35 protein-coding genes and 1 pseudogene are annotated in these 48,862 nt (G+C 43.7%); 19 read left to right on the plus strand and 17 right to left on the minus strand.

Annotated elements, in window-relative coordinates:
* Both PJF56_RS16950 and PJF56_RS16955 read left to right on the plus strand, forming a co-directional pair.
* Positions 1-1,110, plus strand: a 1,110-nt coding sequence (locus PJF56_RS16950; protein ID WP_283763877.1) for an RNA-guided endonuclease InsQ/TnpB family protein, incomplete at its 5' end; no start/stop codon positions are given.
* Positions 1,111-1,245: 135 nt separating this feature from the next.
* Entirely contained in the window at positions 1,246-1,614 is a 369-nt protein-coding gene (locus tag PJF56_RS16955) for a hypothetical protein (protein WP_283763878.1), read from the plus strand.
* A gap of 148 nt (positions 1,615-1,762) precedes the next feature.
* Here the strand turns inward: PJF56_RS16955 and cysK are convergent, their stop codons facing one another.
* Together cysK and PJF56_RS16965 are read right to left on the minus strand one after the other, a co-directional pair.
* On the minus strand, positions 1,763-2,692 hold the full coding sequence (gene cysK / locus PJF56_RS16960; protein ID WP_283763879.1) for a cysteine synthase A: 930 nt from the start codon (positions 2,690-2,692) through the stop codon (positions 1,763-1,765).
* Between the two features lie 112 nt (positions 2,693-2,804).
* A complete protein-coding gene (locus PJF56_RS16965) occupies positions 2,805-5,432 on the minus strand; it encodes a cyclic nucleotide-binding domain-containing protein (RefSeq protein WP_283763880.1) in 2,628 nt (875 codons plus the stop codon).
* Between the two features lie 727 nt (positions 5,433-6,159).
* Here PJF56_RS16965 and PJF56_RS16970 point away from each other — a divergent pair.
* A complete protein-coding gene (locus tag PJF56_RS16970; RefSeq protein ID WP_283763881.1) occupies positions 6,160-7,884 on the plus strand; it encodes an ABC transporter ATP-binding protein in 1,725 nt (574 codons plus the stop codon).
* Positions 7,885-7,949: 65 nt separating this feature from the next.
* Here the strand turns inward: PJF56_RS16970 and PJF56_RS16975 are convergent, their stop codons facing one another.
* Positions 7,950-8,249, minus strand: a complete 300-nt coding sequence (locus PJF56_RS16975) for a c-type cytochrome (RefSeq protein ID WP_430540896.1) — start codon at positions 8,247-8,249, stop codon at positions 7,950-7,952.
* A gap of 481 nt (positions 8,250-8,730) precedes the next feature.
* On the opposite strand from PJF56_RS16975, the gene PJF56_RS16980 reads away from it, so the two are divergent.
* The 3 genes from PJF56_RS16980 to PJF56_RS16990 all read left to right on the plus strand — a co-directional run bounded on the left by PJF56_RS16980 (position 8,731) and on the right by PJF56_RS16990 (position 15,145).
* The gene (locus PJF56_RS16980) at positions 8,731-10,701 is read left to right on the plus strand and encodes a cation:proton antiporter (protein WP_283763883.1); all 1,971 of its coding nucleotides are present in this window, start codon (positions 8,731-8,733) and stop codon (positions 10,699-10,701) included.
* A gap of 211 nt (positions 10,702-10,912) precedes the next feature.
* Positions 10,913-11,197, plus strand: a complete 285-nt coding sequence (locus PJF56_RS16985) for a hypothetical protein (RefSeq protein WP_283763884.1) — start codon at positions 10,913-10,915, stop codon at positions 11,195-11,197.
* A 36-nt stretch (positions 11,198-11,233) separates the two neighbouring features.
* Entirely contained in the window at positions 11,234-15,145 is a 3,912-nt protein-coding gene (locus tag PJF56_RS16990; protein ID WP_283763885.1) for a glycoside hydrolase family 2 protein, read from the plus strand.
* Here the strand turns inward: PJF56_RS16990 and PJF56_RS16995 are convergent.
* Both PJF56_RS16995 and PJF56_RS17000 read right to left on the minus strand, forming a co-directional pair.
* The gene (locus tag PJF56_RS16995; protein WP_283763886.1) at positions 15,130-16,410 is read right to left on the minus strand and encodes a glycosyltransferase family 4 protein; all 1,281 of its coding nucleotides are present in this window, start codon (positions 16,408-16,410) and stop codon (positions 15,130-15,132) included. The two genes, PJF56_RS16990 and PJF56_RS16995, sit on opposite strands and share 16 nt — an antisense overlap.
* Positions 16,407-17,132, minus strand: a complete 726-nt coding sequence (locus tag PJF56_RS17000) for an FkbM family methyltransferase (RefSeq protein WP_283763887.1) — start codon at positions 17,130-17,132, stop codon at positions 16,407-16,409. The genes PJF56_RS16995 and PJF56_RS17000 overlap by 4 nt, the downstream gene beginning before the upstream one ends.
* Positions 17,133-17,230: 98 nt before the next feature.
* Between PJF56_RS17000 and PJF56_RS17005 the strand changes: the two genes are divergently transcribed.
* Positions 17,231-18,265: a glycosyltransferase family 2 protein gene (locus PJF56_RS17005; protein WP_283763888.1), complete on the plus strand. Its 1,035-nt coding sequence runs from the start codon at positions 17,231-17,233 to the stop codon at positions 18,263-18,265.
* Here PJF56_RS17005 and PJF56_RS17010 read toward each other — a convergent pair.
* From PJF56_RS17010 to PJF56_RS17020, 3 genes are read right to left on the minus strand one after another with little or no spacing between them, the layout of a single operon-like run.
* Positions 18,262-19,125, minus strand: coding sequence for a sulfotransferase family protein (locus PJF56_RS17010; protein ID WP_283763889.1), 864 nt, complete (start codon positions 19,123-19,125; stop codon positions 18,262-18,264). The two genes, PJF56_RS17005 and PJF56_RS17010, sit on opposite strands and share 4 nt — an antisense overlap.
* Positions 19,126-19,179: 54 nt before the next feature.
* Positions 19,180-19,989, minus strand: a complete 810-nt coding sequence (locus PJF56_RS17015) for a class I SAM-dependent methyltransferase (protein WP_283763890.1) — start codon at positions 19,987-19,989, stop codon at positions 19,180-19,182.
* A gap of 46 nt (positions 19,990-20,035) precedes the next feature.
* Positions 20,036-21,481 carry an MOP flippase family protein gene (locus PJF56_RS17020; protein WP_283763891.1) on the minus strand — a complete coding sequence of 482 codons (1,446 nt, stop codon included), beginning with the start codon at positions 21,479-21,481 and terminating at the stop codon, positions 20,036-20,038.
* Positions 21,482-21,743: 262 nt separating this feature from the next.
* Between PJF56_RS17020 and PJF56_RS17025 the strand changes: the two genes are divergently transcribed.
* The gene (locus PJF56_RS17025) at positions 21,744-22,634 is read left to right on the plus strand and encodes a sulfotransferase family 2 domain-containing protein (RefSeq protein ID WP_283763892.1); all 891 of its coding nucleotides are present in this window, start codon (positions 21,744-21,746) and stop codon (positions 22,632-22,634) included.
* Here the strand turns inward: PJF56_RS17025 and PJF56_RS17030 are convergent.
* Complete coding sequence (locus PJF56_RS17030) at positions 22,621-23,988, minus strand: O-antigen ligase family protein (RefSeq protein WP_283763893.1); 1,368 nt, start codon at positions 23,986-23,988, stop codon at positions 22,621-22,623. The two genes, PJF56_RS17025 and PJF56_RS17030, sit on opposite strands and share 14 nt — an antisense overlap.
* Before the next feature lie 71 nt (positions 23,989-24,059).
* Between PJF56_RS17030 and PJF56_RS17035 the strand changes: the two genes are divergently transcribed.
* Both PJF56_RS17035 and PJF56_RS17040 read left to right on the plus strand, forming a co-directional pair.
* Positions 24,060-25,550 carry a polysaccharide biosynthesis/export family protein gene (locus tag PJF56_RS17035; protein ID WP_283763894.1) on the plus strand — a complete coding sequence of 497 codons (1,491 nt, stop codon included), beginning with the start codon at positions 24,060-24,062 and terminating at the stop codon, positions 25,548-25,550.
* A 54-nt stretch (positions 25,551-25,604) separates the two neighbouring features.
* The gene (locus PJF56_RS17040; protein WP_283763895.1) at positions 25,605-27,863 is read left to right on the plus strand and encodes a GumC family protein; all 2,259 of its coding nucleotides are present in this window, start codon (positions 25,605-25,607) and stop codon (positions 27,861-27,863) included.
* Positions 27,864-27,962: 99 nt separating this feature from the next.
* Here the strand turns inward: PJF56_RS17040 and PJF56_RS17045 are convergent, their stop codons facing one another.
* From PJF56_RS17045 to PJF56_RS17065, 5 genes are all read right to left on the minus strand, one after another.
* Entirely contained in the window at positions 27,963-28,727 is a 765-nt protein-coding gene (locus tag PJF56_RS17045; RefSeq protein WP_283763896.1) for an LEVG family PEP-CTERM protein, read from the minus strand.
* A 336-nt stretch (positions 28,728-29,063) separates the two neighbouring features.
* On the minus strand, positions 29,064-30,050 hold the full coding sequence (locus PJF56_RS17050) for a glycosyltransferase family 2 protein (protein WP_283763897.1): 987 nt from the start codon (positions 30,048-30,050) through the stop codon (positions 29,064-29,066).
* 4 nt (positions 30,051-30,054) lie between these two features.
* The gene (locus PJF56_RS17055; protein WP_283763898.1) at positions 30,055-30,975 is read right to left on the minus strand and encodes a lysylphosphatidylglycerol synthase transmembrane domain-containing protein; all 921 of its coding nucleotides are present in this window, start codon (positions 30,973-30,975) and stop codon (positions 30,055-30,057) included.
* 22 nt (positions 30,976-30,997) lie between these two features.
* On the minus strand, positions 30,998-32,596 hold the full coding sequence (locus PJF56_RS17060; protein WP_283763899.1) for a glycosyltransferase family 39 protein: 1,599 nt from the start codon (positions 32,594-32,596) through the stop codon (positions 30,998-31,000).
* A 6-nt stretch (positions 32,597-32,602) separates the two neighbouring features.
* On the minus strand, positions 32,603-33,331 hold the full coding sequence (locus PJF56_RS17065) for a sulfotransferase domain-containing protein (protein WP_283763900.1): 729 nt from the start codon (positions 33,329-33,331) through the stop codon (positions 32,603-32,605).
* A 193-nt stretch (positions 33,332-33,524) separates the two neighbouring features.
* Between PJF56_RS17065 and PJF56_RS17070 the strand changes: the two genes are divergently transcribed.
* The 6 genes from PJF56_RS17070 to PJF56_RS17095 are packed head-to-tail and all read left to right on the plus strand — an operon-like array spanning position 33,525 to position 40,642.
* Positions 33,525-34,400, plus strand: a complete 876-nt coding sequence (locus PJF56_RS17070) for a glycosyltransferase family 2 protein (RefSeq protein WP_283763901.1) — start codon at positions 33,525-33,527, stop codon at positions 34,398-34,400.
* Positions 34,401-34,459: 59 nt separating this feature from the next.
* On the plus strand, positions 34,460-35,617 hold the full coding sequence (locus PJF56_RS17075) for a glycosyltransferase family 4 protein (protein ID WP_283763902.1): 1,158 nt from the start codon (positions 34,460-34,462) through the stop codon (positions 35,615-35,617).
* Positions 35,618-35,628: 11 nt separating this feature from the next.
* The gene (locus PJF56_RS17080) at positions 35,629-36,873 is read left to right on the plus strand and encodes a glycosyltransferase family 4 protein (RefSeq protein ID WP_283763903.1); all 1,245 of its coding nucleotides are present in this window, start codon (positions 35,629-35,631) and stop codon (positions 36,871-36,873) included.
* Positions 36,874-36,875: 2 nt separating this feature from the next.
* A complete protein-coding gene (locus PJF56_RS17085; protein ID WP_283763904.1) occupies positions 36,876-37,952 on the plus strand; it encodes an NAD-dependent epimerase/dehydratase family protein in 1,077 nt (358 codons plus the stop codon).
* Entirely contained in the window at positions 37,953-38,759 is an 807-nt protein-coding gene (locus PJF56_RS17090) for a WecB/TagA/CpsF family glycosyltransferase (protein ID WP_283763905.1), read from the plus strand.
* Positions 38,760-38,791: 32 nt separating this feature from the next.
* Complete coding sequence (locus PJF56_RS17095; RefSeq protein WP_283763906.1) at positions 38,792-40,642, plus strand: DUF6798 domain-containing protein; 1,851 nt, start codon at positions 38,792-38,794, stop codon at positions 40,640-40,642.
* 24 nt (positions 40,643-40,666) lie between these two features.
* Here PJF56_RS17095 and PJF56_RS17100 read toward each other — a convergent pair whose 3' ends face one another.
* The 3 genes from PJF56_RS17100 to holA all read right to left on the minus strand — a co-directional run bounded on the left by PJF56_RS17100 (position 40,667) and on the right by holA (position 44,007).
* On the minus strand, positions 40,667-42,160 hold the full coding sequence (locus PJF56_RS17100; protein WP_283763907.1) for a sugar transferase: 1,494 nt from the start codon (positions 42,158-42,160) through the stop codon (positions 40,667-40,669).
* Positions 42,161-42,395: 235 nt separating this feature from the next.
* Positions 42,396-42,905, minus strand: a complete 510-nt coding sequence (locus PJF56_RS17105) for a DUF4168 domain-containing protein (protein WP_283763908.1) — start codon at positions 42,903-42,905, stop codon at positions 42,396-42,398.
* A 118-nt stretch (positions 42,906-43,023) separates the two neighbouring features.
* Positions 43,024-44,007 carry a DNA polymerase III subunit delta gene (gene holA / locus PJF56_RS17110; RefSeq protein WP_283763909.1) on the minus strand — a complete coding sequence of 328 codons (984 nt, stop codon included), beginning with the start codon at positions 44,005-44,007 and terminating at the stop codon, positions 43,024-43,026.
* A gap of 11 nt (positions 44,008-44,018) precedes the next feature.
* On the opposite strand from holA, the gene PJF56_RS17115 reads away from it, so the two are divergent.
* The 3 genes and pseudogenes from PJF56_RS17115 to PJF56_RS17125 form a co-directional block, all read left to right on the plus strand.
* Entirely contained in the window at positions 44,019-45,140 is a 1,122-nt protein-coding gene (locus PJF56_RS17115; RefSeq protein ID WP_283763910.1) for a TRAP transporter substrate-binding protein, read from the plus strand.
* Positions 45,141-45,207: 67 nt separating this feature from the next.
* On the plus strand, positions 45,208-47,472 hold the full coding sequence (locus PJF56_RS17120) for an ATP-binding protein (RefSeq protein WP_283763911.1): 2,265 nt from the start codon (positions 45,208-45,210) through the stop codon (positions 47,470-47,472).
* A 22-nt stretch (positions 47,473-47,494) separates the two neighbouring features.
* Positions 47,495-48,754: pseudogene (locus PJF56_RS17125) on the plus strand (UvrD-helicase domain-containing protein); the annotation flags it as partial.
* Positions 48,755-48,862: the final 108 nt, after the last annotated feature.

Raw genomic sequence — 48,862 nt, forward strand, 5'->3', positions numbered from 1 at the left:
ACTTTGGGTTGTGTAAGATTAGTTTACAACAAAGCGCTCCATGAAAGAACTCAGGCTTGGTATCAACGACAAGAAAGAATCGATTACGCTCAAACATCTTCTCTGTTGACTGCCTGGAAAAAACAAGAAGAGTTAGATTTCTTAAACGAAGTCAGTTGTGTCCCCTTGCAACAGGGGTTAAGACACCTACAAACCGCATTTACTAACTTTTTTGCCGCGCGTGCCAAATATCCCAACTTCAAGAAAAAACACCAAGGGGGTAGTGCGGAATTTACCAAATCGGCCTTCAAGTTCAAAGAAGGTAAAATCTATTTAGCCAAATGTAAAAACCCCTTAGCCATTCGTTGGTCTCGTCAAATCCCATCCGGTTGTATGCCCAGTTCTGTAACAGTAAAACTGCATCCGTCAGGACGTTGGCATATTTCCATTAGATTTGATGACCCCACCATTAAACCCTTACCTGCCAAGGATAAAGCAGTAGGTATTGACTTAGGAATTAGCAGCCTGTTAACAACCAGTGAGGGAGATAAAATAGCTAACCCCAAACCCTTAAAGAAACACTACCGTAAGTTAAGGAGACTTCAAAAAAGCTTATCAAGAAAACAGAAAGGCTCTCACAATAGATATAAGGCCAGAGTAAAACTGGCTAGAGTTCACCAGAAAATCACCGATACCCGAACTGACCATTTACATAAGCTAACCACTCAACTGGTGCGCGAAAACCAAACGATAGTCGTTGAGGACTTAGCAGTGAAGAACATGGTCAAAAACCGGAAGTTGGCACAAGCGATATCTGACGCAAGTTGGGGAGAGTTGACTCGACAACTGTCCTATAAATGCCGATGGTATGGCAGAAACTACATTGAGATAGATAGGTGGTTCCCTAGTTCAAAACGGTGTAGTAATTGCGGGCATGTCGTGGAAAAAATGCCGTTAAATATTCGGCAATGGGAATGCCTTAAGTGTGGAATACACCACGATCGCGACATTAACGCCAGTAAAAATATTTTGGCCGCAGGGCTTGCGGTGTCAGTCTGTGGAGCGAGTGTAAGACCAGAGCAGAGCAAATCTGTGAAGGCAACTGCGAAGAAACAGAAACCTAAATCGTGAGGTTTAGGAATCACCGTGGCTTCAGCCCGGTGAGGATGTCAACTAACGTTAAGAACATTGGGACGCTTAGATCCAGAAGAGGGATAATAGGGAAACCATGGAACTGTAGACTATTTATCCTAATGGAGGGAAATCATGGAACCTCTTTCTCTAATTATGGCCGCCTTAGTTGCCGGTGCAGCCAAAGCGGCCGGTGATGCTGCACCCGATGCCTATCAAGGACTCAAGGCCTTGATAAAACGCAAATTTGGCGGAGAACCCAAGGCCGAAATGGTGTTAGAAGAACATGAGAGCGACCCGGAAACCTATGAAGCCCCTTTGAAGAAAAAGCTACTCGAAGCCGGAGCCGATCGGGATCAAGAAATTCTCGCGGCTGCTCAAAAACTGCTCGATGAGATGGAGTCGAAAGAGTCAACCCCTGGCAGTTTCCAGACCACATTTCAAGGGGAGGTAAAAGGAGCGCAAGTTGGGAGCAATAACCAACAAACCAATACATTTAGGTGAATTCATGTTTGACGTGCTGGGATTGGGCGGGTTCACAGGATTGATCGTGGGTAGCCTAAACATAGCTAAACCCGCCCACCTCAGCGATTACACCCATTGTTTCGGCTGTCGCTGACATGAAAATTGTTAATTGTTCATTGTTCATTGTTCATTGAAATAGGGCTGTGCTTAAATAGCGATCGCCTCCACTCGGTTGAATCACCGCAATCATCTGCCCCTGATGTTCTGGACGTTGGGCAACTTGCAGCGCCGCATAAACCGCCGCTCCCGTAGAAATCCCACTCAGAATACCCTCTTCCTTCGCTAGACGGCGACCGATATCATAGGCTTGTTCCTCAGAAATGCCCATCACCTCATCAATCAAATCTACCCGCAGGACATCAGGGATAAAGCCCGCGCCAATACCTTGAAGATTATGGACACTCGGTTTCTCTCCCCTTAAAACCGCGCTGGTTTTCGGCTCGATTGCCACAATTTTGAGCAATGGTTTCTTTTTCTTCAAATAGCGACCTGCTCCTGTCAGGGTTCCCCCCGTCCCCACACCCACCACCAACACATCCAGCTTACCCTCCGTATCTGACCACAATTCCGGCCCGGTGGTTTGATAATGGATTTTCGGGTTAGCAGGATTACTAAACTGTTGGGGAGAAAAGGCATTAGGGGTACTTGCCAGCAACTCATTCGCCCGTTGAATGGCTCCTGCCATATCCAAATGACTGGGAGTCAAAACCACCTCTGCCCCATAAGCCCTCACCATCTGTTGACGCTCCCGGCTCATATTCTCCGGCATCGTCAGAATTAAGCGATAGTTTTTCGCCGCGCAAACCATAGCCAACCCTATCCCCGTATTGCCGGATGTGGCTTCAATAATCGTCGAAACCCCAGGGGTAATCAGTCCCGCTTGTTCCGCTTCCGTAATCATGCTGAGGGCAATGCGATCTTTAACTGATTTAGCGGGATTAAGTCCCTCTAATTTCAATACAATCTCGGCTTGACAATTAAACTGTTTTGGCAAGTGGCGCAAATGGACTAGGGCCGTTGCGCCAATCAGTTCGGTAATGTTTTGGTAAATACGCATGAACAATTAACAATTAACAATTAACAATTAACAATTAACAATTTTCATATCGGTGAGAGCCGAAAAAATTAAAAATGGGTTTAGGTTGTTGGTTAGGGGATGCTGTCAGGGTTTATAACAGCAGTTGGAAAAAGATGAAAGTTAATGCGACCATCAGGAATAGATGGGGTAGGTTGCTCCAGAGCGGACGTTGAGTAATTTTGAACAGGGGATAGATGCTCAAGGCGATCGCCGCCAACAGCACCGCCCCTTGCAAAAAGGCCGCCACATCCCCACTCCAGGTTAGCACCGGCCAACCCGCACCAGAGAAGCCAAATGTGCGAGCCATCACCGGTAACAGTTGCCCGGCTTCCGTCATCGCCGCCGGGATATAATGGGCTAAATTCGCCCCCAACGTCATCGGTAAATAAGCATAAATAGTAACCAAATAGGGGGGCATTTCCCGGTCAAAGAAGCGGGCGATCCCATGAACGCTATAAGTTAAAACCCAAGGAATACTCAGCAACAACAGCACCACTGGCAAAGCCATAAACCAGGGTTGTCCCACAATCAGAGTGTTATCGAGACCAAAAAAGCCTAGAACTTTGTCAGCAGAATGCATAAACACCCCACCAAACAGCAGCAGCAGTAGTGCCACCTCTGCCCAAAACGGCTGGTGATTTTCCAATAAATCTGCCGCCACAAACCGCACATTCAACTGTACGGAGCGATTCGGACAAGCCTTTAAGCAAGTCATACACAACACACAATCCCGGTTATCCCGCAGTTGAGCTGGGTGGGAATAGAGGGGACAACCCCCGGTTGCTTGTCCCTCATTCGGTAGGGAGTCAGGAAAGGTAACCGGAGTCGCATCACTGCCTTTGTAACAGCCAAACGTGCTACATTGACTGCCGCAAATTTGCTGAGTCGATCGCAGCTCCGTCAAAGCCAGTTTAGCAAACATGCCATTCATGCCGCCAATGGGACAGAGATAGCGACACCACAAACGGCGCTCGTAAATCAGGCTACAAATCACTGCCCCTGCGGTAATAATCAGCAATAAATCAGACGAGAGATGGGGCGTATGGGGCAAATCTGCCAGTTTCTCCCAGAGATAAATGGCCACAAAACCGGCCCAAAGTAGCCAGGCTCCCCAGCGATTCATCCATTTAGTTGGCCAAGGGAGCAGTTGACGGGGCCAAATCCACAGGGATATTTTTCTGATCCATTCTCCCGTCACCATAAACGGACAAACGGCGCACCACAAGCGACCAATAATAGGAAAGAGCAACAGATAAAACGGCCACCACCAGGCCCAAAAGAGATTAAGCGTCACGCTAGAGTCGCGGGTTTGGGGGCCCAGATAACCCATGAGGGTGACGGGGATAAACAGGAGCATCACAATTACCCAGAAGCGTTCCGGCCACCAATCACTGAGCAGAAATCGACGCAACCAGGGCAGTTGATTGAGTAAATCGACCCGAAAGGCATTTTTTTTCGATTCAACCGACCAGAGGACTTGTTCGGGAATAATATCTTGTTCGGGGGGAGTCATGACCACCGCCCGTTTAAGGATACTTTCGAGTTCAGCAATGTTGGCGGGGTAGTCGTAGCTAATCAGACGGCGTAAATCCGCTTGATTGAGGTTCAGGCGCGATCGCTGAGTTTCTTGGCAATATTTATCCAGGAAATAACGGGCAAATTGAGGGATATCCAGTTTGCGCTGTTTCAGGGAGGAGAGTTTGATCGAGTGACTGGGGATATCCCCCAGGGAGAGGGAGGAGGGACTACTGAGGATCAACCGTACCCAGGACTGGATCGGGGGGCCTTCAGGGTTAGGATGAATCGTGTTGGTTTGCAGATAGTGCAACAGGCGATCGCGGTCTTTTTGGCTCAGAAGCTGATAATTGGCAATTAACAGGGTTCCTCGCTCCAGTAGTTCAATTACCCCCAATTGTTGACCCACTAGGCCAAAAAGATTATCTGTATTTAGGGCCCCGCTCTCGTCACGGGGAAGTAAAGCACAGTCGAGTTCAGCCCAGGGATGGTCTTTAATCCCCGAATGGTGATGAATATAGCCCGCGATAAAGGTTTTTCCGCCTCCGGGAGGGGATTGGAGCTGGATCGGTTTCAGGTCTTGGGTTGCTTTTTCAATCTGTGCGGCTAGTTTTTGGCTGACTTTACTTTTGCCAATAATCAGGTTATCCGTGGGAATGGGACGGATAAACGGTTGTAGTCCTTGGATACGCCGTTGTTCCGTGGCGATGCGATTAGCAAAGTGGTTTAAGTCTTGAGCCAGAAAGGTATTGACGGCTTTTTCAATGGGAGGATATTGGTTGGTGAGCTGCTCAAAGTCGGTTTGACTGAGAAACCAGAGTTCACTTTTGGCGATCGCCACAGCATTCGTATTGTAGGTTGCTGTGGTTTCGTTAAGTGCCAAGGGAATATAGCCAAACAGTTCCCCCGCACTGTAATAGCGAATATGAGTTTTCCCCACCAGGGAAGAGCGATAAATCTCCACCGAACCCCATTTGATCAGGTATAACCCAATCGGTTCTAGACCTTCATGATAGATTTCCTGGTTAGGTTCGACTTTGAGTAAACGTAGGGATTGGGCGATCGCCTCAATCACTCCATCGCTCAATTGCCCCCATACTCGATGGAAGCTTAACCAGTCGATACCCTCTGCAATCTCGGTTTCTGCTAGAGATACATCTTGCTCTGGATGGGGCTGTAATGGGAGGAGTGAACTGGGAATCATGCTACAGCGCTTCGCGCGGTAATGGGTAATGGGTAATAGATAAACTATTATAATATAGTTATTCAGTTATAGGAAGCAGCGATCGCCGGCCCTCCCCCACTACAAGCTATTATTAGAGTGCCTATTCCCCATTCCCTATTCCCAAGTAGAATAGTGATTAGTATCTGGCCGAGTAGATTGAGAGGTAAGCCGACATCCTTTGCCAGTGAACTATGCTTGAGAGTTGAGGATTTGTTTGCTTGGTTATTGGATTAGATGAGGCGTTAGATGTGCTGTCCTACCATCCTGGTGACGATCGCTTTGATGCCGTAAGTGTTGAATTTGGGCAAATGAGTTCTAGGAGTGTCCTTACCTTTCAAAGCGAGGAGTGCGAGCATCTTGCTCGCTGCCTTTCAAAGTGAGGAGTGCGGGCATCTTGCTCGCAGCCTTTCAAAGCGAGGAGTGCGGGCATCTTGCTCGCTGCCTTTCAAAGTGAGGAGTGCGAGCATCTTGCTCGCTGCCTTTCTCTAGCGAGGAGTGCGAGCAAGATGCTCGCTACCTTTCTCTAGCGAGGAGTGCGAGCATCTTGCTCGCTGCCTTTCTCTAGCGAGGAGTGCGAGCATCTTGCTCGCTGCCTTTCTCTAGCGAGCAAGATGCTCGCATTCCTAAAGCACCAAATTAGCTGTGTCACAGCACTACAACTCTCTCATTACTCATTACTCATTACTCAAGAAAGGATAAACCAAGGGTGAAACCGCGCTCAAGCTATTACGATTTAATTCCTTATCTGCGCCAAGAGTGGCAAACGATCGCCCAAGCTCTGTTTTGTACGCTTGTGTTTACCGGCTTTTGGCCGATTTTGGCCCAACTCGCGGGCGAGATCGCGGAGTTGATTAGCCAAGGTTTAGTGGTGGAAATTGCCCAAGTTGCGGCGATCGCGGCTGGGGTGTTTCTCTTGCGAGGCTTGGCACAATATGGGCAAGATGCTCTCATGGCTAAAGCCGCGTTTCTGATTGCCCGCGACTTACGGCAAGAAGTCTATCGCCATTTGCATCGCCTCAGTTTAGATTACTTTGAAACGGCCAAAACCGGCGATTTATCCTATCGACTCACAGAAGATGTGGATCGTATTGGCGAAGCCATTAACAAGATTTTTCACCAGTTTCTGCCCAGCATTCTCCAGCTTATTGTCGTCATTGGCTACATGGTTTACATTAACTGGCAGCTTACCCTAGCCGTAGCTATTGTCGCCCCCTTAATGGCTCTTTTGGTGGGATGGTTTGGGGAAAAGTTGCTTCAGTATTCCCGCCGCAGCCAAAATCGAGTATCAGATTTGGCTTCTTTAATCTCCGAAGTTTTGGGAGGCATTCGTTTGGTGCAAGCCTTTGGTGCTGCTGATTATGAAGTCGAGCGCTTTAGTTTAGAAGCGGAACGCAATCGCCGCGCTAAGTATAATGCCGAACGATTGAAGGCGATTCAGTTTCCCGTGGTGGGTTTTCTAGAAGCCATGAGCATCATCTTCCTGTTGTTTTTGGGCGGATGGCAAATTCAACAGGGAAACTTGACCGGGAATGGCTTCTTGCGCTATGTAGTGGCAACGGCGATGCTGATCGATCCCATTTCCTTTGCCACCAGTAATTTTAATGAATTTAAGCAAGCCGAAGCCTCCGTAGACCGGGTATTTGAGTTAATGAAAATTGCGCCCCAGGTGGTGGAGAGTCCAGAGGCGATCGCCTTACCCAGAGTCGGGGGAACCGTAGAATACAACCAAGTTTATTTTGCCTACGATCGCCACAAACCCGTCTTACAGGGTCTCAATTTTCAGGCCAAACCCGGCCAAGCGATCGCCCTCGTGGGGCCTTCAGGCGCAGGTAAAACCACCCTCGTCAACCTGCTCCTACGATTTTATGATGTGCAGAGCGGTGAAATTCTCATTGATGGGGTCGATATTCGTAAAGTGACGTTAAACTCCCTGCGGCAACAAATCAGCATCGTACCCCAAGAAACGATCCTCTTTTCCGGTACAGTCGCCCAAAATATTGCCTTTGGTCAAAAAGACTTCGATCTTGGGCAAGTCGAAGAAGCGGCTAAAATTGCCAATGCTCACCAGTTTATCGAGCAACTGCCCGAAGGCTATCAGACTTGGATGGGAGAGCGAGGAATGACGTTATCGGGGGGACAACGGCAACGGGTGGCGATCGCCCGTGCCGTCTATCTCAATCCTCGCATCTTAATTCTTGATGAAGCCACCTCTGCCCTAGACTCAGAATCAGAGAGCCTAGTACAAGAAGCCCTAGAGCGAGTCATGAACAATCGTACCGTCTTTATTATTGCCCACCGGTTAGCCACCGTGCGCCGAGCCGATCGCATCTTAGTGGTTGAACAAGGACAAATTGTCGAGTCTGGAACCCATCAGGAACTCTTGGATAAAGGCGATCGCTATGCTCTTTTTCATGCACGCCAATTCAATTAATGTAGGTCATGGGTAATAGGTAATGGGTAATTGTCGCTCTCCCTATCTCCCTCTTGCCTTACCCACTACAGAGACTCTAGATAACTCAACAGATCCGCCATCACTTGGGGACTCGGCTGGAACTGGGGCATCGGGGGGGTTTTACCACTGATCACTTGTTCGACTAAACGGCGCTTCGACTTATGTTCCGATACTCCTTGCAAGCTTGGCCCCACTTTGCCCTTAGCTTCCAAACCATGACATCCGGCGCAATTCATTTGGAAAATCGCATGACCCTGAATGCGATCGCCTTCTAAGGCCAAGACTTCCCTCAAGTAGGGAGAGGGTTGATCCAAGTACCCAATGGTGAAGCCCAAAAGCCCCATAATCAAGACAACCAGCACCACCAAACCCCACAAGCGTTTACTCAAGAGGGGATCGGAGTTAGGACGATCCAACGTTTTATCACTAAACTGTTTAACCAATGGGTTTAAATGGAGAAGACGGTATTTGGAGAAATATGAATATTTAATAACATACTAATAACATAACTTAAAATTTCACAACTCCCACAAAGGGTGGGTGTACTCAATTCTGGGTCTTCCGATTAAAATCTTGGATAAACCCGCCCCAAAGCGAGACCCGATCTAGTCAAACTCAAGAGAACACGCTAGGTTATATCTGTCTCTGAAGCGATCCACAAGGGCGATCGCCTATAAATTTAGGGCTACCCTTCCGAGTTCATGTGAAACCCGAAGTGTAACCCCCTAGCGGTTCTTGCTTCCTGGATAGGAAGGAATCTATGCCGCCAGTAGGCTATTGACGTTTACGATGAAGATACAACGCTGAACCAGCGCGATTTCGCTTATGGAAGGATCTTTTGAAATTACCCTCCTGATTATTCTCACGGTGATGGCCGGGATTAGTGCCCAAGTGCTGGCGGATTTTCTGCGCGTACCGGCGATCGTCTTTCTGTTGCCCTTTGGGATTTTGTTAGGGCCAGATGGGTTGGGTTTAATTGACACTCAAATTTTAGGTATTGGTATTGAAGTGATTGTAGCCCTTTCGGTTGCCCTGATTTTGTTTGAAGGGGGACTGAATCTGGAGCTGCGTGATTTGGGCAAAGTGTCCGGAAGTCTGCGGAATCTGGTTACCATTGGTACTTTAATTACCTTGATTGGTGGGGGAATCTGTGCCCATTATTTGGCTGAATTTCCTTGGGGGCTTGCCTTTTTATATGCCTCGTTGGTCGTGGTGACGGGGCCGACGGTGATTTCTCCTTTACTAAAGCATGTGAAAGTGCAGCGCCCCGTGGCCGCCCTGTTGGAAGGAGAAGGGGTCTTAATTGACCCGGTGGGGGCGATTTTGGCGGTGGTGGTTCTGGATATTATCCTCAATGGGGATGCCGATCCCATCTCTATTATTAGCGGCTTGTTGTTGCGTCTGGGTATTGGGGGGGCGATCGGTGCTTTGGGGGGCTGGCTCCTGGGTTGGTTTCTCAAACGCAGTCAGTTTTTGTCAGAAGACTTAAAAAATTTAGTGGTTTTGGCTGGGTTGTTAGGCCTATTTGGTATTGCCCAAACCATCCGCTCCGAAGCGGGATTAATGGCTACCGTAGTCTCTGGGATTGTGTTGCGGGGGTCTTCCCTACCAGAGGAGCGCTTATTACGGCGGTTTAAGGGCCAATTAACTATGTTGGCGGTTTCAGTCCTCTTTATTCTTTTAGCCGCCGATTTATCGATCGCCAGTATCTTTGCCCTAGGTTGGGGCAGTGTCTGGACAGTCTTGATGTTAATGTTCGTGATCCGACCCCTGAATATTTGGGTCTGCACCTGGCCAAGCGACATGAATTGGCGACAAAAGTTATTTTTGGGTTGGATCGGCCCCAGAGGGATTGTTTCAGCCTCCGTTGCTTCGTTATTCTCAATTTTATTGACCCAACGGGGCATTAGTGGGGGAGATGCCATTAAAGCCTTGGTGTTTTTGACCATTATCATGACCGTCTTATGTCAAGGGCTAACGGCGGGATGGTTCGCCAACTTACTGCACATCACCTCCACCAAAGCCACGGGAGCAGTCATTGTCGGCATTAGTCCCTTGAGTCGCTTAATAGCGCGTTTATTTGAGGAACAAGGGGAGTCTGTGGTTCTGATCGATACAAATACGGAAGCCTGCCGTCAAGCGGAGGCCGAAGGGTTGCGAGTGTTTGTCAGTAGCGCCCTCGATACGGCAGTTTTGGAGGAAGCGGGACTCGCTTCCATGGGGACATTTTTGGCCATGACCAATAATGGTGAGGTGAATTTTGTCTTGGCTCAACGGGCGGTAGAAGAGTTCGATCCCCCCAGGGTGTATGCGGTTTTTCCCCGTGATTCCCAAGGACAGCAACATTCTAAGAGTCCCCAGAAAATTGCCCAGGCGTTTATTCCCCATTTACCGATTAAGATTTGGAATCAGTATGTGGATGAGGGGAAGGTGAAGTTGGGGGTTACTACCCTGAAGGCAGAAGGGTTAGGGTTTCAACAAGCCCATTTACAAGCGCTGATCCGGGCTGGGGAGTTGGTTCCCATTTTGTTCTCTAGGGATGGACGCTTGGAAGTGATGCCAGCTTCACAAGAGTGGCGCAGTGGCGATCTGATTATTTATTTGCTCCACGATCCCAGACCTGCTCTGTTGAAACGTTTGTCAGGGGCTTCCCAGGCAAAGCGATTATCGGTGGAGCGCTTGCCGGAAGTGGAGGAAATCCCCCTGACGAAAAAGGAACCGGAAAAGATTTTAGGTGCTGTCCCGGCTGAATCGAAACCGGAGCAGGTTGCAGAGACTAAGGCTAAGGTGGGATAGGGATGGAGAGGATGGGGAGAAATGACCCATTACCCATTACCGGTTACCGCGCGAAGCGCCCTAATGTCAAGAATCATAACGGTTTTATCGATGAATTATTAAATATTTTTTCAGGAATATACCAGCTCTGAGAAGGTTAGGGTTCAATAGAGATAGTAAGGAATTTACACGAACAAAGGATTGGGCCCATTGCACGTAAGGACTTAAGGCTATGAAACGACCTTCACAACTCACGCGGTTGATCTGGGATTTTTATCGCGAAAATCAAGGGGAATTAAGGTGTTTGCTCCCTTTGGCTCGATGTCAAGTGTTTAGACGGTGGGGGGTGTTACATATTCGCTGTTTTAATCGGGAGATGGCGGATAAGATCGCTAAGGTCTATGCTTTGATTCGTGAACCGGTGATCCAATTGAGGTTAGCCCACACGATTAAAATTCAAGTGGATCAGCGATCTATCGCGGTGGTTGATGTGCCTTCGGGAGAGTTAATTGCTTGAGTTTTCGGCTGTTGCCGACATGAATAGGCTGAGTTAATGGTGGGAAAATGGATAGGCTGGTTTCTTGGATTTAGTTTAGGGGCGATCGCCGTTATCGGATTGAGTTTAATTCCGCAAACGGCTCCCCAGACTCCGATCGCTCATTGTGGAACCATTCAGGTGACGAGCTATCCTCCCTTAACTGAAGTTCCTGAAAATGGCGATCGCCCCAGGGATGCCCAGCCTTATCGCCCTCAACTATACCTGAATGGGGTTTGGGACTTTCAACCGGCGATCGCGACTTCTCCCACTCCCCCCCAAAGTAATTGGGGCAAAATTCGCGTTCCTGGGGACTGGCGGCGGGAAAATGCCAAATCAGTCCCCGGTATCCTTTCCCGTGGCACAGGCAATCCTTGGAGGGGCTTTAACGGAGAAACTTTAGCCCAGGCTTGGTATCAAAAACAGGTCAATATTCCTCCTGAGTGGCAAGGACGCAGAATTCTCCTCAGTTTGGAACGGGTTAGCACGGATGCTAATTTGTATGTTAATAATCAAGCTTGTGGTGCAGTCAATTGGCCCTATGGTGCTGTGGATATCACTTCAGTTGTTAATCCTGGACAAAATAATAATCTCAGTTTATTGGTTCGTTCCATTCCAGATGATGATAAAACTGTGATTATGGGGCCCAATGAAATTTACACCACCGAGGCCAAATTAGCTGCTCGTGGTTTGATTGGCGAAGTGAGATTGTTAAGTATTCCTCAAGGTGCATTTATTAGCGATGTCTTCGTGCAGCCTTCAACTCGAAAGAAACAAGTCACAGTTGATGTTGAACTCACGGATATTACCCAAGCGGGTTCAGTGGAGATTACAGCGACAATGCTCGATGAACAGGGAAAGATAGAGCGAGAATTTACAACGACACAAAATGTTAAATCCCAATCTGTGCAAACTCTAAACTTAACCTGGAATTGGGACAACCCTCGATTATGGGATGTGGAACAGCCAAATTTATATACTCTGCGATTGCAAGTGAAGGGAGAAGGAATTGAAGATACCTACGATCAATCATTTGGGTTCCGAGAATTTTGGATTGAAGGCAAAAAGTTTTACTTAAATGGGACAGAAATACGCCTACGTCCTGTTTATCATAATGATAATTGGCAAGGTTGGGCGGTCGGTATCCCAGAAGTTATGGATAACATGATTGAGGGATATCAAGAATCGGGTTTTAATATCGCTGAAGTTTGGCCCTGGAATCATGATGAACGGGGGCGATGGCATTTTCGTGAGTTGTTCTCGGAACGGGCTGATTTGAAAGGATTTCCGATTATGGCTCCTGCTTTAGATGCAGGGATTAGTGGCTATGCTTTGAAGTGGCGTAAACCAGAAGGTAAAAGACTCTGGGAATCTAGGATGGTGACTGAATTACGTCGATATCGCAATCATCCTTCGATTTTAATGTGGGCGAATAGTCCGAATTTTTTTGCCCCTAAAGGGGACGATCAAAATCCTCGAAGACTCGGTAAACGTAAGGTAGAAGGAACGCTAGGTCAAAAATGGGATAGACGCTGGAGAGAGCGTAAAACTATTGGTGAAGATGTGGTCAAAACGATTAAAGAGTATGACCGGACTCGACCGGTTTTGATTCATAATGGAGCGGCGATCGGGGATGTGTATGCGCTCAATTCTTATCTGAATTTAATTCCTCTACAAGAGCGAGAAGAATGGCTCTCGAATTGGGTTGAAGAGGGGGATATGCCTTATATGGTGGTGGAGTTTGGGACTCCTTTGCATGGGGTGATGATGCGCGGAAGATATGGATTGTTAGAGGGGTCAGAGTTTGAACCGTTGATGACGGAATATAGTGCCATTTATTTGGGCAAGAAAGCCTATGATTTAGAAACTTCTGCTTATCGTTCTCAAATTCGCCAGAAATTTGTTAAAGATCAGGTTTATGAGAGTTGGCACTTTAACCCAGAATTGGATTTTGCACCAGCGTTTCAGGAACTGCAATCTTTGTTTAGTTCCCACACTTGGCGCAGTTGGAGAATTTGGGGAATTACTGGGGGAATGATTCCTTGGCATGATGGCCATGGTTGGCAAGTTTCTGAAGAGGGCAAGGAAAGGGTTTCTTGGGGGGCTTTTGAGTCGGGCGATCGCGGAGTTTATCTAGAAAAAATTCCCAAGTATTTCCAGAGTTATTTTCAATCTCCTGGTTTTAACATTTATCCCGGAGGTGAAGCAATTTTGGCCAATAATGGCCCGACTTTGGCCTGGATTGCTGGGGAATCGGGGAATTTTGTCTCAAAGGATCGTAGTTATGAGGGACAGAGTGTTCTGAAGAAGCAAGTGGTGCTGATTAATGATACCCGCGAGTCGAAATTCTTTTCTTTTGAATGGGAAGTTAAGGTGGGTAATAGGGTGGTGGAAAGTGGGGAAAATCAAGGACAGATCGCCTCGGCGAAAACGCTGTTTTTCCCGATTGAGGTGACTTTACCGAGGGTCGAGGGGAAAGTGGATGGAGCGATCGCGTTGCAAGCTCAGGTGGGGAGCGATCGCCATCAAGACAAGTTTGAGTTTCGGGTGTTTTCCGGGTCTTCTGAGCAAAATTTACCACAGATCGCCATCTTCGATCCGGTGGGAAAAACCACGCAGATGCTGACAGGGTTGGGTTATCGGGTAACGCCTTGGGATGGTTTCCAGACTTCTGACTTAGTGGCGATCGCCAGAGAAGCCTTATCCACACAGGCAGAGTCCACGCTTAAGGAACTATTAGCCCAATTAGAACCCTTTGTTGAGAAGGGGGGAAGAGTTATGATCTTTACCCAAAATCCTCAATGGATTCACGGTACTCTAGGGTTCCGTGTCGCTCCCCATCTGAGTCGTCGAGTGTTTCCGCTTCAAGAGAATCATCCCCTGCTGCAAGGGTTGGATAGCATGGATTTGCGGGACTGGAGAGGGGAGAGTACCCTAGTTGAGGCTTATCCCGATACAACGAAGACGGAGATTAAGCGCAGTCCCCCCCGTAACTTGCCTTGGTATGGTTGGCATTGGGGGAATCAGGGAGTGGTCAGTAGTGCATCCCTAGAAAAACCCCATCGCAGTTCTTGGCGACCGATTTTAGAGTCTGAGTTTGATTTAGCCTATAGTCCCTTGATGGAGTTAGACTATGGCCGAGGTCGTGTGATTTTGACGACTCTCGATTTTGAGGATGGGGTGAAGTCCGATCCAGCCGCTCGCAAGTTGTTACATCAGGCGATCGCCTATGCTGCTCAGGCTCCCCTATCTCCCAAAGCCCAACGGGTGGTTTTTATCGGGACTGATGCTCAGGCGCAACAATTAGACCAGTTGGGGGTAATGTATCAACGGTCAAATCAGCTCACTCCAGATGTAGATTTAGCCATTATTGGCTCGCAGGTGAGCTTAGAGGATGGCGCTATTCGTGAGTATTTACAGCAAGGGGGACGGCTATTTTTCTTGTCCAGAACCCCCCAGTCACCGAGGATTTTAGATCTAGAAATTGCCAATCAACCCCAGTTTTCCGGGTCTTTAGCGGTTCCCTCTTGGCCAGAAGCAGGTGGGTTAAGTGCATCGGATTTGCGATCGCGCACGGACTATTCAGCCAATTTAATTTCGTCTGGTGGTGAAATCAGTAGTGATGGGTTATTCAGTCGAGTGCAAATGGGTACAGGAGTTGCCATTTTTTGTCAACTCGATCCCCAAGGGTTGAATGCGGATCGGTTCACCTATTTTCGCTATACACGCTGGCGACACACCAGGGCAATCAGCCAAATTTTAGCCAATTTAGGGGCGAGTTTCCGAGCGGATGGGGCACTATTTGCCAATCTGCAAAAACCACCTAAACGGGTGCATTTATCGGAACCAGTAGACAGTGAGTTTTACCATCCTGACTATCGAACGGATTTTGAGTTGGGAGATGACCCTTACCGCTATTCTTTATGGTAATTGTCGATAATCTCTGCAAAGAGATTAAGATAATTTTGAGCTTGGATTTCTAGGGTAAATTCTTGTTCGACTTTCTGACGAGCGCGATCGCACAAATGCTGATAGCGCTCTCTGTTCTCTAATACCCAGCTCATACCCTGAGCGAGATCCTCAGTCTCAAAGGCTTGAGCTAAATAGCCATTCTGCTGATGCTCGATCATATCGGGCATTCCCCCAATTTTAAAGGCAACTGCTGGAGTCCCACAAGCGAGGGATTCCAGAATCGTATTGGGGAGATTATCTTGAATGGAAGGGGCAACAAACAGATCGACGGCCGCATAAATTAGGCTCAGAGCTAGATCGTCTTGAAATTTCCCTAAATAATGGGTTTTAAATCCTAAAGAGGGTTCTTGTTGGGGACGAGATGCGCCGAAAATTACCAGTTCAATTTTCTCTTTCCAATCCGATTGGCTCAGGTGCTGTAAGGCGGATTGCAGTAAGTGAAAGCCTTTGCGGGTATCGCTGGTGGCGTTGACTGCTCCAAACAAAACGAGATGTTTATCTTGAGGTAAGTTTAAGCGGTTTCTAGCATAGGTGCGATAATGCGACCCATCGCTGACGCGATCGCAGGGTTTATAAACCGTTGTATCTAAACCATTAGCAATCACTTCAATGCGCTTATCCCCAAACAAGCTACTTTTTCTCATGCAGTCTGCCAACCAGTGACTGGGACTAACCAACGTTAGAGGAAGGGTTTTCCAGGCTCGTTGTTTACGCTGCCAAACCCAACGAGATAAGTCGTGTTCTTTGGTACTATTGAGTTGAGGACATTGGCCGCACTCTTGGGTATAGCGATCGCACTCTTGCGTATAGTGACATCCACCCGTAAACCCCCACATATCATGACTCGTCCACACCAGAGGATAGGGTAATTTAGCCAGGGTTTCGATTTGCATAAATCCTTGACTAACCCAATGAACATTAACGATATCTGGCTCGAACTGCTTGAGTTGAGCCACAAGGCCATCGGGAACCCATTGGGTGGAAAATAAAGTAGATGGGCGATCGCGATACCGTTTTAACGGCAGTTTATCTAAGCTAGGTGCTAACTGAGAGAAAACTTTCTCAAAGCCAGAAGTGTTCAGGGAAACTGTATCACTTTTTTTCCCACTTCCCACCAACAATGAAGTCCGATCTTCCACCTTTTTCAGACCTTGATATAAGCGATAAACGGCAACATAGCCTCCCGCACCACTATCACCGCGACTCAGTAGTGTAATTTTCATTTTTTGATAAAAATACCATCCACTTGTAGCATTCTGCCGGTTTTAAGATCTGTAAAATCTGGACTGATTTGATGTAATTCATAGCCCATTTCTTCTAGCTTATCCAATGTCTCTCGCAAGAGAATTTGTCCTTCATACAAGGGGACGAGGGATAATTCTAATTGGATGGCTTTAATTTTAGATAAGTTTTCCGTCGCTCCTGCCAAAACTTGCATTTCAAATCCTTGTACATCTAACTTGAGAAAAGGGGCTTGAATCTCCTGGGTTAGATAATTGGCTGCCAGGCTATCTAATGTCCTCAAAGCGACCTTTTCTTGGTTAATATAAGCCGATTCTGGAGCCGCTTCCACATGGTCATCGAGCATTCCTAACACGGAACTACTGAGGGTATTAGCGGAAACATTAATCTCGATTTCTCCATTGCGATCGCCCAGAGCGCCTTGAGGGGCAATTTCCCATAAAGGATCGGATTGGCTTAAAGCTTGTAATTGATCGTGGCACTGGGATAGGGGTTCAAAGGATACGATTTTTCCGCCATAGCCAATTTCCCGCAAATACCGTGCATATTGCCCCTTATTGGCTCCCACATCGAAAATTAAATCAATTTGATGGTAGTCTAGCAAACGCTTGAGTCGGGCAACTTCAGAAATATCTGGAGAGAATTTGTGAAATTCTAATTCCCATCCTAAATTTCTAAAGGCTTGCTTGATTTGTTTTTTCATACATCTTAAACTAAAGATTGATAGAATCCAGACTATTATACTATACCCTTTGTCCGCGATCTGATTTTATTTGCAAGTAAAATAAAGGTAAGCTTAATATGATCGAAAATCCAGATATTTCTATTATTATTCCCACATTCAACCGCCAACAGTTGTTAAGCCAAACCCTAGAGTCAGTACAAGCACAAACTTTTGAGAATTGGGAAGCCTGGGTGATTGATGATGGATCTACGGATGGGACGGAACAATATGTAACGGATATGGAAGGGCAAGATGGGCGCATTCATTATGTTAAGCGCGATCGCCCCCACCGTGGCGCACCCGCTTGTCGCAACCAAGGCGTTGAACTCGCCCAAGGAGACTATATCATCTTCCTCGATTCCGATGACTGTCTGGCTCCCAGCGCCCTAGAAAACCGTTTTCAGCACATGGAACAACACCCAGAACTCGATTTTGGCGTGTTTGGCTGCATTTTATTTCGCGATCGCCCCGGAGATACCCCCCTACTCTGGAATGCCGTCACCCCAGAAAACGACCTCGATCGCTTCTTAGCCAACGACGTACCCTGGCAAACCACCAGTCCCATTTGGCGCAAAACTGCCCTAGAAAAACTAGGATTATGGGATGAAACCCTAATTACAGGACAAGATTGGGATCAGCACCTACGAGCCTTAATCCTCAATTTGAGCTATCAATATTTTTCTCCCCCAGACTGTTATTGGCGAATGCCCCATACCGATACCATTGGCTCCCAATCCAAGGCAAAAGGAGACTATTTAGACTGCCGGGAAAAACTATTAGAACTGGCACAAAATCGATTAGCCTCAGCCCAGCTATTGACTCCCAAGCGACAACAACTGCTCAGACAATGCTATTTCTGGCTCTCAGACACTTGGATTGATTACACTCATAAGACACAAGCCTTTCAGGTTTGGCAACGCTGTTATCACAGACAGCTCCTCGATCGATCCCTCCATAGCCAAGGATTGAGATACCTACAAATCATTGCCACTGTTCCCCCAGCCGGGCGGCGAGTCGCTCGCAAAGCTATCCGGGAATGGGGAAATCCGGCGATCGTCTTCCATTGGCCCAAAACATTCCGCAATACTCCCCTTGAATCTAAACCATCCTAGACATAAGCATGATGATTTTTAGCCTCTAAATCCTCCAAATTAATCACCGATAATTTTTCCAGGATATAATTTTGTTCTTCTGGATTAAACAACTCATAAAATTTTTTGCCATTAGCACTCTTAATCGGAGCGCCCACAGACGCTTTCCACGTTTCATCTGGCCGTACCACTTTCTGAGCCGTTTCACCATAAGCAGTCAGCATCACCACATCAAACTCTAAACCCAGAAAACGACAAAGTTGAATTAAAACTTTTTCCGGATCAGCAACCAATTGTTCATAACGAATCAGTAAATGATTCGGCTTATGTAAATGATCGCTAGAAAACTGCACCGAATCAATCCAAGTTTTCACACACTTATCAATCGTCCAAGGTTCTCCCCAAATATCTCTACGTTGGTGATTGTGAGAAACATCATAAAGAGAAGCCACCACATCCCCACCATTGCGGATCAAATGGATAAACTTAGTTTCAGGAATTAAATGCTCAAAAAGCTGAATATAACGAATATGTTCCGGCGACTTTTCCAGCCACACTAATTTACCTTGTGCTTCAGTCGCTTTATTGAGCGCTTCTGTAAATACAGAAACATATTGACCGATAAACAAAGGAAAAAGCGAAAGTTTAGACTTCAATTCTGCCTGCCCAATTTCCTCTAAAAACCAATTCAGTTGTTTTTTTCCCTTAATTGAAGCTAAACCCAATGAACGACTGAGATATCGAATCCTCAGATTTTGAAATAAATGAGACTCAGGAAATGAAGCAATTTTTGGGTGTGCCCCCAAAAGACTCTGTAAAAGAGTCGTTCCCGAACGGGGGCAACCTCCTAAAAAAATAGATTGAGTCGAGTACATATCCATCATATCACTCCTCATAATTTCCACGATCGCTTGATAGCAAAGACTGGGACTTAACTAAAGCTTTTTAATCGTAGCTACGACCCAATTTTCATCATAATAACACTGAACTTCTGCCTGGAAGCCAAAAATCTTAGTAACATCATGTTTAGCAGATTGATTCCAGATCACAAACTTTCCATTTTGCTCATCAAAATTCCATTGATGTAAACCTTGATATTGCTCTTTTTCCGCTTCATTTTTGTGATGCATTAATACAACAAAACCATTTTTCTTGGCGACACAAAACATATTTTTGACCACAGTCAAAGGATCGTAGCTATGGTCTAAAGCATTTCTGGAGTAAGTAATATCAAAGCTTTCCGCAGAAAATAAATCCAATAGCTTTTCTCCCACTCCAAACTGGGTTCTCACTGGAGGAGTAATATTATGTTTGTCCAGAATCACATCATACTCACGAGCTAAAGGATCAATAGCCGTGATCTTCAGTTTTTGATCCTTATAAACTTTGCCCAGTGGCGTGAACGGCCCAGCTCCAACATCAAGAATCGTAAACCCTTCTGCTTTCGACTCCAAGGTATCTAAACATTTGGCAACTTCCGGTTGCAGAGGCAAATTTGGATCGAGTTTTTCCTTGTATTTATCCTGAAATTGACCCAACCCCTGAGTTGCTATATATTCATCCCAAAATTCCACTTCACTGCCTTGAGATTTTTCCCATAATTTTTCTGTGGGATAAAAACGATTTCTAAGTTTTCGGTAATTGAGGGAAACTTTACGAGAAAACCAGGGAATGATTTTGGTGATATAGTTTGTTGTTGACATTGTATTTTTCCTCTTAGGTGAATTTTTATTTAATTCTATCATATTTAATGAATATACGCCACTCTAATCTGATAAAGAAACTCTATATTTAATTAGATTTTTTAGGACGAATTAACTCTAAAATTTGTTGCAATAAATCAGGAAACAGTATTCGTATAGTCAGACCATAAACAATAGGTGCAGTAATTAAACAAATGGCTAAGATTGAATACAGATTCAAATAAGGATATAGAATTACTTTGGTGACCAGAATAATAATCACCATAATTACGGTAGCAACCCATGGAGCCATCAATTGATTGAAGTAAGTTTTGATATCAATATTGAGTAATTTTTTGACCATCCAAATAAAGGTAGGTAAAGGAATAACATAGCCACGAACCACAAAAGCAGTTGCAACTGCTACAATTCCCCATGGAACAACAATCATAAATGCAGTAATATTAGTCACAGCATTGAGAATATTGACTCTTAAAGCCCAGTCTGGTTTTCCCAGAGCTAGGATAATATTCGTGTTAATACTCCCTAAAGCATGAACAATACCAATAAGCATTAAAATTTGCATGACAGGTATACTTGCTGTCCATTGAGAACCAAACATGACAGGTATAAGTTCTGGTGCTAAACTAGAGAGTCCACAAAATATCGGAAAGGAAATAAGAGCTGTAAACTGGGTCGCTTTGTAGAAGCCTTGACGCAGCTTTTCTGGTTCTGATTGAAGCTTGGAAAAAGCAGGAAGCGCGACTTGGGTCATAGTCGTGATCAAAATGGTTATAGTACGCAACAGACGATAGGCGATCGCATAATATCCTAAAGTCACTGGGCCCAAAAAATATCCGATCAAAAAATCATCTGCTCGTTTATTAAAAAATCCCAGAACTTTAACCCCTAAAATATTCACTCCAAAACCAAATAGTTCTTGAAAATGTCGTTTAGACACTTTCAAGCCAGGTTTCCAATCGCTCACCCACCACAACACTAAGACTCCAACAACTTGATTAACTAATCGCTGTCCAACTAAGCTCCATACTCCCCACCCCATAATCGCCATGACTATACCCACAATTCCACCAGCTAATTGAGCCACTAGAGATCGTAAAGACAACTCTTTAAACAAAAAATTACGAGTAAAAATAGCCTGCTGAATACTATTAAGAGCTGATAAAGTAAAGGCAATAGACAGCCAACGAATAATCGGCGCTATATCTGGCTGTTGGAAATTAGAGGCAATCCAATCAGCACCAGCAAGACTCATTCCTGTTAGACTAACACTAATTCCTAAATTAATCCAAAAAGCAGTATCAAGATGCTCAGGATCGAGGGTTTTACATTGCACAATTGCTTGCGTAAAACCTTGGTCAGTAAAAACCTGCATAAATGCTAAAAAGACATCCGCCAAGGCAATTAGACCAAAAGATTCAGGTTCTAGCAAACGAGCTAGAGCAAAAAATACAATAAATGAGACAAATTGGTTGCCCAATTTTTCAATTGCTGACCATATAACCCCTTTAATAGTTTGTTTTTTTAAGTTCATAATTTTTTTGAAACCCGTATTTTAATCAGGTTGGTATAAATTCATAATCGATCATCTTAACATAAGCTTTTAAATTTAAACGATTATACTCTCTGTTTCATTTTATCGGTAGAAAATAAGCAGAAGTAGTCCGGACATATTTTTATTTGTACAGCGATTTATTAAGTCCAATCTCTCTGGGTTAAAAAACTTAATAATTTTGCCCATGATTAATTATTTTGAGTATAATAGACCATAATCAATTCTATCCCATTATTTAAGCATGACCAACAAAACTTTTGAACACACCGCCGAGCAAGTGTTGTTTTTTTTACATATACCAAAGACAGCAGGTAGCACATTACATAAAATCATAGAAAGACAATATTCTTCCAATAAAGTGTTTACAATTCATGGTGTTAATCCTCAAAAACATATTGATGAATTTAAAAAGTGGACTCCTTTAGATAAAAACAGAATAAAAGTTGTTAAAGGACATATGAACTTTGGTCTTCATGAGTCCATAGAACAACCAGCTACATATATTACTATGCTACGGCATCCAATTGATCGAGCAATCTCTACCTATTATTACGTTCTGCGCTCTCCAAGTCATCATCTTCATGAATATGTTACTTCCAAAAGAATCAGCCTTAAAGATTTTGTTTGTGATGGTTTATTTACTGATATGGATAATGGTCAAACTCGGCGGATATCCGGAGTATCTGTTGGCCAATTCTCTGGCTATAAAGAAGTAAGGTTTGGAGAGTGTTACCCTGAATTATTAGAACAAGCAAAACATAATATCGATCGATATTTTGCAGTTATTGGAATTCAAGAAAAATTTGATGAATCATTATTAATGATGAAGAAAAAAATGAATTGGAAAAACTGTTACTATGTAAAACAAAATGTTTCTAGTATACGAGTTAAGCAGCAAGAAATTAGTGAGGATTACTATTATGCGATCGCTCAATTCAATGACTTAGATATGAAACTTTATGAGTTTGTAAAGAAAAAAATTGAACAAGAGATACTTGATGAAGAAAATTCCTTCAAAAAAGATTTAAATAACTTCCATTCTTACAACAAAATCTATGGAAACATAGTTCAATCTATTTCTATTCCTCGCAATTACTTACGAAGTTTTAAGAAAAAATTTAGTTCAACATAATCGATTTTTTGGGAGCTTGATTAAAAGACTGAGAACCTTTTGACAACTCATAACTGATTCGACAATTAATTAAGATATAAATAAACCAAATCAGCTTTGGCTGAAACAAGCTACTGACTGTAATATTGGGAATCAGCATCCAAGTTAGAATGAGAGGAGGCACTAAAGACTCAGGAGATGAGCTACTAATCATATACTTTATGCAGATAGAAAGAGTGATTACAAAAGCAAATAAAAATAGAATTAATCCCACTAAACCAAATTCTAAAAAAAGTTCTAAAAAACCATTATGAGCATGAGGTGGAACCCATCCGTTGTCTGACACAATTCCATATGCAGGATTATCTTCTCCACGCCAGTCTTGCCAAAAACTATGACTGCCATAACCTAAGAAGGGACGTTGAAACCCTTTCTCTATCATTTGTGGCCAAACAATAGTTCTTCCAGTTAATGTTGGATCTTTATCTAAAGAGATTAAAAGATCGTTCCAATTTTCTACTACAACAAAACCGATGCAACTACCAATTAACATAAACATTAACACCCCTGCAAAAGCAGCTTTGTAGGGAAGTGTTTTTAAAATTCTTAAACATCCTAACAATATAAGTAAGAGAACAATTAAGATAAAACTGGTTGTAGAGTTTGTATTTTGTCTAACATAAAGTGAAAATAGAGCAAAAAAAATCGCCATCCAACGTTGCTTGGGGTAATGAATTCCATGAAATAACCAGAGTGTAATATTTAAAGCTAGAACCACTCCTAATCGATTCGGATGGCCCATCACCCCTTTCCAACCTTTATCGATTACACCGATAGAAGGTTGAGTTAAAGCATAAAAAGCGCTTAATATGGAGATTGCTGTTGTACTCCATCGTAAGATACTAACAATTTCTGTCCAAGAATATTTTTGGCAAACCTGAGTCGCAATTAATGTAACTTGTAACACCACTAATTCATATTTTAAAGCATAGATAGGAGTGTCTGACCATAGAATAGAAAGTAAAGAAAGAATCATAAAAATACCTAAAAAAAAGTTATTAAATAGCAAAAGTGAACTTTGAATTAGATATTTAAACCAAAATCTTAATAAGAGAATAGAAGCTGAATAGTAACCAATATTCAGAACTAATTGGATTGGCCCTAAGTTTTGATTAAGTAATTGAGAAGGTTGAAGTAGTGAAACCGGATAAACTTCAAAATCACATAGTGTGATAATAAACAAAAAAGTAAAAAAATATGCTGCATTTTTTCTAAATAATGATGATTCACTCCAGTAAAATATCAGGATGAAGTAGACCACAAAACAACTTAAGATGGGCATTAAGATCAATGGATCTAGTATAATTTCTTTCATGTAGAGTTTGATATCTTTTAGATCTAAGCTATCATGTCAGATGTAAGACACTTTATTCCAGGATAAACAGCGTGGCATATTGGATATTGAACAAAGGCATGACTATCCTAACGCTCATCACATTCCTTATTTTGCCATACCCATCAATAGCTCAAGGACAATACTCATCTAAAGTCCAAAGAAACCAGTCTAGATTATCTCAAGTCCCCATAGGATCGGGTGTCAATACCAGTGCTTATCGCTTAGGAGTTGGCGATCGCATCCGCATCGACATTTTAGGATTCCCTGAATACGGGGGAGAATATTTGATTGCTCCCAATGGTATTATACATCTACCCTGGATTGAAGCAATATCAGTCCTAAACCTGACTCAACAAGAACTTCAGGAAAAAATCACCACCCAGTATGCTGAAATTCTAAAACGTCCTTTCGTTACTGTCACGGTTACCCAAGTGAGACCTGTAACGATTACTATCACTGGAGAAATTAATCATCCGGGTGTCTATCCTATCGATCTCAATATCGGTCTAGGGGCACAACCGAGATTTCGCTATCCGACGATACCAGAAGTTCTTACAGCAGCCGGAGGCACAACTTTAAGTGCTAATCTCGATGAAATTCAAATTCACAGATCTCTTTCTGGTAACCAGAAACAAGTTATTCCCATCAATCTTCTACAACTTTTAAAAACAGGTGGCGATATGGAGTCCCTGGTGCTTCAAGATGGTGATTTAGTATTTGTCCCTACCGTTGAAACAATCAATCTTTCATACATTCCTCAAGTGGCAACTCTTAGTTTTGCTACACCCGTTGATAAACCCCGAAATGTTACCATTATTGGAGAAGTAGCAACACCAGGAAAATATGCCATCATTGGGGGAGAGTCTCGCTCAGAACTGAGGACAGGTGGATTACCAACTGTGAGTTGGGCCATTCGTAGTGCAGGTGGGATTACACAATATGCTGATCTGCGTAACATTACAATAAACCGACAAACTAAAACAGGAAAACCCATAAATTTTAATGTCAACTTGTGGGATTTTGTCCAAGGAAAAGATTTATATCAAAACACGATACTTCAAGATGGTGATACTATTATTATCCGGCCTGTTGATTCTATTGACTTTGAAGAAGCAATAGAAATTGGTCAAACTAATTTATCTCCTGAAAATATACGAGTTTTTATTGTTGGAGAGAAACCCAATAACTTGACTGGTATAACACGAGAAATTAGATTGCCCTTAAATACACCGATGAATCAAGCTTTACTGGCAGCAGATGGCTTTATTGATCGCAGAGTTCGACAGACTTCAGTAGATTTAGTTCGTGTTAATCGTGATGGAACGGTATCTAAAAGTCAAATTTTTATTGATCTTTCTGCTAATCTCAATGATCGGACGAATCCTCCCTTACAAGATGGTGATGTTATTATTCTCAGTCGTTCAGGACTAGCTAGATTTATAGATTTTGTGACTACAGTCGATCGAGTTTTAACATTAGTTGAACCTGTACGGGAATTCGCTAATTTACTCGAAATATTAGGGTATATCAACAATCGCTAAGAGTCACATTGAATTTTATTTAAATATAAGTTATTTTGAAATATCGGAGTTGTGATGAATTTCAATCACTCAGAATATACAGATAGTTATAACTCTAAAAAAATACCTGATTATATAAACGGTTCAAGTGCCAAGCCAATGGAAAATCAGGAAAATTCAGAGTTAAATTTTAATTGGGTATTAGCGGTTTTTCGTCGTCGCCTTCCAATTATGGCAGTTGTAGCCTTCGGTGTGACTGCATTAGCAGGGAGTTTAATTGTTAAGCAGTCTCGTCAAGTAGTTCCGGTTTATGAAGGCTCTTTTCGTCTGTTAGTTGAACCGGTTACTGCTGAATCAAGAGTCGCTCGCCTATCTTTACTTTCACAAAATACAGAAGATGTTGTTCAACAAGGAAGATTTAATATTAGCTTAGTTGATTATGAGAGCTTAATTCGAGTATTAAGTAGTCCTCAAATTATCAATCCATTGCTCCAAAAGATTAACGAAAAATATCCAAATATGACTTATAATGGTCTCCTAGGGAAGTTGTCAACCAAAAGAGTGACTTATGAAAAAGATGCTAAAACAGAAGGGACATCATTAATCCGAGTGAGCTATCAGAGTTCAGAACCGGAAAAAATAGAATTTGTGTTAGATATTTTATCTCAAGGGTATATTGATTATAGCATTCAGGAACGGAAAGCGAGTATTCAGCAGGGGATTGCATTTATTCAATCAGAGCTTCCTGAACAAAGAAATAGGGTGAATTCGTTACAAGATAAAATTCAATCACTACGCCAAAAATATGACATAATCGAACCTATTTCTCAAGGTCAACAGCTTTCAATTAGACAGAGAGGACTAGAAATAGAACGACTCAATGTAGAAAGTTCATTAAGGGAAAAGAAGGTTCTTTATGAGTCAATACAAAAACAATTTGATAATGGTAATTATGTTTTTATTTTAAGCAACTCTCCCAACACTTATCAGACAATCCTCAAAAATGCTCAACAAGTAGAGTCTGATATTGCTACTCTTTCTAGTCAGTTGAAGGAAGATAGTATACCTATGCAAACTTTGAGGGAACAAAATCTGGAATTAACTTTAAGATTGCGCGAACAAGCTCAGGCTGTTGTTTTTCAAGTTGGGAATGAAGTGCAAGCACTAGAGGCTAAACTACAAACATTAGTTTCTGGTGAAAATACTCTCAAAGAAGAAATAGAAATTTGGCCTTTAGCAACTCGACAATATGATGAACTTCAAAGAGAACTCGAGTTTGCGATAGAACACTATAAAGAACTTTTGTCTAAGTTAGAATCTTTACAAATTGATGATGCTCAAATCCAAATTCCTTGGCAAATCATCGATCCACCAAAAGTGATGAGTAATGCGGAAGGAAAGCCAGTTTCTATGGCAGTTAAAGAAACTCGTAAGAAATTGGCTGTGTTAATGGTTGTGAGTACACTTTTAAGTATCGGTGTAGGTTTCTTAGTCGAGGTGTTGATCCCAGTTTTTCATACTCCCGAAGAAGTAAAATCTTTTACAAAATTAAATTTGTTAGGTGTTATTCCCTTAGCACCTAGCTTGAAAAAAGTGCAAACTAAACCTATTCGTCATTATTTCACCAGTCGATCAACTTCTGACTTTACACCTCTACTTATCCAGCCAGAGTATAGTGCTTCTTTCTTAGAATCTTTTCGTTCTCTGTACACGAATATTGCTCTGATGGGCAAAAATCAACCGATTCGTTCTTTAGTTGTCAGCTCTCCTAGCACGGGTGATGGCAAGTCTACTGTTTCTATGCATTTAGCTCAAACAGCAGCAGCAATGGGCAAGCGAGTTTTATTGGTTGATGCAGATTTAAGGTTACCCCAACTTCATCAAGCATTGGGTTTGCAGAATCAAGCCGGATTGAGTGATACGATCGCCAACTATATTAGTTTAAATGAAGTCATCCAACAATCGGATCTAGAGGAAAATCTGTTCTTTCTCAGTGCAGGACAAACGGTTCCCGATCCCATTAAACTGTTGTCATCGCAAAAAATGCAGTATTTGATGGGACAATTACAAGGCTTTTTTGATTTAGTTATCTATGACACCCCACCTTTAGTCGGTTTAGCGGATGGACATCTTGTGGCAGCACGGGTGGATGGCGTGATTTTGGTTGTCCGACTTGCTAAAACGGATCAATCCCTGGTCAAAAAATCCTTAGAAGAATTAACCATCTCTCATGCTAGAGTCTTAGGGGTGGTGGCCAATGAAGTCAAAAGCTCTGACTCTATCGCCATGAGTGCTAATCGGCAGTATCGCAATTCTTCTTCTTCTCTATCGTAAGCGAAAAATAAGCCCCCTCTTAGAGAACAGGGGGCTTATTATAAGGGTCATTTAGTTATCTGATGGAGTTGATTCCGATTGGGATAGCTCAAGCTCTCTCTATTTGGCTTGACGTTTGCGTAATCCGAAGGCAGTCATTCCGGCTAACAAACCTAGACCGAGAATACTAGAAGGCTCAGGAACATCTTCAATTACTTGATTGAACTCTCTCATCCGGAAGTTCACACCGTCACCTGAACTGTTGGCATAGTCCATGCCCAACTTGAGAGTAATTGAGTTGACATCAAAGAATTCCAATGTGTTCATGGTGGAATCACCTCGTGCATCACCAGCAGCATCATTCAACAATCTCTTTTGGCTGGTGTCACCATTGACAGAAAGTACCCCAGTTTGGTTCTGACGTTCAGAATCGAAGAAATCGATGGTTAATTTATCCAGAGTTTTGGTGAACACGAATTCAAATGTACCAACTTCAAGCATTCCTCCTTCTTCGGCTGGAGCAACGGGGCGGAACCAGTACCCTTCATGATTAGTTCCTCTGTCACCATTAGAAAACTCAACTGTTTCTGTGCCGTTGGTGTAGGTGTTGCGGGTTTCCAGGGTATCCAAGAACAGGCGGCTTAACTGAACTTCCCCAGTTTCTGCATCTTCCCAAGGTAGAGCAGTTACACTGTCTATAAAGCCAACTGGCATAGTATGGCATTCTTCCAGGCAACCAAAGCCAGTATCAAATTCACCTTCATAGGCAAAGGGGTTGGCGGAGGCTGAGGGCGCGAACATACCAGCAACTAGGGCGGAGGTTGCAACTCCGGCTGCTACTGTGCTAACTCTTTTAGTGATTTGAGATAAAGATTGAGATTTCATGGTATTCGGTCTCCTAGAACTGTGTGAGCTGATTAAGTTTGTATAGTCTTTTCTTTGCTTTCCTCTACGATAGCCCCCTGGGACAGGTCTTCGCATCAGAGAGATTGGGGATTTTTGATTTGAAGTTCCGATGTAGAAGTTGGTTGGCTTCTGAGTGTGCTTAAGTAGTTGTTGTGGAAAAATACTGAAGTGAGGGGTCAATCACCCTAGGTCGCTTGGAATTATCCGTATAAGTGAGGAGAGAATAATGGATTTCAGACGAAAATGCCCCATTGATGGGCATGAGGAGGTTGGGAAGAAGCAGAAGTTTATGGAATAAGTCCCAAAAGATGATGACTACTGGTGAATAATGGCTCGCACTCTATAGATGGGACGGTTTTGAGATTCATGGTAGGTTCGCATCAGGAGTTCTCCGAGCAGACCGAAGCAAAAGAGCTGTATCCCAGTCAATAGAAGGACGACGACTAAAATGAGTAGGGGACGACCACCGATATCTTGGCCAAAACCGAATTTGAGGATGGTGAGGTAGATTCCCAATAGAAATCCGAGAAACAGGGAGAGTAGGCCCATGGAGCCAAAGATATGCATGGGCCGGGTGAGGAATTTTTTCATAAACCAAACTGTGAGCAAATCCATTAAGACTCGGAAGGTGCGGCCTAGGCCATATTTGCTTTTGCCGTACTGCCGAGCATGGTGGCGTACGGGTATTTCGGTGATTCTGGCTCCTTCGATAAAGGCTAGGGCGGGTAAGAAGCGGTGGAGTTCTCCGTAGAGGTTCATGTCGGCGACGACTTCGGCGCGATAGGCTTTGAGGGAACATCCGTAGTCATGGAGTTGGACTCCTGTGACTTTGCCGATGATCCAGTTGGCGATTTTGGAGGGTAGGAGGCGAGTGACTGCATCATCTTGCCGTTGTTTGCGCCAACCACTGACGAGATCGTAGCCTTGTTCGATGGTTTCTAGGAGGAGGGGGATGTCGGCGGGGTCGTTTTGAAGGTCGGCATCGAGGGTAATAAAGATATTACCTTGGGCGTGTTGAAATCCGGCGGCCATGGCTGGGGTTTGACCGTAGTTTCGGCGGAGAATGACGGCTTTGAGATGGGGGGTTTTCTGGGCGAGTTGGGTTAATAGTTCTGTGGAACCGTCGCTGGAGCCGTCATCGACACAGATGAGTTCGTAGGTGCGTTGGGTTGTGGGGAGTATTTTGGCGATCGCCTCTACCAGCAACGGTAAGCTTTCGACTTCGTTATAAATGGGGGCGATGACGGAAATTTCGGGCTTAGGAGCGGTTTCAACGGTGGGCAGAGTTGGGAAAGCGTTCATAGGATTAGGGGTTCTTGAGACTAAACTGTTGATAGAGCCAGCCGAGTAGAGCGCCGATCGCCTCTGCTAATACACTAATCACCCGATATAAGGCGACTCCACTGAGGATAATAGCAGGTGGATAGACTCCATCCAAGAGGGCGATCGCTGTGGCTTCAAAGACTCCCAAACCTCCAGGTGCGCCGGGAATGACTAAACCGAGTAACCAGGCGAAACTAAAGGCACTGATAAGTTGAGGGACTTGTTCTATTTCTATGGTTGATAGGGCGGATAGGGCAAATAAAAATCCGAGTCCGCGAATCAACAGAAATCCCATTTCACCGAGTAAGGGTTTTAAGGGATAGCGTTTTAACTGCGCTGAGGGTTGCTCCTGGGCTGCGAGTTCTCCTTTTGCTTTCTTTTTGGAGAGAAAAGTGAGGATAGGATTCAATATCCGAGGATGAACCCCTATCAAGACGATGACTAAAGTTACTCCTTGCACCAGTCCTCGACTTTGGGGACTCGCACCTGCGGCTAATATGAGGGCAGAAGCTGCCATCAGCAGGGGTTCCATGAGGGTACTGAGGATGGCGATCGCCCCTGGAACACCCACACTTTGAGCAGCTCGAATGCGACCATAGAAATGCCAGACATTACCGGGCAAATATTTACCAATATTGGTGATTAGATAGGTTTGAATGCTCCAAAGGGCTTTAACTCGTTGGTTAAACTCAGCTAAAATCCATCCCCAGATCCAGCCTGACCAAATATGGGCGATGATTGTAATCAGAAGGGCGATCGCCAAACTAATCCATCCCCAGCCACTGATGCGAATTGCCAGCACTTCCTGCCAATGATCCTTAAATGCCTTGGCCAGAAAAAACAACGCCACCCCCACAATAAACCATCGTAGGTAAGGTTTTAAGATTGAGAGTAGGCGTTGCATAAAAGATTTCATCGTCTCAGATTTAGACCCAATTTAAACGCCATAACCAATTCAGACCAGTACGCGGATTTTTGCTTTCACTGACTGGCTCTAAAGCCAATTCATCAACCGACTGAATTTGTTTCATCAGGTCTGGAGAAGGATCGTAGAGAAACAGATCCTCATCCCCTTTGGGAACTTGAATCGAATCATCATCTAGTAACCATACCTTTATTTTCGGATCGAGTCTATAGCTAAGAACTCCCAAACGCATTCCTGGATGACTTTTCGTCATCAGCAGAGCGTTAGGACTATTATTGACAATAGCCGTCACTTCTAAACTGTGAGCATCAGCCCGTTTATTCCACCAATCTTGAGATTGGGAACTTAAGCCACAAGAAATAATCCCCAGAGAGAATAACACAATAGTTATCATTTTCCAGAGATTCGCTTGATATTGCTTAGGAGAATAAATTTGAAGGGACAAAAGATAAGCGACTACCAGTTGCATCCCTAGAAACGTGGGAATAATATAGCGTTGAATATTGGATCTCGTAGACCCAGTAACCAAATCTGGGATGGCCAAAACTAACCAGGGAATAACCACAAGCGTCAACACAAACAAAAAAGTTCTTCTCTCTGTAGTTTTCTGAGTAAAATACAAAGCATAAATCACTAAAGCCACCACACCAAGCAGCACCGGAATAAACAACTTCAGGGCTAGTGATGCCGTATCTGAACTCAAGCCAAAGTCCACAAACTGTCTAGCTGTATTCCCCAGCCAACTTTTAAGATAAAAACTCAGGGGGGGTTTCCCCGATTCTGCTTGCCAAGTTGCTGTATTTTGAATCGCATTGAAGTTCATCAAAATCACAATAATCCAGGGAGTAAAAGCTAGACATCCTATGAGATTTGTTATCAGATAGGGCTTCCATATTCGCGTCCATCGAAATCGCTCTAACCACAAAACATAAATTCCATGGGCAAATAAGACTAAGGCAAAGAGAAGATGGGTATACAATCCTAACGCAATACTAGCGGCATAAATACCCCAACTATACCCATTAAGTTTTCTCCAGGTAGGGGATTGATTTTGTAAGCGTATGGCTCTTAAGAGAGCGGCGCTAGAAAATAAAGTTACCACCGCCAATAAACTATATTGTCTCGCTTCTTGGGCATACAAAACTTGAAAGGGAGAAATGGCAAGCAAACCCATTGCCATCCATCCCGTTATGGAGGATTCAAATAACTCCAAACACAACCAATACACACCAGGGAATGCTAACAAGCTAATGACTGCTGATAGGCTACGGGTTACTGCCACGGAGCTGCCAAATGCTTCACGCCAAAAACGAAGCATGACAAAATATAAAGGGGTATGTTCGGCATTATTAGCTAGGGCTTGGGCAACATCTGAAAAGGGGCGCTCTGGACTAGGGTTATAATAGCCTTGAATATCTTGTATGGTCAGAACTTGGTTTTTCGGAATAATTTCTACTAATTCGGGTGCTGAATAGCCGGAAACTCTCAAAGCGGTAAAAGTTTCATCCAACCAATAGATTTTGGTGTCCAGATGATAAAAACGAAAAAAAATACCTAACAGGATACAGACGGTAATGAATACCTGTATTGTCTTTTTCATAGTGGACTAAAACTCAAAATAGTCTTTTAGTTTTGAATTGTGATTAAACACATACTCATAAACTTGGTTACCATACTGTTCCTTAAATTGTTCTCTCGTTCCTTCATAGTTGTCACTGCGACTAATCACCCGTGGATCGTGATAGGTTTTTTTCTTCACTTCTTCCTTAGAGACTTGTTGTTGAATGTCCTGGAGTATTTGCGGATCTAAAGTTTGACCAAAATGAGCGGTAACCTTAGAAAATTCGTCAGCTATATTTTTCTTCAGGTTCTCATATCTGAGGATGGTTTTTTTCTCACTGGTGGTTTCTTCTATGAGCCATTTACTCAGATGCTTGGCATACAACGTTGACCAATATTCAATCCGGCTCAGATCGCTGGTGCTTTCCTGATAAAAGTTTAATTGGGAATAAATGGTGGGAACCGGATCTCGGTAGAGATAGATGACATTTTTACGATAGACATCCAGATCGAGATCGTGGGTATGATAGGTCATGAAATCTTGGCTATCTTTAAAATAGAAGGCTCGCACCAGAGAAGGACGCTCAAAATATAATTCCATCATCAAGCGCATCCAATGGCTTCCGGTTCTGGGAAAACTGACAAAAAAAGGGAAATCAGGATCGCTGGTGAACTTTTGAATTAGTTTTTCATCTCTAATTCGTTTGGATAAATCTTGATAAGAACTGGGATCGGTAATCAGTTGCTTTACTAGCTGCATGGCTCGACCGATCATGATGATTGACTCCTGTTTTGATTAAGTATTCCAAGAAATGAAAAAAACTCACTCGAATCTATAGCGATCTGTAGTTCCGATCTAAAGAAAGAATATAGATTTTCTATACGGAAGTGAGTAGAGTACCCTTATAATAGTGCTGATATCTATGCCATGGCAAGCGATTGACCAAAATGTTATGAATTGTAAAACAATGGCAGTCTTACTGACGTGCCACAATCGGAAAGATAAAACATTAAGGAGTTTAGACTCGCTTTTTAGTCAAGATTTAGCCCCTGATTTTTCTTTAGTCGTATACTTAGTCGATGATGGCAGTACGGATGGCACGTCAGAGGCGATCGCCAAAACCTATCCTCAAGTCAAGATCCTACAAGGGGATGGTAACCTATTTTGGAACGGAGGAATGCGGAAAGCCTTTGCTGCTGCTCTGGAGGTGAGCCATGATTATTATGTCTGGCTCAATGATGACACGATCCTGTACCCCCATAGTCTTAGCACCCTCTTGAACACTCATCAAGACGTGAAAGATCGCGGCCAACCCCGCTCTATTATCGCCGGATCGACCCAAGATGAAGATACCCAAGAATGGACGTATGGAGGATATCGGCAACTCGGATGGTGGTATCCTCCCTTTAAGTGTTCCCCCGTCAAACCCACAGATAGCCCACAAGAGTGCGATCTCATGTGTGGCAATATCGTCTTAATTCCCCAAGAAGTCACTGCTGTGGTGGGCAATCTCGATCCGGCTCTTACCCATTATGCGGGAGATTGGGATTATGGCTTGCGGGCCAAACAAAAAGGATGTAGTGTTTGGATTACACCCGGATATTTAGGAACCTGTGCCAGAAACCCCAAACCCGATCCGGCCAATACTCCCAATGTAAAACAAGGGTTAAAAAATATTGAGAGACCCAAAGGTTTAGCCCTACAAAGTGTTACCCTACAACCTTGGGAAGAGTGGAAAATTCTCATGCAACGGCATGGGGGAATTTTATGGCCCATTTTTTGGATTTTGCCTTATCGGAAATTACTATTCCCACAGTTTTTCGATGGCAACCGGGATGCTTAAATTCTGAAAAACATTAATCCTTTATTTCGACTAACTCTTTATGGATCGCCAAAAATCTTATGGAAACTCGCATTGCCTGGTTAGTTCCTGCCGTGAGAAGGGGCGCTTATTGGCAACCGGTTTTAAGAGAATTCACAAAAATTTATCCGCAAACAAAATTTTACACCAGTCAGACTTGGCCGGGATTCGATCCAGATGCTCCGGGAGCGAACGTTATTACCCTGATTGGCAAATATCGTTTTCAGGAAACTAAAACAGTAGAATCTGGATATAATCGAGGGATTATTCTTGTCTCGCCAACTGTGGTGTTTCCGTTACTCAAGTATAAGCCCCAGGTGGTTTTTGTTAGTAGTTTCTCCATCTGGACTGTATTAGCGATCGCCCTCCAACCCATGGGCAAGTGGAAGCTGATATTAGTCTATGAAAGCAGTTCTCCGAATGTAGACTTTCGCGATAGTCCTCTGCGGTCTAATTTACGGCGCTGGATGACTCAATTTATGGATACGTTTATTTCTAATTCTCGCCGAGGGAAAGACTATTTAGTGGAAATTTTAGGGGTAGATGCCAACAACATATCCGCCCGCCCCTATATGGTTCCCGATACTCAGACCCTGTTGCACAATCGTTCAGAGGATCAATCTCAATCGTTAGCGCTCAAATCTCCGATTTTCTTATGTGTAGGGTTGCTTGTCCCACGTAAGGGAGTAAAATATTTATTACAAGCTTGTGCCATTCTGCGCGATCGCGGCTATTCTGAGTATAGTCTGGTTTTAGTCGGAGATGGAGAACAGCGAGCCGAATTGGAAGCATTTGTTAAAGACCATCAGCTCGAACAACAAGTGACGTGGACGGGTTGGTTAAATTATGGCGATTTGGGCACTTATTTTAATGAAGCAGATGTGTTTATCTTTCCCACCTTAGAAGATACCTGGGGTGTGGTTCTCTTAGAGGCCATGGCCTTTGGCAAAGCGATTGTTTCCTCAAAATGGGCTGGCGCTTCGGAAATGGTGGTTGAAGGAGAAAATGGCTATGTCATCGATCCCTATGAACCGGAAAAGTTTGCTGAAGCCATGATGAAACTAATTGATGATCCAGAGTTGATCCAAAAAATGGGACAAAAATCCCAGGAATTAATGGCCGAACATAATGCCGAAAAAGCGGGATTGTTTTTAGCGAGTCAAGTGGAGAAAGTGCTGGGAAAACAGCATCAAACTTAGAGATAAAGCTTATGAAAATTCTCTTATCAGCATTTGCCTGCGAACCGGGACAAGGATCGGAAGAAGGAGTGGGTTGGAATGCAGCAGTTGAGTCCGCAAAACACGATCGCGTGTGGGTGATTACCCGAAAATTTTGTCAACCTGCTATTGAGGCCGAATTAGAGCGGAACCCGATTCCTAATTTACAGTTTCGCTATGTGGAACCGTTCGACTGGAAAGAAAATTTTAAGGGGCGACAAGGGGGGCTGCAACTGCATTATTATCTGTGGCAACTTTTAGCCTATCAAGAAGCTCGTCGCTTGCATGAAGAAGTGCAGTTAGATGTGGTGCGTCATGTGACCTATGTTAAGTTTTGGTCGCCGAGTTTGGTCTGTCTATTACCCGTCCCCTTTATTTGGGGCCCCATAGGCGGCGGTGAAGCGGCTCCTAAACCGTTTTGGCGCGATTTTAGCTTTAAGGCCAAATTATATGAAACGGCGCGGGATATCGCCCAAAAAATCGGGGAAAGAGACCCCTTTACCCGGCTGACGGCGAAACGGAGTGCGATCGCCCTCGTAACTACGGAAGATACGGCCCGGCGGGTTAAAAACATGCCCGTTTCCCAAATAGAACTCTATTCGGAAGCCGGTCTCTCCCAAGCCGAAATGACCCGGTTAGCCTCTCTAGGCGAACCTCCTACTTCTCCCATTCGCTTTATTAGCCTAGGGCGCTTGCTGCACTGGAAAGGGTATCATTTATCTGTCCGTGCCTTTGCCCAAGCCAATTTAGCCGATGCCGAATATTGGCTGTTGGGAGATGGGCCAGACCGGGAAAAACTGGAAGCCTTAGCCAAGAGTTTGGGGGTAGGAAACCGGATCAAATTTTGGGGCAAACGTCCCCGCGAAGAAAGCCTAGAGAAACTGGGACAATCCCATGTCCTGGTGCATCCGAGTTTACATGATTCTGGGGGATGGACTTGTCTGGAAGGCATGGCTGCGGGTCGGCCGATTATCTGTTTAGCTCTTGGAGGGCCGAATACCCAAGTCACCAAAGAAACTGGAATTAAAGTGCCAGCGCTCAATCCAGATCGAGCCGTCACCGGGATAGCAGAAGCGATGAAGCAACTGGCCCAAAACTCTGAACTCAGAGAAAAATTAGGACAAGCTGGACAAAAACGGGTGCGTGAAGTCTACGATTGGGAAATTAAAGGGCAATTTTTTGCCCAACTCTACAGAAGGGTTGCTAAACAAGAATCACCGTTATTAAATTCAAACTAATCATGAGTATCGCGATTATTACTGGTTCTGCGGGTTTAATTGGCTCCGAAGCCTCTAAATTCTTCGCCCAAAAGGGCTTAGAAATTGTTGGTATTGACAACGATATGCGCCGCGTCTTCTTTGGGGATGATGCCTCAACAACCTGGAACCGCCAGAGATTAGAGCGTTCTTTAGGCAAACAGTACAAGCACTTAGATTTGGATATTCGCGACCAAGAGGCGATCGCCAAACTCTTCCAAGACTACAGTAAAGATATCGCCCTCATTGTCCATACCGCCGCCCAACCCTCCCACGACTGGGCCGCCCGCGACCCCCAAATGGACTTCACCGTTAACGCCAACGGAACCCTAAACTTACTCCAAGCGACCCGCGACTTTGCCCCCCAAGCCCCCTTTATCTTCACCTCCACCAACAAAGTCTACGGCGACACTCCCAACCGTCTGCCCCTCATCGAACAAGACACCCGATGGGAAATTGACCCCGAACATACCTACAACACCGGCATTCGGGAAGATATGTCCATTGACCAAACCACCCATAGTTTATTCGGCGCGTCCAAAGTCGCTGCGGATGTGCTGGTGCAAGAATATGGTCGCTATTTCCAGATCCCAACCGCCTGTTTTCGCGGCGGATGTCTCACCGGGCCGAACCATTCCGGAACCCAACTGCACGGGTTTCTCGCCTATTTAATGAAATGCACTGTGACTGGCAAACCCTATACCGTCTTTGGCTACAAGGGTAAACAAGTGCGGGACAATATTCACAGCGCCGACTTAATCAACGCCTTCGATGCCTTCTTCCAAGCGCCGCGAGTGGCCGAAGTTTACAATACCGGCGGCGGGCGTTATAGCAACTGCTCCATGCTCGAAGCGATTAAGATTTGTCAGGAAATCACGGGCAAGGAGTTAAATTGGACATATTCGGAAACCAACCGCATTGGCGATCATATCTGGTGGATCAGTGATAATGCCAAGTTTGCCAACCACTATCCCAACTGGAAACACCAGTATGATGTGCCCCAAATCTTGCGGGAAATTTACGAATTTAATCAAGAACGTTGGGAAAAGGAGACGATCTAAATGATTGATGCTGGCAAGCGGAATATTCTGGGCGTTCTGGTCAATATCATTGATTATGAAGGAGCAGTAGAGCTAATTATTCAAGCCGCCAAAGAAAAACAGGGGCTATCCGTTTCTGCCCTAGCGGTTCATGGCGTAATGACCGGCGTTCTGGACAATACCCACCGCTTCCGGCTCAATCATATGGATTTAATTTGTCCCGATGGGCAACCGGTGCGTTGGGCGCTGAATTTTGTTCATAAAGCGAGATTATCTGACCGGGTATACGGCCCCAATTTGACCTTGAGGGTATGCGAGCAAGCGGCTCAGGAGGGGCTGCCCATTTACCTGTACGGGTCTCGGCAAGAGGTTTTAGACGCTTTTGCTCGGAATTTGGGCGATCGCTATCCTCAGCTCAAAATTGCCGGGTCTCAGCCCTCCCGCTTCCGGCAAACCACCGCCGAAGAGACGCAGGAAATCGCCCAAACCATCAAAGATTCTGGAGCTGCCATCACCTTAGTCGGTTTAGGCTGCCCTCGCCAAGAAGTTTTTGCTTATGAATACCGCGATCTCCTCTCCATGCCCCTTTTAGCCGTAGGTGCAGCCTTCGACTTCCATGCCGGACTTCTGCCCCAAGCCCCGCCCTCCCTGCAAGCCGTCGGCTTAGAATGGCTCTATCGCCTCATTCAAGAACCCAAACGACTCTGGAAACGCTATGTTTTTCTCAATCCCTATTATGTTTGGCTCTTAAGCTTACAAATTTTGCGTTTGCGTAAATTCGATCCAGATAGCGCCACTCCCCCCGAACAGGAATTACGCTATGGTTAACCTCCCAAGTTTTGTTTTTTTGGCACTTTCTGATGAACCTTAATCTTTTATTGAAATGGCTTAAAAAATATTCGCCCTATGGGTTTGTTGTCACATCTACTCTAATCGCCTATGGGTATTTGTTTCCTTCATCAAACTTAACAACTCATATCCCTTATATTCAATCTCTATTAAATCCAGAACTATACAAGTTTGATTTTTATGTTCAAGAAGCACTTCAGTTTTCTCCTAGATACTACTATCAATTACTGATTACTTCAACCATCAATTTGGGTATAAGCTTGCCCTACACTTACTTTATTTATTATGTCATCTCTTTAGCTTCTTTCATCTTTGGTTTATATGCCTTAGGCAATAAATTTGGTCAATCCAAGCTATCCGCAGGTGTACTAGCTTTTTTGTGCTTAAGCAGTATTGACGGAACAATTGGCAGTGTTGATTTATTTAGAACAGAGCCGATTCCAGCTATATTTGCAATGGGAATGACAATATGGGGAATTTATTTTTGCTTTTGTAAAAAATGGTTCTTTGGATATTTACTGTTTGGAATTGCATGTCTTTTGCAATTTTTAGTTGGACTATTACCTGGATTAATGATGAGTGTCATCTTATTTAAGGATACTAGAAAAGATCATAAATCTTGGACAACAGTAATTTGGCCAATGTTAACGTTAGTATTTTTTGCTTCTTTAGTTTACATTCCTATGAAGCTGATCGATAATACGGGTACTGATATTTTTAATTCTGCTGAATTCATTCATATTTATGGTTATATTCGCCACCCACATCATATTATCCTCTCTAGCATCAATCCTAACAAATGGAGTAATTTTATATTCTTCATATCGGCAGGAATATTGTTTATTAAAAGTTCAAAAACTTTAAAACCAGAAGAAAAACTAAATTTACTTACTATTATCACCTTATCTTTGTTGTCTTTGTTTCTGGGGTATATTTTTGTAGAAATTTTTCCTGTATCGTTATTGGCAAAATTGCAGTTGGCTAGAACTACACCATTTGCACAACTTATGGTTTTTATAGTAATGAGTGCTTTAGTCAACCAATATTATAAGGAAAAAAATTGGTTAATAACGGTGATATTGATATTAATACCAACCCTTCAAGACGGTAGTATTATCTTATTCATGGTCGCTGTGTTGATATCAACACATAACTTAAAAATCAAGAATAAAAAGTTATTATTGATATTAACAGTATTAACCTTTATTTATTTTTCTATTATCTATCCAAGCCTTGATTTTTCCTATACCACATTCAAATCTATTACCTGGAAGTTATTACTATTTATCAGTTTGACTTTTCCTTTTATATTAGAGGAATTTATTCGTCCAAAATCAATAAAATATTTATCAACCTTTCTCCTCAATTGCTTTTCTTGTACTTTGTTAATTTTGGGCTTAACTAAAATAGCGCCACAAAAATTTTTATACTCATTTGAAAATAAAATAAAAATATATCAAGTATGGAATAATAATTTAACTAAGTTAGCTGTACGATTTAAAGATAAATCTTCACAAGATGCTCTGATTTTAGTTCCTCCTTTTGAAGATGGTTTTAGGTTGCATTCCCAACGTTCTGTTGTCGTGACATTCAAAGGATTTCCTTTTACCGATCGAGGGATTCAAGAATGGCTAAATCGAATGACAATCATATTAGGCCCAATAGAATATCCTATTTCTTTAAGTACAGTAAACTCACTCTACAGTCATCGTAGTTCTTCTGATTTATTTAGAGCAGCTCAACAACTACAAGCTGAATATATCTTAACGAAAAAAGACTGGCATAATCAAGTTGATGGAGTCGTTTTCGATCAAGAAGGAGAATGGATTATCTATAAAGTTGATATCAATAATAGTGATTAGAAAATCCAGCAATGGCAATTAGTTTTAATACGCTCCTCTACGTCCCAAGACTACTTGCACCGTTTTCAATAAGATCTCAAAATCTAGGGCTAACGACCAATTATTGATATAAGACATATCCAACTTAAAGGCATCTTCAAAATTTTTAATATCCGATCGCCCCGAAACTTGCCAAAGTCCAGTGATTCCCGGTAAAACATTGTGGCGCATAAAGTGGTGTTCGGCAAATCCTTCCACATCTCGCAAAGGCAAAGGGCGAGGGCCAACTAGACTCATTTCCCCAATCAAAACATTCACAATTTGGGGCAGTTCATCTAAGCTATAGCGCCGTAAAAACTTACCGACTCTCGTAATTCGGGGGTCATCTTTCATCTTGAATAGAACTCCCCCTTTAATTTCATTTTTCGCTTCGAGTTCCTTCATCAACTGATCGGCATTAATCACCATCGTCCGGTATTTCCAGACCTTAAAATGCCGCCCTTTCAAACCCATCCGAGTTTGCTTAAAGAAAATGGGGCCAGGGGAATCGAGTTTAATGGCGATCGCCAGAGCGATAAATATAGGACTTCCTAAGAGTAAAATCAACAATGAGACGAAGACATCAAACGTCCGCTTTAGCCAAAAATCACTCCCTAACAAACCGGGCGGCTGAAACTGAATACTCGGCATTCCGCCAATCATTTCAATCTTGGGATTATGATGGGGTACTTCTAGACCAATGGGCAAAATTCTCAAAGCAATGCCTGCATTTTTTAGACTCCAGTATAGGGGCATGACACTACCCACCACATTCCAGGAACAGAAAAAAACTTCACCTACCCCAAGGGATTGAATTTCTTCCAGAACGTGAGACCATTGATTGGTCTGTTTTTGTAGAGATAAATCTAGTTGTCCTGCAATCGTAAACTCTTTGTTGCTATCTAGTTTTAGGGCAATTTTAGCAATTAAGGTATCTTTAGGATTGCCTATTAGGAAAATCCGACGAGGCACTCGACCATGGCGACGAAGAGTGGTAATGGTTGCTTCGGCAATTAACCGTCCGGTTCCCACATACAAGATCACAAATAACCAGGATAGGAAGAACATCGACCGAGAAATAATCAGACCCGGTTGATAGATAAAGGCAATGACAATTAAGACCCCTTGAGCAAAGGTAATACTTCTAAGTAAATGACCCAACTGACGACGACTACCGCGATCGCCATATAATCCTCCTGTAGCGATCATCCCCAAGGTAATCCATAAGATTGGAAATAGAAATCCGGGCTGCTCTGGAGTATTAGCCAATAAATGAAAGGAGGGAACATGATCTAACCACTCGACTTGTTCTACAATCACCTTCGCGCTCTTCCAAGCCAAGGAAATCATCACCGTATCTAAGCACAGAAACGCTATAATTCTCAGCCAAGCCGCAATTATACCTCGTCGCAGACCCACAATCGTGGGAACCCGCAAATCAACATGACCCTGGGCTGATTGATGGGTTTTGTAAGGAGTTTGGGGCAGATTGTCTGACATAATTTAACCTTGGCTGCCGCGATCGCAGATGGAATCTTGAGTTTCAACTGAATGATATCCGGAAGTAGCTCTAATTTTACCATTCTCAAGATCGCTTGTCCAAAGGTTAACCCTCCCCTTTCAATCATTGGGGGGTTATGGGTATTTTTTATTTGTCTCGAATATAATCTCTAGGAGGCGATCCCTACCAATAGCCGCGATCGCCTCTTGGAGTTGCATGGTTTTTCCCCATCTGTTAACGGCAAATCTGTAATTGTGAATATCGGCTATTTTGACACAATTGCTGAAAAGCTTGGGTGATTTGAGGATACTGCATGGGATTTTTTCCATACATCATAGTCATTTGATGAAACTCTTCTGGGGACAAATCATGCTCTTCTAAAACCGTTTGTGATTGACGACAAAAATTTTGTAAATAGCCAATCATATCTTGGGAAATTCCCGCCGTATTACTCACGGTTCCTGCCTCTAGGTTACAATCAAAAACAGGTCTATTGCCTGTGGAGACCAGTTGTCGAGTATTTTGTAGAGCCGTTTCACGAGCCAATTCAATTTCCAAAACCGATCGCACAAAGTTGGACATTTGTACAGGAGAATTAAATTGAGCTTGTGCGGTATTCGCTCCAGCCAACCCTCCACATACCGATAATAGAGTGGCGATCAACGTCCGGCCAATCCATTGACGACCCAACCTGAATTGACCAGAAGACCGAAGTAGCAATTGAAAATTAAAGGAATTATTCATGATGGCGCTTTGAAAACACAAGACTATCAACTCTTTTGAATTCTTTAAGGAGGGTTAAGTTCCAGATCGACCTCAGATTGTACAGGTATACTCTATGGAGATTGATCCCCATTTTACGTTAAGACTTCCGATAGAGCTGACACATTTGGATAACGTGAGTCTGAAGAAGATCCCGTTCCGGTCTTCCTTGCTTGAGTCCCCACTCCAGGGAGAGCAAGAGAGGTAGAGTCTGCTGTAATGAGAGCAAAGGGAGCGATCGCACCTCTTTTTTGAGAAAATAGACCCGTTTAGGATTAGCCACCTCAGCAGCTTGGGCAATTTGGCGATCGTCGCGTTCCCCACTCTCAACCATCAATTTAACCCAACACCAGGTGCGAAACTGACCCACCAGAGTCGCTACAATCCTTAAAGCCGGTTCATTCCTGTGCAACAGACCCTCAATCAAACTTAAACTCCGATCCACCTCACCTTTAGCGATCGCCTGAGCCAATTCTAAACTCGTTTGCGTATTCGAGACCACCAACCGCTCCACATCCCGGTCATTCAACACCCCACCCTCCGGATGATATAGAGCCAACTTCTGCAACTCATTCACCAACCGCCGAGTATCATTACCCACCGACTGACTCAAAACTTCCGCCCCTCCCTGGGTTAATTTCACCCCCTGTTGACTCGCCATCTCCTGAACTCGTTGAAGCAGCAAATCCGTTTTCCACGGCGGAATCAAGGAAAATTCCCGAAATTCAGCATACTTTTGCATTAATTTCGTCACCTTCAACCGTTGATCCGGTTTTCCCGCCACCGTCAGTAACAGCACGGATGATTCTAACAGAACCGGTAGAGTACGCTCTAACTCAGTTAATAGACTCCCAGAAGCCTGCTGAAATAGCCCAGTATTCACCAACCAGACCAACCGATTTCCAGCACCAAAAGGCGGAGTCATCGCTTGGTTTAAGGCTTCCATCACACTACCCGGCTGATCCCCTAAAACCTCAGTATAATTAAACGACACCCAACTCGGATCGAGCAGGCGATCGCGTAACTGCCTCACCGCCTGCTCCATCGCAAACTCATCATCTCCCCAATACACATAAATCGGCATTAACCCAAACCATGAAACGTCGAAACCTACTCAGTAAAATCGCCCTAGGCACAGCCAGCACCTATACTATCACCGCCTGTCAATCCCCCAACCCTCCTGAACCCAATCCTGAACCTACCCCCAGCCAACCCCTCATTCGCTGGCGCATGGCCACCAGTTGGCCCAAATCCCTAGATATCATCTTTGGAGCCGCAGAAATCCTCTGTCGGCGCGTCGAACAAATGACCGAAGGCCGGTTCACCATCACCCCCTATCCTGCCAATGAAATTATTTCTCCCCTACAAATTCTTGATGGTGTCATTGCAGGAACCGTAGAATGTGGCCATACCAATCTTCTCTTTTCCTTCGATCGCAATCCTGCCCTAGGACTCATTTCTGGCCTGCCCTTTGGCATGAACCTTCCACAGCATAATGCTTGGTTTTTTCATGGAGGAGGACTAGAGGCCATGCAAAAAATCTATCAAGGTTTTGGTGTGAATACCTTTCCCGCAGGTAATACCGGTCTCCAAATGGGAGGGTGGTTTAATCGCAAAATTAACAGCGTTGATGACCTCAAGGGCTTAAAAATGCGAATTCCCGGTTTAGGCGGTAAAATCCTGGAAAGGCTCGGCTGTGAAGTCCAAGTCTTACCCGGAGATGAAATTTTTCCCGCCTTGGAACAAGGCAAAATAGATGCTGCCGAGTGGATTGGGCCCTATGATGATGAAAAACTAGGACTGAACCGCATTGCCCCTTACTACTACTATCCCGGTTGGTGGGAACCCTCATCGGTGCTGATTGCCTTAGTCAATCGTAGCCAATGGGATCGGCTCCCCAAATCCTATCAAGAAATTTTTCGTTCTGCGGCTCTAGAAGCCTATTTTTTAACCATCAGTCGATATGATGCGGCCAACGGAGAAGCCTTAGAACGAATGATTTTAAGTGGCACTGAGTTACTCCCCTACAGCCAAGAAATTCTAGAAGATGCCTACTCAGTCGCCTTAGAACTTTATCAAAAATATGCCTCAGACAGTGAAGACTTTGCTAGAATCTATCAACAATGGAAACAGTTTCAATCTTCAATTGTTAACGGGTATACAACCAATCAACTGACCTATTCCAATTTTATATCAGAGAGAGAGAAAATCAATTAAGTATTTCTTGATTAAAATTGATCTATTTATAACTTTTTTTCTCAGTTTTTCCTTTAAAAAAACCATCATGGCTAATCAAATTACTAAGCATTTTCAAGGGTTAATTCCTAAGATACTGAAAATCCTGAAAATCAAACAACTCACCATTAAAGATAAACTGAACTTGGCTTTTGGTGGATTAATCGGAGCCACCTTTGTGATTATGGGCGTAAATTATTGGAGCAGTGTACAAGCAACATTAAATATTAACCGGACGCAAGAATTACGAATGCCGATCGCCCTTTCATCTTCGGAAGCACAAAGTAACTTGTTAAAAATGCTCTCCAATGTACGGGGATATTTGGTGACGGGAGATTCAAGATTTCGAGATCAATATCAAGAATCTCGACATGCATTTGAAGAAAATTTAGCAGAAATGGAGGTTTTATTTCAACAGTGGCAAGTGCCGATACAACTGGAGCAGTTAGAAAATTTACGCAGTTTTTATCAGATTTGGTCGGAATTACCCCCCTATTTATTTGACTTAAAAGACAATCGATTGCAAAGCGAACCGGCGTTTCGTCTTTGGCAAGAAGAAGGAGAAATACTCACGCTTCAAGTTTTAGCAAAAATCGATCAAATGATTCAAGAACAAAATCAAAAGTTTTTATCACCAAGCAACCTAGAGTTGCTCCAGGAGATGATGAATTTAAAAATAAATTTTTCTTTGTTGATTTCTGATGTTAGCAATTATATCACAACTCGCCAAGATAAATATCGCTTTGATTACACCGGTCATTCTCGAAAGAGTAAAGACAGTTTGGATTTTATTCAGTCACGCTCTGATTTATTGAGCCAAAATCAAGAAAAATCTCTCAGAGGAATCTTGACAAAAGTATCTAATGTAGAGACAACTATAGAAGAGTCTTTTGTGATTATGGATGGCGATCGCTATCGAGAAGATCTGTATGTCTATCAAAGTAAAGCAGAACCGATCGCCAAAGAAATGCTGATCGTTTTAAATTATATCGCCCAAACTCAAAAAGAACAATTTACATCGGAATTGAAATCTGGAGTTTCTCGCCTCAACTCCTCTCAACTACAAACCCTAATTGGTTCTATATTTATTCTGGTTTTAGGGATATTAATGACTGTCATACTACGCAAAAAGATATCCGATCCAATTCAGAAATTAACTGAAGCAACCAGTGCGGTTAGAGCCGGAAATCTGGATGTAAAAGCATCAGTATTTTCTGGGGATGAAATTGGGATTTTAGCCAAAACATTTAATGAGATGACAAATTCCTTGAAGGCTTCGCTCAACACTTTAGAAAAGTACAATCAAAACCTGGAATTTGTTGTAGAAGAACGGACAGAAGAACTGCAATTAAAAAACCAAGAACTACAATCTACACTACATAACTTAAAAGAAACTCAATCCCATTTAATTCAAGCTGAAAAAATGTCAAGTTTAGGGCAAATGATTGCCGGGATTGCCCATGAAATCAATAATCCAGTCAGTTTTATTCAATGTAATCTTTCTCCCCTAACTACTTATTGTCAAGATTTACTCGACTTAATCCAAGATTATCAAAAATCTTATCCAGACGATGTGCGACTCGCAGAAAAAATCGAGGATATTGACCTGGAATATATTGAGGAGGATTTGCCCAAACTGGTTGAATCCATGAATATGGGAACCCATCGTATCCATGAAATTATTTTATCTTTAAAGAATTTTTCTAGAATCGATCAAGCTAACTTGAAAGAAGCTGATATTCATGAAGGAATTGAAAGCACGTTATTGATCTTACAGCATCGATTGAAATCGGCTAGAAATAACGGGAGAACGATTCAGCTCCAAAAAGAATATGGAGATTTGCCCTTGGTTGAATGTTATCCAGGGGAACTCAATCAAGTCTTTATGAATATTTTAGCGAATGGCATCGAAGTTTTAGAATCTGAAATTGTAGATTCTAGGGTAGATGTCGATCCGAGGGGTGTAGAAGTCGAAGAAGGCATTTTAAGAATTCATACCGAATATCATTCGTCAGCAGACATAGTTATCATTCAAATTCAAGATAATGGGCCGGGTATGGAGTCGCAAACCGCAGAAAAAGTATTCGATCCCTTTTTTACGACTAAACCCGTGGGTAAAGGCACTGGTTTAGGGCTATCAATTAGTTATAAAATCATTGTTGAACACCATAAAGGAATGTTAAAATGTTATTCAGAACCCGGTCAAGGAGCTAGGTTTGAAATTGAAATTCCTGTTCATCAAGGCTTGACATTATCCCCAAATGAAAATCAGACATTGGGTGAAGGGAGTCTAGCTTCAACGGGAAATGGGTGATTAATGATTAAAGTTGGAATTTATGGTTGATTTTCTCTTAAGCACAACCCCTGAACAGCCGATTTCTGCTCCGTTAGAAAGCGCCTTAAACTCGATCCGCAACCAGTTACGGGAAGGGCAAAGACAAATGGCGGACTGGGAAGGGGGAGAGTTGGCGGTTTCGGCTGTGCCGGGATCGGGGAAGTCTACGGGGATGGCGGGTGCGGCGGCGATCGCCATTGCCAAAAATCGCCTCCATACCTATCATCAATTGGTGGTGGTGACGTTTACCCGTTCAGCCGCAGCGAGTCTGAAGAGCAAAATTCGCCGCCATCTGCAAACTTTGGGTTTACCCTCGACGGGATTTGTGGTGCATACGCTCCATGGGTTGGCTCTACAAATTGCCACGCGCCATCCGGAACTCTCGACCCTTAGTTTAGACGCGCTCACTCTTATTTCTCCTAACCGATCGCACCAATTGCTGCGCCAAAGTGTGGAATACTGGGCCAATAGCCATCCCCGACTCTACCAAAGGCTCTTGGAGGGCAACCAGTCGGACGGCGAAGAAACGGAACGGTTGCGCCGTCAAGGGGTGCTGCGGACTGAAGTTTTACCCCACTTAGCTTATACTGCAATTCACGAAGCCAAAAGCTCTGGGTTATTGCCCTCGGATCTGTTGGAGGTGGCGCAAATTCAGGAGAGCGAAACCCTAGGAGAGGACTACCCGATTTTACGCATGGCGGCGGGACTCTACGAAACCTATCAGCAACAACTGCGATCGCGCTCTTTAATTGATTATGATGACATGATTCTGGGAGCCTTGCGGGTTTTGGAAGATGTGGGCGCAAGACGGTTATGGCAAAATCAGGTGTTTGCGGTGTTTGAAGATGAAGCCCAAGACTCTAGTCCCCTGCAAGCGAAATTACTAGAAATTTTAGCCCAACAGGATTGTGATTCTGTAGGGGCGGGTTTGAAACCCGCCCCTACAGGTGACGGAAATGGGGATAAACCCACCATTAACCTGATGCGAGTGGGCGATCCTAACCAGGCCATTAACTCCACCTTTACGCCAGCCGACCCCATCTATTTTCGCCAATTTTGCGATCGCCAGCGAACCCAAAACCAACTCATCGCCCTCGACTGTGCCGGGCGCTCTAGTCCCATTATCCTCGACGCTGCTAACTTCATGCTCCAATGGGTCAACCGGCATATTCAAAACCATTCCAGATCTGTAGGGGCGGGTTTCAAACCCGCCCCTACCAAACCCCCCCCAACAAAAACCCCCCCCAAAAAAACCCCCCCCAAAAAAAAACCCCAAACCCAAAACCAACAACAAAATAAAAACCAAACCCCCCCAAAACCCCCAACCCCAGCCAAACCAACCCCCCCACGCAAAACGTTTTAAACAAAA

The sequence above is a fragment of the Roseofilum halophilum BLCC-M91 genome (assembly GCF_030068445.1).
In the GTDB taxonomy this organism is placed as follows: Bacteria; Cyanobacteriota; Cyanobacteriia; order Cyanobacteriales; family Desertifilaceae; genus Roseofilum; species Roseofilum halophilum.

What these genes read in the sequence shown, in the direction of transcription:
- PJF56_RS16955 (WP_283763878.1), top strand. Translation starts at nt 1,246, where the DNA reads ATGGAACCTCTTTCTCTAATTATGGCCGCCTTAGTTGCCGGTGCAGCC.
- cysK (WP_283763879.1), bottom strand. Translation starts at nt 2,692, where the DNA reads ATGCGTATTTACCAAAACATTACCGAACTGATTGGCGCAACGGCCCTA.
- PJF56_RS16965 (WP_283763880.1), bottom strand. Translation starts at nt 5,432, where the DNA reads ATGATTCCCAGTTCACTCCTCCCATTACAGCCCCATCCAGAGCAAGAT.
- PJF56_RS16975 (WP_430540896.1), bottom strand. Translation starts at nt 8,249, where the DNA reads ATGGGGCTTTTGGGCTTCACCATTGGGTACTTGGATCAACCCTCTCCC.
- PJF56_RS16980 (WP_283763883.1), top strand. Translation starts at nt 8,731, where the DNA reads ATGGAAGGATCTTTTGAAATTACCCTCCTGATTATTCTCACGGTGATG.
- PJF56_RS16985 (WP_283763884.1), top strand. Translation starts at nt 10,913, where the DNA reads ATGAAACGACCTTCACAACTCACGCGGTTGATCTGGGATTTTTATCGC.
- PJF56_RS16990 (WP_283763885.1), top strand. Translation starts at nt 11,234, where the DNA reads ATGGTGGGAAAATGGATAGGCTGGTTTCTTGGATTTAGTTTAGGGGCG.
- PJF56_RS16995 (WP_283763886.1), bottom strand. Translation starts at nt 16,410, where the DNA reads ATGAAAATTACACTACTGAGTCGCGGTGATAGTGGTGCGGGAGGCTAT.
- PJF56_RS17000 (WP_283763887.1), bottom strand. Translation starts at nt 17,132, where the DNA reads ATGAAAAAACAAATCAAGCAAGCCTTTAGAAATTTAGGATGGGAATTA.
- PJF56_RS17005 (WP_283763888.1), top strand. Translation starts at nt 17,231, where the DNA reads ATGATCGAAAATCCAGATATTTCTATTATTATTCCCACATTCAACCGC.
- PJF56_RS17010 (WP_283763889.1), bottom strand. Translation starts at nt 19,125, where the DNA reads ATGGATATGTACTCGACTCAATCTATTTTTTTAGGAGGTTGCCCCCGT.
- PJF56_RS17015 (WP_283763890.1), bottom strand. Translation starts at nt 19,989, where the DNA reads ATGATAGAATTAAATAAAAATTCACCTAAGAGGAAAAATACAATGTCA.
- PJF56_RS17020 (WP_283763891.1), bottom strand. Translation starts at nt 21,481, where the DNA reads ATGAACTTAAAAAAACAAACTATTAAAGGGGTTATATGGTCAGCAATT.
- PJF56_RS17025 (WP_283763892.1), top strand. Translation starts at nt 21,744, where the DNA reads ATGACCAACAAAACTTTTGAACACACCGCCGAGCAAGTGTTGTTTTTT.
- PJF56_RS17030 (WP_283763893.1), bottom strand. Translation starts at nt 23,988, where the DNA reads ATGAAAGAAATTATACTAGATCCATTGATCTTAATGCCCATCTTAAGT.
- PJF56_RS17040 (WP_283763895.1), top strand. Translation starts at nt 25,605, where the DNA reads ATGAATTTCAATCACTCAGAATATACAGATAGTTATAACTCTAAAAAA.
- PJF56_RS17045 (WP_283763896.1), bottom strand. Translation starts at nt 28,727, where the DNA reads ATGAAATCTCAATCTTTATCTCAAATCACTAAAAGAGTTAGCACAGTA.
- PJF56_RS17050 (WP_283763897.1), bottom strand. Translation starts at nt 30,050, where the DNA reads ATGAACGCTTTCCCAACTCTGCCCACCGTTGAAACCGCTCCTAAGCCC.
- PJF56_RS17055 (WP_283763898.1), bottom strand. Translation starts at nt 30,975, where the DNA reads ATGCAACGCCTACTCTCAATCTTAAAACCTTACCTACGATGGTTTATT.
- PJF56_RS17060 (WP_283763899.1), bottom strand. Translation starts at nt 32,596, where the DNA reads ATGAAAAAGACAATACAGGTATTCATTACCGTCTGTATCCTGTTAGGT.
- PJF56_RS17065 (WP_283763900.1), bottom strand. Translation starts at nt 33,331, where the DNA reads ATGATCGGTCGAGCCATGCAGCTAGTAAAGCAACTGATTACCGATCCC.
- PJF56_RS17070 (WP_283763901.1), top strand. Translation starts at nt 33,525, where the DNA reads ATGGCAGTCTTACTGACGTGCCACAATCGGAAAGATAAAACATTAAGG.
- PJF56_RS17075 (WP_283763902.1), top strand. Translation starts at nt 34,460, where the DNA reads ATGGAAACTCGCATTGCCTGGTTAGTTCCTGCCGTGAGAAGGGGCGCT.
- PJF56_RS17080 (WP_283763903.1), top strand. Translation starts at nt 35,629, where the DNA reads ATGAAAATTCTCTTATCAGCATTTGCCTGCGAACCGGGACAAGGATCG.
- PJF56_RS17085 (WP_283763904.1), top strand. Translation starts at nt 36,876, where the DNA reads ATGAGTATCGCGATTATTACTGGTTCTGCGGGTTTAATTGGCTCCGAA.
- PJF56_RS17090 (WP_283763905.1), top strand. Translation starts at nt 37,953, where the DNA reads ATGATTGATGCTGGCAAGCGGAATATTCTGGGCGTTCTGGTCAATATC.
- PJF56_RS17095 (WP_283763906.1), top strand. Translation starts at nt 38,792, where the DNA reads ATGAACCTTAATCTTTTATTGAAATGGCTTAAAAAATATTCGCCCTAT.
- PJF56_RS17100 (WP_283763907.1), bottom strand. Translation starts at nt 42,160, where the DNA reads ATGTCAGACAATCTGCCCCAAACTCCTTACAAAACCCATCAATCAGCC.
- PJF56_RS17105 (WP_283763908.1), bottom strand. Translation starts at nt 42,905, where the DNA reads ATGAATAATTCCTTTAATTTTCAATTGCTACTTCGGTCTTCTGGTCAA.
- holA (WP_283763909.1), bottom strand. Translation starts at nt 44,007, where the DNA reads ATGCCGATTTATGTGTATTGGGGAGATGATGAGTTTGCGATGGAGCAG.
- PJF56_RS17115 (WP_283763910.1), top strand. Translation starts at nt 44,019, where the DNA reads ATGAAACGTCGAAACCTACTCAGTAAAATCGCCCTAGGCACAGCCAGC.
- PJF56_RS17120 (WP_283763911.1), top strand. Translation starts at nt 45,208, where the DNA reads ATGGCTAATCAAATTACTAAGCATTTTCAAGGGTTAATTCCTAAGATA.